Source organism: Bacillus sp. K7, assembly GCF_053903245.1.
On sequence record NZ_CP096406.1, the window covers coordinates 2644230 to 2701900 of the forward strand.

52 protein-coding genes, 5 pseudogenes and 1 other annotated feature (2 of these 58 cut by a window edge) are annotated in these 57671 nt (G+C 45.3%); of the genes and pseudogenes, 10 read left to right on the forward strand and 47 right to left on the reverse strand.

The annotated features are described in order from the left end of the window. Positions 1 to 2156, reverse strand: the 5' portion of a protein-coding gene (gene pheT / locus M1D98_RS13545; RefSeq protein ID WP_456279645.1) for a phenylalanine--tRNA ligase subunit beta. The gene continues 259 nt to the left of window position 1, outside the view; the window shows 2156 of its 2415 coding nt (coding positions 1–2156); it begins with the start codon at positions 2154 to 2156; its stop codon lies beyond the left edge, outside the window. Positions 2157 to 2171: 15 nt separating this feature from the next. Then, entirely contained in the window at positions 2172 to 3206 is a 1035-nt protein-coding gene (gene pheS / locus M1D98_RS13550; RefSeq protein ID WP_121643042.1) for a phenylalanine--tRNA ligase subunit alpha, read from the reverse strand. An 80-nt stretch (positions 3207 to 3286) separates the two neighbouring features. Between pheS and M1D98_RS13555 the strand changes: the two are divergent. Beyond that, positions 3287 to 3490, forward strand: a pseudogene (locus M1D98_RS13555) (hypothetical protein); the annotation flags it as partial. Between the two features lie 68 nt (positions 3491 to 3558). Here M1D98_RS13555 and M1D98_RS13560 read toward each other — a convergent pair. After that, positions 3559 to 4305 carry a TrmH family RNA methyltransferase gene (locus M1D98_RS13560; protein ID WP_121643043.1) on the reverse strand — a complete coding sequence of 249 codons (747 nt, stop codon included), beginning with the start codon at positions 4303 to 4305 and terminating at the stop codon, positions 3559 to 3561. Between the two features lie 119 nt (positions 4306 to 4424). Here M1D98_RS13560 and sspI point away from each other — a divergent pair, with 119 nt between their 5' ends. Further along, positions 4425 to 4640: a small acid-soluble spore protein SspI gene (gene sspI / locus M1D98_RS13565; protein ID WP_456279646.1), complete on the forward strand. Its 216-nt coding sequence runs from the start codon at positions 4425 to 4427 to the stop codon at positions 4638 to 4640. 564 nt (positions 4641 to 5204) lie between these two features. After that, the gene (locus tag M1D98_RS13570) at positions 5205 to 6071 is read left to right on the forward strand and encodes a glycerophosphodiester phosphodiesterase (protein WP_456279647.1); all 867 of its coding nucleotides are present in this window, start codon (positions 5205 to 5207) and stop codon (positions 6069 to 6071) included. 342 nt (positions 6072 to 6413) lie between these two features. On the opposite strand, the pseudogene M1D98_RS13575 reads toward M1D98_RS13570, so the two are convergent. Continuing rightward, a pseudogene (locus M1D98_RS13575) lies at positions 6414 to 6485 on the reverse strand (hypothetical protein); the annotation flags it as partial. Positions 6486 to 6735: 250 nt separating this feature from the next. Between M1D98_RS13575 and glcD the strand changes: the two are divergent. Together glcD and M1D98_RS13585 are read left to right on the forward strand one after the other, a co-directional pair. Continuing rightward, positions 6736 to 8148 carry a glycolate oxidase subunit GlcD gene (glcD, locus tag M1D98_RS13580; RefSeq protein ID WP_010329728.1) on the forward strand — a complete coding sequence of 471 codons (1413 nt, stop codon included), beginning with the start codon at positions 6736 to 6738 and terminating at the stop codon, positions 8146 to 8148. Continuing rightward, a complete protein-coding gene (locus M1D98_RS13585) occupies positions 8145 to 9479 on the forward strand; it encodes a (Fe-S)-binding protein (RefSeq protein WP_121643045.1) in 1335 nt (444 codons plus the stop codon). Before glcD ends, M1D98_RS13585 begins: the two co-directional genes overlap by 4 nt. Positions 9480 to 9515: 36 nt before the next feature. Here M1D98_RS13585 and M1D98_RS13590 read toward each other — a convergent pair whose 3' ends face one another. The 14 genes from M1D98_RS13590 to M1D98_RS13655 form a co-directional block, all read right to left on the reverse strand. Continuing rightward, positions 9516 to 9896 carry a VOC family protein gene (locus M1D98_RS13590; protein ID WP_010329726.1) on the reverse strand — a complete coding sequence of 127 codons (381 nt, stop codon included), beginning with the start codon at positions 9894 to 9896 and terminating at the stop codon, positions 9516 to 9518. After that, a complete protein-coding gene (locus M1D98_RS13595; protein ID WP_052245581.1) occupies positions 9850 to 9987 on the reverse strand; it encodes a hypothetical protein in 138 nt (45 codons plus the stop codon). Before M1D98_RS13595 ends, M1D98_RS13590 begins: the two co-directional genes overlap by 47 nt. Further along, positions 9930 to 11726 carry a carbon starvation protein CstA gene (cstA, locus tag M1D98_RS13600; RefSeq protein ID WP_121643046.1) on the reverse strand — a complete coding sequence of 599 codons (1797 nt, stop codon included), beginning with the start codon at positions 11724 to 11726 and terminating at the stop codon, positions 9930 to 9932. Before cstA ends, M1D98_RS13595 begins: the two co-directional genes overlap by 58 nt. Positions 11727 to 12050: 324 nt before the next feature. Then, complete coding sequence (gene abfA, locus M1D98_RS13605; protein WP_010329724.1) at positions 12051 to 13553, reverse strand: alpha-L-arabinofuranosidase AbfA; 1503 nt, start codon at positions 13551 to 13553, stop codon at positions 12051 to 12053. Between the two features lie 18 nt (positions 13554 to 13571). After that, on the reverse strand, positions 13572 to 14417 hold the full coding sequence (gene araQ / locus M1D98_RS13610) for an arabinose ABC transporter permease AraQ (RefSeq protein WP_039074711.1): 846 nt from the start codon (positions 14415 to 14417) through the stop codon (positions 13572 to 13574). After that, positions 14418 to 15359, reverse strand: coding sequence for a carbohydrate ABC transporter permease (locus M1D98_RS13615; protein ID WP_010329722.1), 942 nt, complete (start codon positions 15357 to 15359; stop codon positions 14418 to 14420). It abuts the gene before it with no gap. A 35-nt stretch (positions 15360 to 15394) separates the two neighbouring features. Beyond that, positions 15395 to 16696, reverse strand: a complete 1302-nt coding sequence (locus tag M1D98_RS13620; protein WP_121643048.1) for an ABC transporter substrate-binding protein — start codon at positions 16694 to 16696, stop codon at positions 15395 to 15397. 30 nt (positions 16697 to 16726) lie between these two features. After that, positions 16727 to 17911 (reverse strand): sn-glycerol-1-phosphate dehydrogenase, encoded by a 1185-nt coding sequence (gene egsA, locus M1D98_RS13625; protein ID WP_435576451.1) that lies wholly within the window; start codon positions 17909 to 17911, stop codon positions 16727 to 16729. Further along, entirely contained in the window at positions 17908 to 18726 is an 819-nt protein-coding gene (locus tag M1D98_RS13630) for an HAD-IIA family hydrolase (RefSeq protein WP_435576608.1), read from the reverse strand. The genes egsA and M1D98_RS13630 overlap by 4 nt, the downstream gene beginning before the upstream one ends. After that, positions 18704 to 19393, reverse strand: coding sequence for an L-ribulose-5-phosphate 4-epimerase (araD, locus tag M1D98_RS13635; RefSeq protein WP_010329719.1), 690 nt, complete (start codon positions 19391 to 19393; stop codon positions 18704 to 18706). Before araD ends, M1D98_RS13630 begins: the two co-directional genes overlap by 23 nt. A 13-nt stretch (positions 19394 to 19406) precedes the next feature. Beyond that, entirely contained in the window at positions 19407 to 21092 is a 1686-nt protein-coding gene (gene araB, locus M1D98_RS13640; RefSeq protein ID WP_435576450.1) for a ribulokinase, read from the reverse strand. Between the two features lie 15 nt (positions 21093 to 21107). Next, complete coding sequence (araA, locus tag M1D98_RS13645) at positions 21108 to 22598, reverse strand: L-arabinose isomerase (protein ID WP_268522155.1); 1491 nt, start codon at positions 22596 to 22598, stop codon at positions 21108 to 21110. 316 nt (positions 22599 to 22914) lie between these two features. Next, a complete protein-coding gene (locus M1D98_RS13650; protein ID WP_435576449.1) occupies positions 22915 to 23883 on the reverse strand; it encodes a glycoside hydrolase family 43 protein in 969 nt (322 codons plus the stop codon). 155 nt (positions 23884 to 24038) lie between these two features. Continuing rightward, the gene (locus M1D98_RS13655; protein ID WP_010329716.1) at positions 24039 to 25124 is read right to left on the reverse strand and encodes a M42 family metallopeptidase; all 1086 of its coding nucleotides are present in this window, start codon (positions 25122 to 25124) and stop codon (positions 24039 to 24041) included. A gap of 182 nt (positions 25125 to 25306) precedes the next feature. Between M1D98_RS13655 and ysdB the strand changes: the two genes are divergently transcribed. Continuing rightward, a complete protein-coding gene (ysdB, locus tag M1D98_RS13660) occupies positions 25307 to 25699 on the forward strand; it encodes a sigma W pathway protein YsdB (protein WP_121643053.1) in 393 nt (130 codons plus the stop codon). A gap of 16 nt (positions 25700 to 25715) precedes the next feature. On the opposite strand, the gene M1D98_RS13665 is transcribed toward ysdB, so the two are convergent. Genes M1D98_RS13665 through infC form a run of 4 tightly spaced genes read right to left on the reverse strand, consistent with a single transcriptional unit; the run spans position 25716 to position 27165 of the window. Next, the gene (locus tag M1D98_RS13665) at positions 25716 to 25985 is read right to left on the reverse strand and encodes a DUF1294 domain-containing protein (RefSeq protein WP_121643054.1); all 270 of its coding nucleotides are present in this window, start codon (positions 25983 to 25985) and stop codon (positions 25716 to 25718) included. A gap of 54 nt (positions 25986 to 26039) precedes the next feature. Continuing rightward, a complete protein-coding gene (rplT, locus tag M1D98_RS13670; protein ID WP_010329713.1) occupies positions 26040 to 26399 on the reverse strand; it encodes a 50S ribosomal protein L20 in 360 nt (119 codons plus the stop codon). A 31-nt stretch (positions 26400 to 26430) separates the two neighbouring features. Next, the gene (gene rpmI, locus M1D98_RS13675; RefSeq protein ID WP_003184267.1) at positions 26431 to 26631 is read right to left on the reverse strand and encodes a 50S ribosomal protein L35; all 201 of its coding nucleotides are present in this window, start codon (positions 26629 to 26631) and stop codon (positions 26431 to 26433) included. Positions 26632 to 26643: 12 nt separating this feature from the next. Then, a complete protein-coding gene (gene infC, locus M1D98_RS13680) occupies positions 26644 to 27165 on the reverse strand; it encodes a translation initiation factor IF-3 (RefSeq protein ID WP_082022621.1) in 522 nt (173 codons plus the stop codon). A gap of 58 nt (positions 27166 to 27223) precedes the next feature. Continuing rightward, positions 27224 to 27354 (reverse strand) — a sequence feature (ribosomal protein L20 leader region). A 328-nt stretch (positions 27355 to 27682) separates the two neighbouring features. Here infC and M1D98_RS13685 point away from each other — a divergent pair. Continuing rightward, positions 27683 to 28322 (forward strand): annotated as a pseudogene (locus M1D98_RS13685) (hypothetical protein). 29 nt (positions 28323 to 28351) lie between these two features. On the opposite strand, the gene lrgB reads toward M1D98_RS13685, so the two are convergent. The 4 genes from lrgB to lytS all read right to left on the reverse strand — a co-directional run bounded on the left by lrgB (position 28352) and on the right by lytS (position 32129). Further along, complete coding sequence (lrgB, locus tag M1D98_RS13690) at positions 28352 to 29047, reverse strand: antiholin-like protein LrgB (protein ID WP_268522159.1); 696 nt, start codon at positions 29045 to 29047, stop codon at positions 28352 to 28354. Between the two features lie 20 nt (positions 29048 to 29067). Then, entirely contained in the window at positions 29068 to 29508 is a 441-nt protein-coding gene (gene lrgA, locus M1D98_RS13695) for an antiholin-like murein hydrolase modulator LrgA (RefSeq protein ID WP_268559683.1), read from the reverse strand. A 133-nt stretch (positions 29509 to 29641) separates the two neighbouring features. Continuing rightward, positions 29642 to 30370 (reverse strand): two-component system response regulator LytT, encoded by a 729-nt coding sequence (lytT, locus tag M1D98_RS13700; protein ID WP_268559684.1) that lies wholly within the window; start codon positions 30368 to 30370, stop codon positions 29642 to 29644. Then, the gene (gene lytS / locus M1D98_RS13705) at positions 30348 to 32129 is read right to left on the reverse strand and encodes a two-component system sensor histidine kinase LytS (RefSeq protein WP_010329707.1); all 1782 of its coding nucleotides are present in this window, start codon (positions 32127 to 32129) and stop codon (positions 30348 to 30350) included. Before lytS ends, lytT begins: the two co-directional genes overlap by 23 nt. Positions 32130 to 32304: 175 nt before the next feature. On the opposite strand from lytS, the gene M1D98_RS13710 reads away from it, so the two are divergent. After that, positions 32305 to 33087, forward strand: a complete 783-nt coding sequence (locus M1D98_RS13710) for an HAD family hydrolase (RefSeq protein WP_010329706.1) — start codon at positions 32305 to 32307, stop codon at positions 33085 to 33087. 40 nt (positions 33088 to 33127) lie between these two features. Here the strand turns inward: M1D98_RS13710 and thrS are convergent, their stop codons facing one another. The 9 genes and pseudogenes from thrS to M1D98_RS13755 all read right to left on the reverse strand — a co-directional run bounded on the left by thrS (position 33128) and on the right by M1D98_RS13755 (position 42507). Beyond that, the gene (gene thrS / locus M1D98_RS13715; RefSeq protein ID WP_456279648.1) at positions 33128 to 35059 is read right to left on the reverse strand and encodes a threonine--tRNA ligase; all 1932 of its coding nucleotides are present in this window, start codon (positions 35057 to 35059) and stop codon (positions 33128 to 33130) included. Between the two features lie 398 nt (positions 35060 to 35457). Beyond that, complete coding sequence (gene ytxC / locus M1D98_RS13720) at positions 35458 to 36303, reverse strand: putative sporulation protein YtxC (protein ID WP_121643060.1); 846 nt, start codon at positions 36301 to 36303, stop codon at positions 35458 to 35460. Between the two features lie 78 nt (positions 36304 to 36381). Further along, a complete protein-coding gene (locus M1D98_RS13725) occupies positions 36382 to 37023 on the reverse strand; it encodes a TVP38/TMEM64 family protein (protein ID WP_268559719.1) in 642 nt (213 codons plus the stop codon). Between the two features lie 31 nt (positions 37024 to 37054). Then, a complete protein-coding gene (gene dnaI, locus M1D98_RS13730; RefSeq protein WP_456279649.1) occupies positions 37055 to 37990 on the reverse strand; it encodes a primosomal protein DnaI in 936 nt (311 codons plus the stop codon). Positions 37991 to 38017: 27 nt separating this feature from the next. Further along, the gene (dnaB, locus tag M1D98_RS13735; protein ID WP_010329701.1) at positions 38018 to 39439 is read right to left on the reverse strand and encodes a replication initiation membrane attachment protein DnaB; all 1422 of its coding nucleotides are present in this window, start codon (positions 39437 to 39439) and stop codon (positions 38018 to 38020) included. 114 nt (positions 39440 to 39553) lie between these two features. After that, positions 39554 to 40012, reverse strand: coding sequence for a transcriptional regulator NrdR (gene nrdR, locus M1D98_RS13740; protein WP_010329700.1), 459 nt, complete (start codon positions 40010 to 40012; stop codon positions 39554 to 39556). A 269-nt stretch (positions 40013 to 40281) separates the two neighbouring features. Further along, positions 40282 to 40662, reverse strand: coding sequence for an adenosylmethionine decarboxylase (gene speD / locus M1D98_RS13745; protein ID WP_003223584.1), 381 nt, complete (start codon positions 40660 to 40662; stop codon positions 40282 to 40284). 238 nt (positions 40663 to 40900) lie between these two features. Further along, entirely contained in the window at positions 40901 to 41923 is a 1023-nt protein-coding gene (locus M1D98_RS13750) for a glyceraldehyde-3-phosphate dehydrogenase (protein ID WP_268559718.1), read from the reverse strand. A gap of 204 nt (positions 41924 to 42127) precedes the next feature. Continuing rightward, positions 42128 to 42507 (reverse strand): annotated as a pseudogene (locus M1D98_RS13755) (winged helix-turn-helix transcriptional regulator). A 226-nt stretch (positions 42508 to 42733) separates the two neighbouring features. On the opposite strand from M1D98_RS13755, the pseudogene M1D98_RS13760 reads away from it, so the two are divergent. Next, positions 42734 to 43029 (forward strand): annotated as a pseudogene (locus tag M1D98_RS13760) (aldo/keto reductase); the annotation flags it as partial. A gap of 299 nt (positions 43030 to 43328) precedes the next feature. Here the strand turns inward: M1D98_RS13760 and coaE are convergent. The 10 genes from coaE to M1D98_RS13810 all read right to left on the reverse strand — a co-directional run bounded on the left by coaE (position 43329) and on the right by M1D98_RS13810 (position 55472). Beyond that, a complete protein-coding gene (coaE, locus tag M1D98_RS13765) occupies positions 43329 to 43922 on the reverse strand; it encodes a dephospho-CoA kinase (protein WP_435576448.1) in 594 nt (197 codons plus the stop codon). 15 nt (positions 43923 to 43937) lie between these two features. Continuing rightward, positions 43938 to 44570 (reverse strand): sporulation membrane protein YtaF, encoded by a 633-nt coding sequence (gene ytaF / locus M1D98_RS13770; protein ID WP_121643063.1) that lies wholly within the window; start codon positions 44568 to 44570, stop codon positions 43938 to 43940. A 169-nt stretch (positions 44571 to 44739) separates the two neighbouring features. Next, complete coding sequence (gene mutM / locus M1D98_RS13775) at positions 44740 to 45567, reverse strand: DNA-formamidopyrimidine glycosylase (protein WP_268522167.1); 828 nt, start codon at positions 45565 to 45567, stop codon at positions 44740 to 44742. Positions 45568 to 45589: 22 nt separating this feature from the next. Continuing rightward, positions 45590 to 48232: a DNA polymerase I gene (gene polA, locus M1D98_RS13780; RefSeq protein ID WP_010329693.1), complete on the reverse strand. Its 2643-nt coding sequence runs from the start codon at positions 48230 to 48232 to the stop codon at positions 45590 to 45592. 241 nt (positions 48233 to 48473) lie between these two features. Next, positions 48474 to 50213: a sensory box histidine kinase PhoR gene (phoR, locus tag M1D98_RS13785; RefSeq protein WP_121643065.1), complete on the reverse strand. Its 1740-nt coding sequence runs from the start codon at positions 50211 to 50213 to the stop codon at positions 48474 to 48476. Continuing rightward, the gene (phoP, locus tag M1D98_RS13790; protein ID WP_039074737.1) at positions 50206 to 50928 is read right to left on the reverse strand and encodes a two-component system response regulator PhoP; all 723 of its coding nucleotides are present in this window, start codon (positions 50926 to 50928) and stop codon (positions 50206 to 50208) included. Before phoP ends, phoR begins: the two co-directional genes overlap by 8 nt. A gap of 212 nt (positions 50929 to 51140) precedes the next feature. Continuing rightward, positions 51141 to 52079: a malate dehydrogenase gene (gene mdh / locus M1D98_RS13795; RefSeq protein WP_010329690.1), complete on the reverse strand. Its 939-nt coding sequence runs from the start codon at positions 52077 to 52079 to the stop codon at positions 51141 to 51143. 43 nt (positions 52080 to 52122) lie between these two features. After that, positions 52123 to 53394: an NADP-dependent isocitrate dehydrogenase gene (icd, locus tag M1D98_RS13800; protein ID WP_010329689.1), complete on the reverse strand. Its 1272-nt coding sequence runs from the start codon at positions 53392 to 53394 to the stop codon at positions 52123 to 52125. Between the two features lie 164 nt (positions 53395 to 53558). Beyond that, positions 53559 to 54677, reverse strand: coding sequence for a citrate synthase (gene citZ / locus M1D98_RS13805; RefSeq protein WP_039074738.1), 1119 nt, complete (start codon positions 54675 to 54677; stop codon positions 53559 to 53561). 330 nt (positions 54678 to 55007) lie between these two features. Further along, the gene (locus M1D98_RS13810; protein WP_121643067.1) at positions 55008 to 55472 is read right to left on the reverse strand and encodes a DUF441 domain-containing protein; all 465 of its coding nucleotides are present in this window, start codon (positions 55470 to 55472) and stop codon (positions 55008 to 55010) included. 96 nt (positions 55473 to 55568) lie between these two features. Here M1D98_RS13810 and ytvI point away from each other — a divergent pair, with 96 nt between their 5' ends. Continuing rightward, the gene (ytvI, locus tag M1D98_RS13815; RefSeq protein WP_010329686.1) at positions 55569 to 56684 is read left to right on the forward strand and encodes a sporulation integral membrane protein YtvI; all 1116 of its coding nucleotides are present in this window, start codon (positions 55569 to 55571) and stop codon (positions 56682 to 56684) included. 30 nt (positions 56685 to 56714) lie between these two features. On the opposite strand, the gene M1D98_RS13820 is transcribed toward ytvI, so the two are convergent. Together M1D98_RS13820 and pyk are read right to left on the reverse strand one after the other, a co-directional pair. After that, a complete protein-coding gene (locus M1D98_RS13820; protein WP_010329685.1) occupies positions 56715 to 57098 on the reverse strand; it encodes an FxsA family protein in 384 nt (127 codons plus the stop codon). 93 nt (positions 57099 to 57191) lie between these two features. Beyond that, positions 57192 to 57671, reverse strand: partial view of a pyruvate kinase gene (gene pyk, locus M1D98_RS13825; RefSeq protein WP_121643068.1) — the 3' end only. It continues 1278 nt past the right edge of the window; only the last 480 of its 1758 coding nucleotides appear in the window; its start codon lies off the right edge, out of view — the gene reads right to left on this strand; it ends in the stop codon at positions 57192 to 57194.

The following is a 57671-nucleotide window of genomic DNA, read 5'->3' on the forward strand; positions in this document are numbered from 1 at the left end:
ATATCACGTGTCACAGACGGATATTTTGGAATCGCCGTGTAAATAAGCGGCGCTGTATCCGCTGCGAGCAACGCATGAAGATCAAGCTCAAACACGTATGTCTCTTTGATATCCAGTTCTTTTTCCAATGAAGGATGGACTTGGCCGATGAAGCCGATAAGAGAACCATTCAATAGAATGTTCGCTGTTCTGCCCGGGTGCAGCTGTTTGCGTTCAGATTGAACAAATTCAATGCTGTCAAGGACATTCAATTTGTCTAACAGTCCTTCCACAATGCCCTTGGCGACAAAGAAATCAACTGGTTTTTTCTCGCCCTGCCACAGCTGCTTGCGCCATAATCCGGTAACAGCTCCTGCCACGCGTTCTGTTTCAACAGGTTTTGTATCCTCTTCCTTTGTCAGGAAAACGGAGCCGACTTCGTACAGTGCGACTGAGTCCGTCTGTCTCGCCAAGTTGTAAGAAACGGAGTCAAGCAGATTCGGAACAAGACTGTGTCTGAGAATGCTTCTTTCTTCACTCATTGGAAGTGCAAGCACAGTGTTCAGTGATTTTTCAATTGCAAACGCTGCCGCTTTCTTCTCGTTTGTCAGTGAGTAAGTGATCGCTTGTGACAAGCCTGCGCCTTCAAGAAAACGTCTGACTTTACGGCGTTTTGCCTGATATGGCGTTAATCCGCCTGTTGTTCCCGCTGTCTCAGGAAGCGTTGACGGAATGTTATCGTAGCCGTACAGTCTTGCGGCTTCTTCAATTAAATCCTCTTCGATTGTAATGTCACCGCGGCGTGATGGAACTGTCACAACGAGAAGTTCATTCGCTTCACCGACAGTAAAACCTAGACGATTGTATATGCTGATCAGTTCTTCTTTGCTGATTGTCATGCCGAGGACGCTGCTCACTTTGTCAGCAGAAACATGAATGTTATTCGCTTCGATTGTCAGGTGATCTTCTTCAACCGTTCCAGCGAGCACTTCACCGCCGGCATACAGATGGATTAGCTGTGCAGCCCGTTCTGCCGCAAGACGTACGCGCGCCGGATCGATGCCTTTTTCAAATCTGACGCTTGATTCACTTCTCAGACCAAGATCTTTGGAAGCCTTGCGAACCGTCTGTCCGTTGAAGTACGCAGCCTCAAGCAAAATCGTTTTCGTATCTTCCTGAACCTCTGACTCTGCTCCTCCCATGACACCGGCAACGGCTTGCGCTTTCGTTCCGTTCGTAATGACAAGGTGATCGGCAGACAGCTTACGTTCTTGATCATCAAGGGTTACGATCGTTTCATTTTCAGCTGCTTTTCTAACTACAACTTCCTTGGAGCCGAATCTGTCATAATCAAAGGCGTGAAGCGGCTGTCCGTATTCCAGCAGGACAAAGTTTGTGATGTCAACGACATTGTTGTGCGGGCGAATGCCTGCATTCATCAGCTTCGTCTGCATCCAAAGCGGTGACGAAGCAATCGTGACGTTTTTAATGATTTTTGCAGTGTATAGCGGGTTCGCTTCTTGATCTTCGACTTTGACAGCGATGTAATCAGACGCTTGCTCTGATGCTGCCGGATAATCAGTTTGCGGAAGTTTTACCTCTGTATCTAAAATTGCCGCAACCTCGTAAGCAACACCAAGCATGTTCATGGCATCCGCGCGGTTTGGCGTTAAACCAAGCTCAAGGATCGCATCATCGAGCTGCAACGCCGCTAAGGCATCGTTTCCTGTTTCAGCGTCATTCGGGAATACGAAAATGCCTTCCGCATACTCCTGGGCCACTAGTTTGCTTTCAATGCCAAGCTCCTGCAAAGAACAAATCATGCCGTTTGATTCTTCACCGCGAAGCTTTGCTTTTTTGATCTTGAAATTGCCCGGCAGCACCGCTCCGACTGTTGCAACTGCGACTTTTTGTCCTTTATCCACATTCGGCGCGCCGCAAATGATTTGTACAGGTGCTTCCACTCCGATATCCACAAGGCACTTATTCAGCTTATCAGCATTCGGATGCTGCTCGCGCTCCAGCACATGACCGATGACAACGCCTTTGACGCCCTCTCCTTTGTATTCAATTCCTTCAACCTCAATGCCGGCTCTTGTAATTTTTTCAGCAAGAACCGCCGGGTCCATGCCTTTTAAATCAACATAATCCTCTAACCATTTATAAGAAACAAACATCCTAGCATCCTCCTCTTACGCCTGTTTAAACTGCGAAATAAATCTGACATCGTTTGTATAGAAGTGGCGGATATCATCAATGCCGTATTTCAGCATCGCGATACGCTCAACGCCCATTCCGAATGCGAAGCCCTGATATTCCACCGGATCAAATCCTGCCATTTTCAGCACGTTCGGGTGAACCATGCCGGCGCCGAGGATTTCGATCCAGCCTGTTCCTTTACATACCGAGCAGCCGTTTCCTCCGCACTTAAAGCATGTCACGTCCACTTCTACTGAAGGCTCAGTAAACGGGAAGAAGCTTGGACGGAGCCTGATTTCGCGATCTTGCCCGAACATTTTTTTCGCAACAAGCTCAAGCGTTCCTTTTAAATCACTCATGCTGATGTTTTTGTCAACGACAAGCCCTTCAATTTGCATAAATTGGTGAGAGTGCGTCGCATCATCATTATCGCGGCGGTATACTTTACCCGGACAAATAATTTTAACCGGCCCTTTGCCTTCATGCTTTTCCATTGTCCGTGTTTGCACAGGAGACGTTTGCGTTCTCATCAGAGTCTCCTCTGTAATGTAAAAGCTGTCCTGCATATCGCGCGCAGGGTGTTCTTTCGGCAGGTTGAGCGATTCGAAGTTGTAGTAATCCGTTTCAACCTCAGGCCCTTCCTCTACTGTGTAGCCCATACCGATAAATAAATCTTCAATTTCTTCAATGACAACAGTGAGCGGATGGCGGCCGCCGACTGCGACAGGGTTGCCTGGCAGCGTGACGTCGATTGTCTGTCCCGCAAGCTTCTGCTTCATTTCCTCTTCTTCAAGCTTCTCGTTCTTGACAGCAATCGCATTGGCGATACGCTCCCTTACTTCGTTCGCGAGCGCACCCATTTTCGGACGTTCCTCAGCAGAAAGTTTGCCCATTCCGCGCAGCACTTCTGTAATCGGCCCTTTTTTTCCGAGATATTGCACCCGAATATCATTGACAACCTTTAATGAGCTTGCCGCTTCTACTTGTTCTAAAGCTTCTTGTTCAAGCTGTTTTAGCTTTTCTTCCATTTTGCATCCTCCTTTTATGTAAACAAACCGTCATATGTCTTTGGAAAACAAAAAAACCCGTCCCTAGTGCAAGGGACGAGTTGTGGCCGCGGTACCACCCTTATTTGAGACAGACTGATGCTGTCGTCAGCTTCATTGACATAACGGAATCAGATTCCGGTTCACCTTTACGCGCAGTATGCGCGGTCCCGGTGACAACTCAAGAGGTGAAGCCCATTCCCGTCTGCGTTAAAAATGCTCTCAGTCAGCGGCATTTTCTCCCTGGAAAACAGCTAATCAGAAATGAGGTCCTCTGTCACGGTTTTTCAAATATTATGTTCTATTATAGAGAAATCCTTCGCTTGGCGCAACACTATCCTCGCAAGTGATACACGAGGATGGCAGCCGCGATCGCAACGTTCAGTGATTCAGCCTGTCCGTAAAGCGGCACGTACAGGTTCAGATCTGTTTTCTCCAACAGGGCGGCATCCACCCCTGCCCCTTCATTTCCTACAATGAGCGCGAAGGATTCAGACTGATGTATTTCCCGGTAAGGCGCCCCGTTTTGCAACGCCGTGCCGTACACTTTTACGCCCTCTGCCTTCAATTCATCCACATATGTATGCAGGTTTTTTCTCACCACAGGGATATGAAAGTGAGATCCTTGCGCGGATCGCAGCGTTTTTCCGTTATAAGCGTCCGTTGTGCCGTCACCAAGCACAACCGCATCTAAACCAGCCGCATCAGCCGTCCGAATCATCGTGCCGAGGTTTCCCGGATCTTGAACAGCGTCAATCAGCAGCACCCGCCGAGGCGACGCCAGTTTTTCTTCAGGCATATGGCACACAGCGGCGATTTGCTGCGGCGTTTCGGTTTCAGTAACAGCTGAAAATGCATCTTCACTCAGCACGTAGCACTGGATGCTCACATCAAGAGCTGACGGAATTTTCGTTTCATCCTTTACAAGGATTTCTTTTACCGTGCCCTCGCTCTTCAGCGCCTCTTCAACAAGATGTTCTCCTTCTATGAGGAATGTATTCGTTTTTGTTCGTTCTTTTTTTGTATGAAGCTTTTTCCAATCCTTCACTTTTTGGTTTTTTGCCGATTCTATTTGTTTCACTGTCTGTGTGGCTCTCCTTTTTTTAACATGATGTTATTATATCGCAAGAACAGCACATAATAAACCAGGTGCAGGGTTAGAATATACGTATCACATTTTAGAAAAAAGGAGCGTTTCACATGGATCTTAATTTACGTCATGCCGTCATTGCCAATGTTACCGGCAATAATCAGGATCAGCTTGAGCATACGATTGTGGATGCCATTCAAAGCGGTGAAGAAAAAATGCTTCCGGGGCTCGGCGTTTTATTCGAAGTCCTTTGGCAGCACGCATCCGAAAGTGAGAAAAATGAAATGCTAAAAACACTTGAAGGCGGATTAAAAGCCGCCGAATAAGACATGAAACCGGGTGACAGCGCCCGGTTTTTTTCTTATAGAAAATGATGTTTTTACAGCCGTTATCAACAGTAAAAAATCATTGCTGAAGAACTTTTATTTGATTTATCCTTTTTACTAAAAGATACAATCTTTTGAATGAGGAAAATAAAGCTACATAAGAAATAGGCGGAAGGGTTCAAACTGAAAAAAATGGCGGCGAATCTTTTGTCTGTTAGTCTTTACCAGTTTTTCTGAAGTGCCTGCGATAAGGCAAGCAAAAATTGAACTTGAAACAAAGATTTACTGGGCGCATCGCCCATACGAAGTCAGTGAACAAAAAAGGCGGAAAACGAAGTACAAGCCTTATGTTTCAAATCGCTTTATGGCGCCAATATAAAACTGGACCGAGATATAGACAACAAAATGGCATATGCACGCTGATATATCCAAAAAAGATCTCTGTTAAAGGGTCTTTTTTACTTATAAGGAAATTTATGAAAACAAAAGACTGCTGAAACATAATCTTAACAAAGCAAACCTATAATTTGGCAAGAGATAGGAAATATAAGGGGAGTGGATGATGTGTCAGCTTTATTAAAAAAATTGATTTTCTCTTCATTGATCGGGATTTCCATCGGATCAGCCCTGTTTGCACCGAACGCGAAGGCATCAGAACCGGCGGCCAAGCCTAAAAAAGTCGATATCATTGCTCACAGGGGCGCTTCAGGATATGCGCCAGAAAACACGATGGCTGCCTTTGAAAAGGCGCTTCAGATGAAAGCAGATTATATTGAGCTTGATGTTCAAATGTCCAAGGATGGGGAGCTTGTCATCATCCATGATACGACCGTAAACCGTACAACAGACATTAACTCAAAGCTGCCGGTTGCCGTAAAGAACTTGACGCTTGCCGAGCTGCGCAAGCTCGATGCAGGCAGCTTCTTCGCTCCGCAGTTCGCCGGGGAACGCATTCCGACATTTGAAGAAGTGCTTGACCGATATAAAGGGAAGATCGGACTGCTGATCGAATTGAAAGAGCCTTCACGCTATCCGGGAATCGAAGAAAAAGTATCAGCAGCATTGAAAGAGCGGAGAATGGATAAGCCTAATAACGGAAAAATCATTGTGCAATCGTTTGATTTTAATTCTGTTTACAAAATTCATCAGCTGCTTCCATCGATGCCGACAGGTGTTCTAACGTCAAAAGCGGCGGACTTAACAGATGCAAAACTCAAGGAATTTTCCGGCTATGCCAAATATGTGAACACCAACTTAAAAAATGTGACCACTGATCCTACACTTGTGCCGAGGATTCATGCGCTCGGCATGAAAATTACCCCTTGGACCGTCCGCTCCCGTGATGAAGTGTCTCCGCTTTTAAAAGCTGGCGTAGACGGAATTGTGACAGACTTTCCAGATTATGTTCCGAAAAAATACGTTAGAAACTAAAAATAAAGCCTGCAGTTCCCTCTTTAGGCTTCAGATTGTAGACAAAATCCTAAAACGGTTTTCGTTTTAGGATTTTGTCAATCTTTTTTCAGCGTGATTGAAAACCCTTGAAGTCTAGGAAGGACGAGCATTGGAGCACAGCGAATGTAGCAATTCGTGAGCACCATCGCGCAGGACTGACAACGAATGCGAGGGTTTGTCGACATGCTGAAATCCTGCAGTTCCCTCTGCAGACTTTTCATTCATCAATAAAACTGAGCTAATTGCTGCGAACGGCAGCTTAACAGTTATCACTCCGTCGTCTAATGGCTTGAGGGCTCTGCGGCGCTAGAATGGACTCTAACCTGAATGGCAGGCATTGATAACCGCAGTTCCGCTCGGATACATGTTCAGCCACTTCCCTGAAAAGCCGACGGTTATTACGCTCTTAATAATATTGGCGATATAAACGGATATGTCTTTGAAACAAACAGCAAAAGACATGCTTATATTGCGTTACCATCGCCGCCGTCTAAGCTGTCACGATAAATGGCACTCTATTTTAGAACAAGATACAAAATAGAGAGTGTTTTCGTTTCATTTTTTGTATGTTACTCTATGGAAGCTTTTCTATTATTCTTTTACAATAGAATGAAAGCGCTTTTTTCGAAAGGGGTCGGGGAAAATGATCACAAAAGATGTAAAGGAACAGCTTATCCGAATCGTTGGACCGGAAAACTTTGATGACTCCACCGCCGGCTGTCTCGTCTATTCATATGATGCGGCACCGCAGTTTCAGTCTATGCCTGACGCCGTGATTGCACCGAGGAGTACAGATGAGGTATCTCGAATTGTAACCATTTGCAATGAACATCGAGTTCCGATCGTTCCTAGAGGATCTGGGACAAATTTATGCGGCGGCACGTGCCCGACTGAAGGCGGACTTGTACTTCTCTTTAAGCATATGAACAGGATTCTTGAAATTGATGAAGAAAATTTGACCGCGACAGTCCAGCCTGGCGTTATTACATTGGATATGATCCGTGCGGTTGAAAGCAAGGGTTTATTTTATCCGCCTGATCCGAGCTCCATGAAAATATCAACCATGGGCGGAAACATCAATGAAAATTCCGGCGGGCTCCGCGGATTAAAATACGGCGTCACCCGCGACTATGTCATTGGACTGGAAGTTGTACTCGCTAATGGAGACATCATCCGCACCGGCGGAAAACTCGCAAAGGATGTGGCCGGATACGATCTCACACGCCTTTTTGTCGGCTCAGAAGGAACGCTCGGCATCGTGACAGAAGCAATCGTCAAACTTGTTCCAAAGCCGGAAACAAAGAAGACGCTGCTTGCCCTTTATGAACATATAGACGCCGCTGCTCAAACCGTATCAAACATCATTGCCGCAAAAATCATCCCCGCCACGCTGGAATTTCTCGACCAGCCTACTCTTTTGGTGATTGAGGATTATGCCAAAATCGGACTTCCGACAAACGCAAAGGCCGTTTTGTTAATTGAGCAAGACGGACCGTTTGAAACCGTTGCAAGGGATATGAAAAAGATAGAAGCAATCTGCAAAAAAGGTGACGCCGTTTCCGTTCAGGCAGCTCAAACCGAGGAAGAAGCATTTGCCCTGACTGAAGCCCGGCGTTCTGCACTATCTGCCCTAGCCCGCCTCAAGCCGACGACCATTTTAGAGGACGCGACCGTTCCTCGCTCAGAGGTCGCCAATATGGTAAAAGCGATTAATGATATTGCCGCTAAATACGACCTTTCCATTTGCACCTTCGGCCACGCGGGAGACGGGAACCTCCATCCGACATGCACGACAGACATTAGAAATGAGGATGAGATGGAGCGTGTCGAACACGCTTTTGCCGAGATTTTTGAGAAAGCGATTGAACTTGGCGGCACGATAACTGGAGAGCACGGAGTCGGATCCATGAAAGCGCCTTACTTGGAAATGAAGCTGAAAAAAGAAGGCATTGCCGCGATGAAAGCAATAAAAGCGGCATTTGACCCCCGTAACATATTAAATCCAGACAAAGTGTTTGCCAAAGATGCCAGAAAACGTGTGGTGACGGAAAGATGACAACAGAAAAAGAAATGGAACAAATCCAAAATGAGTTCAAAGAGCGAATGGATGAAGGCGAGCTTTTGAATTGTATGCGCTGCGGCTTCTGCCTTCCTTCCTGCCCGACCTATATTGAATCGGGGTTTCAGGAAACTCACTCTCCGCGCGGGCGCATCGCCTTAATGAAAGCCGTAGTCGACGGTGTCATTGAACCGGATGAAGATGTCGAACGTTCGCTGTCACTTTGCCTCGGCTGCCGGGCCTGTGAACCTGTATGCCCGTCAGGTGTGAAATACGGACAGCTGCTTGAGGAAGCGAGAGATATTATCCACCAAAATAAAAAACACTCGCTCGGCACACGGGTCATGCGAAAGGCCGCTTTTCACGAGCTGTTCCCGCATCAAAACCGCATGCGTTCAGCTGTCAGCCTTATCGGTTTGTATCAGCGGTCAGGGCTGCAAACCACTGTGCGTAAAACCGGGATGCTTCGCTTCCTGCCCGAGCATTTGCGGAAGATGGAAGCTGTTCTACCTGATGTTCCTAAAAGTAAAGACATGAAGCGTCGGCCGCGTTTACTCCCGTCAATTGGCCCCGTGAAAAAACGGGTCGCCTTTTTTTCAGGCTGCTTAATGGATACAATGTTTTTGCCGACTAACAATGCCACACTGAAGCTTTTGCAGCTTGCCGGCTGCGACATTGTCATCCCGCCTGAACAGGCTTGCTGCGGGGCACTGCATGGGCACAGCGGTGAAAAAAACGCGGGGAAAGAGCTCGCGAAACAAAATATCGCTGCTTTCGAAGCATTAGACGTCGATGCTGTTATCACAAACGCAGGGGGATGCGGAGCCTTTCTCACTGAATATGATCATTTGCTAAAGGATGACCCTGAGTGGTCGGAGCGGGCCGCTTCATTTGTTCAGAAGCTGAAAGACTTTTCGTCCGTTTTGATTGAACTCGATTTTCATCAAATGGAGCTTATCCTAGATACGCCGCAGGTCATTACCTATCAAGATTCATGCCATCTGAGAAATGTGATGCATACGTCGCTCGAGCCCCGCCAGCTTCTTCAAAGCATTAAGGGGGCCGAATTCAGAGAAATGGAGAAAGCGGACAGCTGCTGCGGATCAGCGGGAATTTATAACATCGTGGAATCTGACATGTCTATGAAAATACTGGACAGTAAAATGGCTGCGGTTAAAGCAACCAAAGCGTTCGTCATTGTGACTGCAAATCCCGGTTGCCTCTTGCAGATGAAGCTTGGCATTGAGCGCGAAGGACTAAGCGGGAAAGTCAAAGCCGTTCATCTGGCTGATTTGCTGCTAGAAGCAGCTGGACAGAAAACATCATAAGAAAGCCCAAAACAGACATTGTTTTGGGCTTGTTCGTTATTCCATCGGACTGCAAATTTCAATATAATGTCCATCCGGGTCAGCGATATAGGCGACCGTCTGCCCCCATGGCTTCACTTTTGGCTCCCCAATAATCGTAACACCTTGTTCTCTTACCCTTTTCATAACCTCTTCTACGTTTTCAGTGACAAATCCGATCTCAAATGTGTTTGAAGCAGATGTATTCGGAATGTCTAGCCGCGTGATTTCTCTGGCGCTTTCTCGCGTATTAAGCGCCAATATCGTAGATCCTGTTTCAAATTCAACATACGTTCCGTGTTCTGCACGAATCGGCAGTCCTAAAGTATCCCGATAAAAATGAATGGCCCGCTTACTGTCCGATACGTAAAGAATAAGATATTTCATTGATAGATTCATTCCCCATCCTCCTCAACATTTTCATTAGCCTTTTTATCCCGGGATAGAAGCTTCCATCCTTAAGCTCGGATCTCTCCACATCTGCGCCCATTTTTTCACAGCCGCCACGATAATGATGAAGCCTAACAGCAGCATAATGATCGATAATACGCCATTCAATACACTGTAGCCTGCCGCTTCAGGATTGAGATACACATTGCGCACCATCCAATAGCCTGCATAATTGACAGTGACATATAAATAGGCAAGCGGGATAAGGCAGGTCAGAATGTAACGGCGTTTATCGGCGATTTTCAGTACGATGGTGGCTCCGATGATCAGCCCCACCGAAGCCATCAGCTGGTTGGACACGCCAAACAGCGCCCAAATGGAACCGATATCCCCCGAATACAGCAGATAGCCCCACATCAGGCAGGCAAGCGCGCTGGCAAATACAGATCCCGGAATCCAGTCTGTTTTCTTCAGCGGTTTATACACCTCTCCGAAGAAATCCTGAATCAAGTAACGGGCGACACGTGTGCCGGCGTCAATCGCGGTTAAAATAAATACAGCTTCAAACATAATGACAAATTGGAAAAAGTATGAGGCCAAATGGCTGAAAAACGGCATTCCCGTAAAAATATAAGTCATTCCCACCGCAAGCGTAACGGCCCCCCCTGTTCTTCCTTCTAAGTCCAAACCGATTTCCCTGCTCAATTCAGGCAAATGGACGACATTCATACCGAGCGTACGAAAAACCTCAGGCGTGCTGTTAATCGCAAAATAATCAGCAGGCTGCAAGGCGGTCGCTGCAATCAGCGCCATAATGCCCACAAGACACTCGACAAGCATTGCACCAAACGCAACCGGCTTCATATCACTCCATTTATTTAGCATTTTCGGCGTTGTACCGGAACCGACAAAGGCATGAAATCCCGAGATCGCGCCGCAGGCGATTGTGATTGAAATGAACGGCCAGACGGGTCCTGCCAGCACCGGCCCGCCCCCTTTTACGAATTCCGTAAACGCAGGAAACGGGATGGACGGATTGACAACAAATACACCGGCAATCAAAGCGATAAAAACACCGATTTTCATAAAGCTGCTTAAATAATCACGCGGTGCGAGAAGCAGCCAAACGGGAAGCGCCGCTGCAAAAAACGCATAAACAGGAAGTGCAATTGCAAGCGCTTTCGTATCTAGTGTTAAAAAGTCACCGAGCGCGGTAGTCTGCACCCATGGGCCGATAAAGACTCCTGCCATTAAAAAGAGGAAACCGATCGTTGACGCGAGCTTTAAATTTCCCGTTTTTTTATAAAATAAGCCTACGGCCATCGCGATCGGAATCGTAATCCCTACCGCAAATGTTCCCCACGAATTGCGTTCTAACGCGTGCAGCACAACCATCGACAGCCCCGCCATCGTAATCGTGATAATAAACAGCATGGAGAGTCCCGTGCAAAAGCCGGCAACAGGACCGAGCTCATCCTTCGCCACTTCTGATAGCGATTTTCCACTTTTGCGCATCGATGCAAACAACACAACAAGATCATGGACAGCTCCCCCTATTACCGCCCCGATTAACAGCCATAATAACCCCGGCAAATAGCCGAACTGAGCCGCCAGAATGGGTCCGACCAGCGGCCCAGCCGCTGCGATCGCCGCAAAATGGTGGCCGAACGAGACCCATTTGTTTGTAGGCACATAATCTTTTCCATCTTCAAGCGCGTGAGCAGGCGTCGGCTTTTCATCATTCACTTTCAGAACCTTCACCATCATAAATGTTCCGTATAAACGATAGGCGATAGCCAAAACGCACATTGACGCTATCACAATTGTAACCGCATTCATTATCTCCCAACTCCTTTGCTGTTTTTCATAAATATATCATAATTTCATATTGAAAAGCGGTCATTTTTTCCTATACAAAAAAGCCGGCTGGAATTGGCCGGCTCGGCGCAGTTAGTTTAGTTCAATGTCTCCAGAGGTTGTGCAAATGTTTAAACGATTAGAGGTTCCGCTATCACCTATATATCCTGCAATGCGCTTCTCTGATTTTTCTTGATACATAATTTGATCTAGGTTGACTGACGTCTCACCTTTGAACATTACAAGGTACTGAATCATATCTACCGAGAAAAAAAACCGGAGAGAGCTCTCCGGTTTTTTTTCGCTTTATGACTGTTTTTTCAAGCGTATTACATTCCAGGAAAGCGGCGTGAAATGCGCGGTTAAGCCGTTTTCGCTAACAGACGATGTTCCGTTGGAATGCGGGACGACATTTTTTCTGTTATGCTGGTTTGTCGCTTTGATATCCTGATGCTCGAGTACAATGTGCTCTGCGATTTGATAAGATTCAAAACCTCTGAGCGAAATCTCTGTCTCCATCTGCTCCTCAGCTTTGTTTACCGCAAAAATCGTGAGGGTTTCTTCCTCTTCGGAATACACAACAGCGGCATCAACATATGGCACATCCGTAAAATCAGTGCAGTCGTACTTCGGCGAAGAAATAAGCGGCTTCAGTGACTCACCTCTTCCGTAAACAGAAGCATGCATGTACGGATAGAAAATCGGCTGTCTCCAGGCTTCTCCGCCTTTTTCCGTCATGATCGGCGCGATGACATTTACAAGCTGTGCAAGACACGCGATTTTCACACGGTCTGCGTGCTGCAGCATCGTAATGAGGAGGGAACCGACCAGTAAGGCATCTTCAAAATTATAAATATCCTCTAAAATCGGACGCGCAGTTATCCACGGCTCAACTTTTTTATCCGCCTCATTTGAGTGATACCAGACGTTCCATTCATCGAGAGAGAGATTGATGGTTTTCTTGCTGCGGGTTTTTGCTTTTACATAATCACATGTTGCAGCGACAGATTTAATAAAATGATCCAGATCCATAGAACGGGCCAAGTAGTTTGGCAGATTGTTATCCCGGTTTCCGTAATATGTGTGAAGAGAGATATAGTCGACATGCTCGTACGTATGCTCCAGCACCTTTGCTTCCCAATCGATAAAGGTCGGCATGCCGCTGTTTGAGCTGCCGCAGGCAACAAGTTCAATTGACGGGTCAACCCACTTCATGACCTTTGCCGTCTCCGCAGCAAGCCGCCCGTATTCGTCAGCTGTTTTGTGGCCAATCTGCCACGGGCCATCCATTTCGTTTCCTAAGCACCATGTTTTGATGCCATACGGCTGTTCATAGCCATGCGATCTTCTTAAGTCACTCCAGTATGAGCCTTTCGGATGGTTGCAGTATTCAACGAGATTGCGGGCAGCGTCTATGCCTCTTGTGCCAAGGTTTACGGCCATGTTGACCTCAGTGTTCACCTTTTTTGCCCAAGTTAAAAATTCATTTGTCCCCACTTCATTCGTTTCTGTCGTTTGCCATGCCAAGTCAAGCCGTCTCGGACGGTTTTCGACAGGTCCGACACCGTCCTCCCAATTGTATCCGGATAAAAAGTTTCCGCCTGGATAGCGGATAATCGGAACCTGCAATTCTTTGATCAGCGACTGGACATCCTTTCTAAATCCATCTTCATCCGCGTGAGGGTGATCAGGCTCATATATGCCTTCATATACCGCACGTCCCATATGTTCGATAAACGAACCGTAAATCCGTTTGTCCACTTCACCGATTTTATATTCTTTGTCTACAATCATTCGCGCTTTTTTCATTACACGTTTCCTCCCTTTTTAACCTTTGACTCCGCCTACTGTCAGGCCGGAAATAAAGTACTTTTGGAAAAACAAGAAAATAATAATTACCGGCAAAATCGCAAATACTGAGCCGGATATCAGCATGTCATAGTTGTTGCCGTAAGGGCTCAACAAGCTGGACAGCCCAATTGGAAGCGTAAACATTTCTTTCGAACGAAGCACAATCAACGGCCACAAGAAGTTGTTCCAGCTGTTTAAGGACTGGAGGATAATCATTGCGCCGAAAGCCGGTTTCATCAGCGGCGCCATAATCCGGAAAAAGATGCCGAATTCCGTACAGCCGTCCATCCTTGCAGAGTCCAGCAAATCTTTTGGAAGACCGAGGGCATACTGCCTGAAAAAGAAAACAGCTACCGGTGAAACGATGAATGGCAGGATCACACCCGTATACGAATCGATCAAGTGCAATCCGACGGTCAGCTTAAACAACGGAAGCATCATTACTTCAAGCGGGACCATCATAATAATCAGCACAAGAACAAAGATGATATTTCTGCCCTTAAATTCGTAAACCGCAAGCCCATACCCAATCATCGAAGAAAAAAACAGAGTGAGCAGGGTCGTCAAAATTCCAAGCACAAGACTGTTAAAAAACCACTTGAAATAAATACTGCCGCCATTAAACAGAAATGTGTAGTTATCTAAACTCATCACTTTTGGATCAATATCAACATTCAGCCCTATACGCAAAAGCTCAGATGACGGCTTTAATGATCCTAAAAGCAAACAGAAAATCGGAAAAATATACAATAGGCTCAGCATGATAAAAAACAGGGTAAGCGCGATTTTGTAAACGCTGTACTGAGGACTGTGCCGCAACATTTATCCCTCCCCCTTAAACGAGCCTGACAGCTTTAACGAAATCAGGCTGACAACAAGTATCACAATCAAAAGCACAATGCCGATGGCCGCTCCATATCCCATTTCGTTGTAGGCAAGCCCCTGCTGGTACAAATATCCGACAAGCGTCAAGCCGATATTACCCGGGGAATTATTTTGCCAAAGGACGTAGCTTTCCTCAAACATCCTGAATCCGCCGATGATGCTGATGGTGAGCACATAAACCGATACAGGCTTGAGAAATGGCAGCGTAATGTGCCGGAATTTTTTCATCGTATTCGCGCCGTCAATATCGGCGGCTTCGTACAGCTCTTTCGGCACATTTTGCAAACCGGCCATAAAGTAAAGGATGTTGATTCCCATCCATCTCCACGAAGCAAGCAGCACCATTAAAAACATGCCGGTATGTTCATTGTTCATCCAGTTCTGAGGTGAAAAGCCGAGTTTAAGTAAGATGGAATTGGCCAGCGACGTTTCCATTTCTCCGAAGATCAGCCGAAATATGATCCCAGCCACAATGGTAGAAGTCAAAGCCGGAATGAATAGCGCTGATTTGAATATATTTCTGAATTTGACCAGCTTTGAATTCAGGAATATGGCCAGCAGCAATGGGACTGGAATCAGCACAATCAGTGTCCAAAAGGTGTATTCCAGTGTATTCCAAAGGGCGGTATAGAACGTCGGATTGTTTAGCGCAGTGTAATTGGACAATCCGACAAACGTCACCTCTCCCGGCAATATTCTTTGAAAGCTCATGATGAAGACGCTAATGATGGGGTATAAAAAAAATACGAGAAAAGATAAAATGAATGGCGCTGTAAACAGATAGGGCGCCGCTTTTTTCGAATAAAATAGATCTCGCCAGCCTGATTGTTTTGCAGCTGAGGGAACGGGATGAACCGTTCCCGTTTTCACAGGTTTCATGAGAACCTCCCCGCTTTCACTTTTTGAATGGGATTCTATTTCTTTTTCAGTTCACCTGCCGCTCTGTCCAAGGCTTGCTTAGGCGTTTTTTGCTGAGATTTAAGTGCGTCGAACAATACGCTTCTGTTGACAAGGTCTGAAGCCTTGGCAAAATCCTCATGTAAATAAATTGGATTGATTTCATCCTTGATATCGAGCAGCATAGTAAAAATGCCTGTTCCGTTTTGGAAGTAATCTGTGTATTTGTTTTTCTCCTTCAATTCCTGAGAGCTCCAGACATCCCAGCGAAGCGGGTCAAACCCGAGTACGCTCCAAAGCTTTTTGTTTCCTTCTTTAGAGCCCTTCGCAAAGGCCAAAAACTCTTTTGCTAACTCAACATGCTTGGATTGCTTCGGAACAACAGTTGCCGTACCGCCCAAACCTGCCGAACGGTCGCCCCCCTCTTCCCAAGCCGGAAGCGGCCGGATGGCAATCTTTCCTTTTAAATCAGGCATATAATCTAAAAATCTTCCCATATACCAAATCGGCATCAGAACAGACGCTGCTCCGCCTTGGTTCATAAAGCCGTAATATTCTTCACTGTGATGCCCGCCGCCTGGTGCGGCAATCATCGTTTTATCATTAATCATGTCCTTTAAAAATTGAATTGTTTTTACATTGGTGTCATTATTGAGGATCAGCTTGCCGTTTTTATCAAAATAACCTGAGTTTTGCTGAGAAATCATGGATAAGAACGTTGCGGAATCATTGGTTTCCACCGTTCCCATCGGCTTTCCGGTCACTTTGCGCACTTTCTGCCCGGCTTTATGGTAATCATCCCATGTTTTGATATCATCAGGATTGACACCGGCTTTTTTCATCACATCCATGTTATAAAACATAACTGTCGTTCCTACATGCGTGTCCAGCCCGTATAGCTTGCCGTTTTTGCTGTACAAGGTAAGCCGCGCCTCAACGAATTTATCGCGGTCCTTTTCAATCAGCGGAGTCAAATCCGCAAGCGGTATGTCAGAGCCCTTCAAAAAGTTTGAAAAACGGGCCAATTCGACATCGGCAATATCAGGGACACCTTCTCCCGCAATTAAGGAGATAGACAAGTTATCGTGCATTTGTCCATATGGATAAACGACCGTATTCAGTTTAATTTTGCGGTCAGGATATTTTTTGTTCCATTCCTTCATCATTTCTACATAAAACTGCTCATGAAGTCCGTTAAATGTCCAAAAGGTCAGCTCGGTTTCACCCGATTTCCCGGATGATCGTTCTGCCGAACACCCAGCAATGAATAATGTCAGCAGCATCATGAGCACAAAAAAACAGGCAGTCATTTTTTTCATTTGCGTTACCCCTTCCATTCGAGGTGCAGGCTATTCATATAGACCATGATTGATCAGCGTTTTGTTTTCATTAATGATTCTTAATCCGGTGCAGCGGTCTCTTAAGGTGTGAGCGTTTCTGAAGGCATTTTTGACGGAATCCTGCCCGACACCTATTTCGTCAAAAAACGCAGGGCCTCCGGCTGATCTCAGCCAACCGGCGAGCACTTCTCCTTTGGGAAGCGTTTCATAAGCTGTTTGAATCGCATGCCGCCGGCGCGGAGAAAATTCGTTCAGCCCGTCATCCTGAGCGAGCTTTCTGTATGTGTCAGTTAATAACACAGCGGCACAGCCCACCTTTGCCCCGTGAAGAATCTGAGGCCGGTTTTTCTTCATTAATTCCATCTCAATCCAATGGGAAATGTGATGCTCTCCGCCAGATGCCGGGCGGGAATGATCTAAAGCCAGCATGACAAGACCCGATACAATTAAAGATTCCATTAAAACCTGTATGCCTGTTTCCGTTTTCATCGCAATGTCTTCTGTATGTGCGATACAGGCTTCCAGCGCCTCCTGAACGATCTTAGCCCCCGTTGGAGAATAAGGCTCGCCGGCAAGGTGGCGGGATATTTCCCAATCTGCTAAAGACGTGATTTTCCCGAGCATGTCGCCAAATCCAGCCGCCACCATTGTCCGGGGTGCCGCTTTTAATAAATCCAGATCAGCGAACAGCGCGGACGGGGCCTTCGTTTGGATGGTTGTTTTCGTCCCGTATAAAATAAGCGGCGCCCCTGCTGACGTAAATCCATCTACAGATGGAGCAGTCGGATAGGATATAAACGGCACATCCCTCTGAAACGCTGCAAAGCGGACGATGTCATGAATCGTGCCCGAACCGACCGCGATCATGAGATCCGTTGTTTTTTTCGTATGGATCTGCGCATGAATGAGCGATCGTTCATCAGCTGTCACATCTCCGGCTTCATTTTCCGGAATGATCAGGCACTCCGCCTGAAACCCTTCTTGCTGCAAGCGGTTTTCCAAATCGCTTCCCGCAATGCGATGTGTATTCGAGTCGCAGACAAGGACAATCTGTTTGTTGTTTTTTCTTTTTACATAATCCAATAGCGAATCAGCTGCTTGTTTGCCGATAACAATTTCTTCAACTTCTATAGGAAGTGTCTTTTCTCCGGCGTGTTCAAAGGCTTGCTCAACGTCAGCTGCGATACGATTCATAAGAGAATCCCCTCCTCAGCCAATTTGGTTATATCCTTAATGGATTCCAGTACATAATCCGGTGTGTACAAACGCTGTTCACCCGGTTTCGCAGAGCCAGTAAGCACTAGGGCGCTTTTCATGCCATAAAGCTTTCCCATCGCAATGTCAGATTCAAGGCTGTCTCCGATAATCATGCATTCATGCGCGGACAGCCCCATTGCTGTGCAGGCAGCCTCCGCCATCAGCCACGACGGTTTTCCGACAACTAGCTCTGTTTTCGCTTGAGCAGAAGCCTCTATCGCCCCGATCATCCCGGCCACATCGATGGCATTGCCGTCTTCGTCCGGAAAAGAGCGATCTTTGTTCGTAGCCATGATACGAGCGCCGCCGGCGGCAGCTTGAAAGGCCTGGTTTAAATCTTCGTACGTGAGCGTTTCATGTAGGGAGATCACCAGCCAATCCGCTTCCTTTGGCTCGTTCGCGTGCTGTACACCGGCCAGTGTCAGCTCGTCTACCAAACCTTGTTCTCCAAGCACCCACACCTTTGAAAAACGATAATGTTTTTTCAGAAAAGCCGCTGTCACACTTGACGACAGAACAATGTCGCTTATGTCCGCTTCAATCCCCGCGCCGAGAAGTTTTTTTCTGCACATGGCACGGGAGATATTTCCCCGGTTGCTCAGAAAGACGATTTTCTTCCCCATTCCCCGAAGCGTACTGATCGCTTCTCTTGCCCCTTCAATCAACTCATTTCCTCTGAATACAGTACCATCCAAGTCAATCAAAATGCCGGCCGGTGACACAACGGGATCATGACTGGCCATAATACGCATTTGCTCCGTGTTTTCGATAAAAATGCTTTTCATGAAGGACTGTATTAATTGGGTTTACATCCTTGTTCAGCATAACGGAGTGATAGGCCATTTCCGCAACCGTTTCTAATACAACTGCGTTATGAATGGCATTTAAGGCGTCCGTGCCCCAGCAGAACGGGCCGTGATTATTCACGAGTACACCCGGAACTTGTTCGTAGTTATGGTGCTGAAAGGTTTCAGCTATGACTTTTCCTGTATTCAGTTCGTAGTCATGAATGATTTCTTCATCGTACATTTCTCTTGTACACGGAATCGCGCTGTCAAAATAATCAGCATGGGTCGTGCCTAAAGGCGGTATGTCTCTGCCCGATTGCGCCCAGCTTGTCGCCCATTGAGAATGGGTATGGACAATTCCCCCGATGTTCGGAAAGGCTTTATACAAATAAACATGAGTAGGTGTATCTGAAGAAGGCTTGAGCGAGCCTTCGACGACCTCTCCTTCAAGGTTCAAAACAACCAAGTCATCAGCTGTCAGGTCGCTGTATTCCACTCCGCTTGGTTTGATGACAATTCTTTCTTTCTCACGGTCAATGCCGCTGACATTTCCCCACGTAAAGGTTACCAGCTGATGCTCTTGAAGCTTCAGGTTGGCAGCCAGCACTTCTTTTTTTAATGTTTCAAGCATGCTCCATCACCCTTCATGAATTCTTTTTGGCGGCAGATGAAAATTGAAGATTTTTGATTGTTTTCAGACGCTTCATGACATGGTTTTCTTTTCCGAAGTAGTGAACCAGCTCTTTATATTCAGCGTACAATTTTTCATACACTGCGGCGTTTTCGGCGTTTGGCGTATAAGATATATCTTTCATTTTCCCCATGTGCGCCGCTGCCGCTTTGATGTCATCGTATCCGCCGTTTTCTTTACCGGCCGCAAGCGCGCCGAAAATGGCAGATCCTAAGGCAGGGGCTTGCGGAGAACCGGAAATTTTAATGTCCATGTTTGTCACATCCGCATAAATCTGCATGACAAACGGGTTTTTCTCAGCAATTCCGCCGGCTGCGTACAGCTCCTCAATCGGAACCCCGCTTTCTTTGAACGTTTCGATAATCATCCGCGTTCCGTAAGCTGTTGCTTCAACTAACGCTCTATAAATCTCTTCAGGCTTCGTTAGCAGCGTCATGCCAAGCAGCATTCCAGTTAAATCAGCATCAACAAGAGTTGAACGGTTTCCATTCCACCAATCTAAAGCAAGCAGGCCGCTTTCACCCGGCGCTTGAAGGTTTGCTTTCTCACTCAGCAGCTCATGAATGCCAATGTTTTTTTCCTCTGCTTCCTCTCGATACGCTTGCGGGACACATGTTTTTACAAACCAGTCAAAATGATCGCCGACACAGGACTGCCCTGCCTCATATCCCGCGTAGCCCGGAAGAATTCCGTTGTCCACAACACCGCACATACCGGGCACAATATGTACGTCTTCACCTAGAAGCACATGGCACGTTGAGGTTCCCATAATCATCAGCATTTTCCCTGGCTCTGTAATGCCGACCGCTGGTACGGAGACATGAGCGTCCACATTTCCAACCGCGACAGCTGTCCCTGGAAGAAGGCCTGTCAGCTGGGCCATTTTTTCAGTCAGTCCTCCGGCTCTTTCCCCTACTGAATGAATAGAACCCGCTAATTTGTCATTTGTAATCGTTTTCATTAAAGGATTTAATTTGCCTAAGAATTCATCTGACGGATATCCCGCTTTTTCACTCCAAATCGCTTTATATCCTGCTGTACAATTACTTCTTTTGAGCGAGCCGCACAGCTGGTACACGATCCAGTCTGCAGCCTCGATGATCCGGTCAGCCGCTTCATAAATGTGCGGCGCTTCTTCCGCAATCTGCATGACCTTAGGAATCATCCATTCTGATGAAATCTTCCCTCCGTACCGCTGTAAAAAAGCCTCTCCTTCTTCTTCAGCAATTTGATTCAGCCGATCAGCGTGTTTTTGGGCCGCATGGTGCTTCCAAAGCTTCACATAGCTGTGCGGCTCCTCTTCATACTCCGGCAGCATGCATAACGGCTGCCCTGTACGGTCAACCGGCAGGATCGTACATGCCGTAAAATCAATTCCGATCCCGATGATGTCTTTCGGTTCAACACCCGTCTGTTCGAGTAGAGCCGGAATGGTCGTTTCCAAGACTTCCAGATAATCAGCCGGATCTTGAAGCGCCCAATCCCGCGGCAGCTTATGACCCGTTTTTGGAAGAACGGTATCAATGACAGCATGTCTGTATTCTTTTACAGCAGCCGCCAGTTCCTCCCCTGTTTCGACATGAACGAGCACCGCTCTTCCTGATAAAGTTCCAAAATCAACCCCTATAGTGTAAGCCAAGTGAATTCCCCCTTTCTACTTTTGAAGCCGGTAAAGCGCCTCGTTCCATTTTAATTCGTGTTTCAGCTTGTGAATTGTCGTATCACGGGAAATGAAAACACTTTCGATCCCTGCCATTTCCGCCCAATCGAGCATTTGCTCCGCTGTTAGTTCATAAGACAAGCAGGTATGGTGTGCGCCGCCGGCTAAAATCCATGCCTCCGCCGCTGTTTTCAATGATGGCTCCGGCTTCCAGAGAACACGGGCGACCGGCAGATTCGGCATCTCTTTTTCAATTTCCTGTCCATTGACCTCATTTAACACAAGGCGGAAACGCCCTCCGATATCAACAAGGCTTGCTTGAATGGCTGAACCGCTGATGCCGTTAAATACAAAACGCGCAGGGTCCTCCTTGCCGCCGATAGAAAGCGGGTGAACCTCGATTTTCGGCTGATCCAAAGCGACAGTCGGACACACTTCCAGCATGTGCGAGCCTAGAATCATTTCATTTCCAGGTTCAAAATGGTACGTATAATCTTCCATGAAGGACGTTCTTTTTCCTTCAGCCATGATTTTCATCATCCGTACAAGAGCCGCTGTCTTCCAATCTCCTTCACCGGCAAACCCGTAGCCCTTCTCCATCAGGCGCTGAACGGCAAGCCCCGGGAGCTGTTTCATTCCATGCAGCACTTCAAACGATGTTGTAAAAGCTGAGTATCCGCCTTGTTCAAGAAAAGCGGTTAAGCCAAGTTCAATTTTCGCCTGTTCTTTAATCGACGCTACCTTTGCTTCGTCACGTTTTGTTTCCTCACTGATCACATAGAGACGGTCATACTCCGCATAGAGCGTGTCAACTTCATCGTCCGTAATGCGGTTCATCACTTCGACAAGGTCTCCGATGCCATATCCGTCAACCTGCCAGCCGAATTGAATATGCGCTCCTACCTTGTCTCCGTCTGTTACCGCGACGTGACGCATGTTATCTCCGAATCTGGCAACCTTAATATGTCTGCTTTCATTTAATGCAGCCGCCGTATTCATCCACTGGGATATTTCTTTCTTCACTTCTTCATCATCCCAATAACCGGCAACGACTTTTCGGCTCAGCCCCATTCGTGAGTTGATATAACCGTACTCACGATCGCCATGTGCGGATTGGTTGCTGTTCATAAAATCCATGTCAATCGTACCCCATGGGATATCGCGATTATATTGAGTATGCAGATGCATAAGCGGTTTTTGATAAGAGGAAAGACCCTCAATCCACATTTTTGCGGGAGAAAATGTGTGCATCCATGTAATGATGCCGGCGCATGTCTCACTGTACTCCGCTTCTCTTAACAGCTGTCTGATGGTTTCCGATGAAGTGACGACAGGCTTGTGAGTGATTTTATATCTGGACGAAACCCCGCTGAGCCCCTCACAAATGCTTTTCGCATGCTGATCGACCAGCTCTAGCGTCTCTTCCCCGTATAGGTGCTGGCTGCCTGTCACAAACCAGAATTCATAATCTTTTGTCTGAAGCATGTAAACTGCCCCTTTCTTCCTATAGTAAAACGCTTTCAATTACCCAAACAGATACGGACTAATAACAACAAATAAACTATTAACAATTAATTTGTACGAACAACTTCATTATATTAGTAGGTTTATTTACTGTCAATCATTTTTGTATTCTTTTACAAAAAGAAATGATTGGTTACAAGGTTTTCAGGTGAAAAAACGTGTTCTTACATCTATGATTGCTCCGTCAATTCATCTTCCGATTCCGCTTTCCATTAGAAAAAGCCCTGATGTATCAGGGCTAAACAAAGAGAATAAGATGTGAACGGTTGGCTTTATCTTAATAAGACGGCCAGCCTGAACTCCAATTCAAATCATTGATTAACATCTTTGGAGTTCCGTTGTCTTTTGCATCATAAGCATGACGCACGAGTATGTTCCCGTTTACGATATCCTGTCCGCCCGGCCCTTTCCACTGTTCATTGCCGGCATCAAGAATCGTACCTCCTCCATCCATCATGCTTCTACCGCTTCTGTCTACATAAGGACCTGTAATATTTTTCGATCTGCCATAAGCAATTTTGTACGTACTATTTACGCCTTCACAGCATTTATCGAATGAAACCATTAAGTAATAGTAGCCATTATGGTATGTTAATGTAGGGGCTTCCAGAGCGCCGCCGTTATTTGGTCTGGCTGCTATTGAATATAATGAACCGGTTGGTTTCATCGTAGACTTATTTAATTTTGTTAATTTAATTCCGCCCCAAAATGAACCGAATGCAAGCCAAGGGTTTCCATCTTTATCAATGGTTAACTCAGGATCAATGGCATTATAATTATTGGCACTTGTTGACCGAGTAACTAGCCCTTCATCCTTCCAGTTGCCTGAACTGAGATTAGTAGCTGAAGCAAGGCCAATTAAAGAGGTATTGCTTCCAAACGAAGAAACCGAATAGTAAAGCCAGTACTTTCCGTTGTAATATGACACATCCGGAGCCCATTGGTTTCGTTCGAAATGAGGCACGTATTGGCGCCACCATGATAAAGGACTGGTGAAAATGGATTTTTGAACTCTCCATACCCCGTTGCTGTCCGCTTTCAGTACACGAAGTCCGTTTTCATCTGCAAGCCCTGTCCCGAAGGCATACCAAGTATTTCCTTCCTTTGCCATCGTCGGATCATGCAGAAGCTCATTCGATGCCCCCCAAAAAGCCGCTGATGCCGGTAAAGCGGACAACATTAAAGCACCAGCTGTTAAAGCTGCACAAGAAAAACGCAATAACCCAGAAAACGCTTTCTTTTTCATGTTCTTCAAATCCCCCTTTTTTTGAGATATAGAAAACTTGTCTAACCTCCAGACTAGCACATATTTTCTATATATATCCTTATTGTAGGGCTGCTTATTGAATTTGTACAGACAAAAAAATAGAATCCGCCTTTTATAGCGGATTCTGATGATTTTTATTCGTATGTGATTTGGTCAACTGTCTTTCGGTCTAATTTTTTAATCACTTCTGTAATTAATTTGACCGCATTTTCATAATCATCACGATGCAGCATAGCCGCGTGTGTATGAATGTAGCGGGTTGCAATGGTAATGGACAGCGCAGGAACACCATTTGCCGTCAAATGGATGGCTCCCGAATCCGTTCCGCCGCCGGCAATGGCATCAAATTGGTACGGAATGCCAGCTTCCTCCGCCGTAGCGACAACGACATCCCGCAAACCTTTGTGAGAAACCATGGATGCATCGTATACGATAATCTGCGGCCCTTCGCCCATTTTACTTTGCGCTTCTTTCTCAGAAATCCCAGGTGTGTCCCCTGCTATTCCTACATCAACACCAAACGCAATATCAGGCTGAATGGTGTAAGCTGCTGTTTTCGCCCCTCTCAGGCCGACTTCTTCCTGCACGGTACCCACGCCATACACAATGTTTGGATGGCCTGTGTTTTGTAAATTTCTTAACACATCAATGGCAATCGCACAGCCGATGCGGTTGTCCCACGCCTTCGCCAAGAGGAATTTTTCATTGTTCATGACTGTAAATTCAAAATGAGGAACGATCATATCTCCCGGAAGCACGCCCCATTCCAAGGCTTCTTCTCGGCTTGAAGCGCCGATATCAATAAACATCTCTTTTATTTCCACTGATTTTTTTCTCGCTTCAGGAGATAAAATATGAGGCGGCTTTGAGCCGATAACCCCTGTGATTTCCCCTTTTTTTGTCACGATGGTGACACGCTGGGCCAGCATTACCTGAGCCCACCAGCCGCCAACAGTTTGGAAACGGATAAAGCCTTTATCAGTGATTTGTGTCACCATAAAGCCGACTTCATCCAAATGCCCGGCAATCATAATTTTCGGGCCGTTCTCCACACCTGTTTTTTTGGCAATTAAACTGCCCAGCCGATCCGTAGTCACCTCATCAGCAAATGGTTCTATGTATGATTTCATCACTTGCCTTACTTCTCTTTCATTGCCCGGTATGCCTTTTGCATCTGTTAAATCTTTCAGCATGGTCAGTTGTTCATCTAATTTTGCCATGTTCCAAAAACCTCCTTCTTGTCCTGCATTCTTATTATACAAAACCTGACGCTAACCATACGACTATTTCACTTGAAAATCGGGTATATGTTTTTAGAACTTTTCTTTTAAAAAAGTGAAACCTTTTTCTGTTCTCTTCGTATTACATCAGATCATCACAATAAGGGAGGTGCCTTCACCCAATGTTTACCATGGTTCTAAGGCTGATATTGCTTGCACTTTTTGCTTATTGTATTTATGCTGCAGTCAAATATGTCGCCAGTCCAAAGAGAAGGCTCAAACTGGCCCAATCAAAAGAACTTTTTTATATTATCGATGAACAGAACAATGCCCGAAAGAACTTTCAATTAACGTATAAAGGCGTGCTTTTTGAGGGAGAAAAGCATATTCCTTCCAAAGATCATCCACTGTTTATCCATACCATTTTTGTTTGGACAGAATCTCCTGAGAAGCTGAAGCATTTCTCTGCAAAAGATTTCGAGAACATTGAAGAAAAAGTGCTGGAACGATATCCGAATTGCAAAATTGACTGGGACCAGCCCATTAAACTCACAAAAAAAGCAGAAGAGCGCTAAAACGCTTTTCTGCTTTTTATAAATCAAACGGGCTGTAATAAATGCCGATCAAGATCGCTTCAATGACCAGAAGAAGCGGGACTCCGTACTTAAAAGAGGCGTGCTTCGTTTTATGTCTGAAGGTTTGCATGCCAAGCCAGACACCGAGAGCTCCAAACACGATCGCTATCAGCCACAGACTGTCTTCAGAAATTCTCCATTTGTGCTGCCGCGCTCTTCGTTTGTCAGCGCCCATCACCCAAAAACCGCACAAATTGATCAGCACCAAATAAACAGCAATACCCATGTTTCTCATCCTTTATATAAAAAAGCCGCTCTGCTGGAGAGCGGCTCTATGTGATTACTTGTTTAATTGAGCTTTAGCAGTATCAGCAAGCTGATTGAATGCAGTAAGATCGTTTACAGCAAGATCAGCAAGCATTTTACGGTTTACTTCGATACCAGAAAGCTTAAGACCGTGCATTAAACGGCTGTAAGAAAGACCGTTCATGCGAGCAGCTGCGTTGATACGAGTAATCCAAAGCTTACGGAAATCACGTTTTTTCTGACGACGGTCACGGAAAGCGTAGTTTCCAGATTTCATGACCTGCTGGTTTGCTACTTTGTATAATCTATGTTTTGAACCGAAATAACCTTTTGCTAATTTAAGAACTTTTTTACGACGCTGACGCGACACAGTTCCGCCTTTTACTCTTGGCATTAAATTTCCCTCCTAATTGTTCCTTGTCCGATTACTTGATGTTAGCAAGCTGTTGTTTGATGCGTTTGAAGTCTCCTGCGCTTACAACAGCACTCTTGCGAAGCTTACGCTTTTGCTTTTGAGATTTGTTGGCGAATAAGTGACTTGTATATGCGTGAGAACGTTTTAACTTCCCAGAACCTGTCTTTTTAAAACGTTTAGCAGATCCGCGGTGAGTTTTCATTTTTGGCATGGGATTTCCTCCTTATTGCTTTTCGTTTTTCGGCGCGAGCATTAAGAACATGCTGCGGCCGTCCATTTTTGGTTTTGTTTCGACAGTCGCAACGTCAGCACAAGCTTCAGAAAAACGGTCTAACACACGCTGGCCGATTTCTTTATGAGTGATTGCGCGTCCTTTAAAGCGGATAGAAGCTTTCACTTTATCGCCTTTTTCAAGGAATTTAATCGCATTTCGCAATTTCGTATTAAAGTCATGCTCATCGATTGTCGGACTTAATCTAACTTCTTTTAAGTTAATGATTTTTTGATTTTTGCGTGCTTCTTTGTCCTTTTTCTGCTGCTCGAATCGGAACTTACCGTAGTCCATAATGCGGCATACAGGCGGTTTTGCATTCGCTGCAACTAACACAAGGTCAAGATTTGCGCGGCCGGCGATTTCAAGTGCTTCCTGACGGGACTTGATTCCAAGCTGGTCGCCATTTTGTCCGATTAGACGGACCTCACGTGCACGGATACCCTCATTAACCAATTGATCTTTGCTAATAATGAGCCACCTCCATAGTTTCTTCGAATTGATTCACAACTCATTTTGACTGCATTCTGCAGGCAAACAAAAAGTGCGGGCATTATAAAACACCCACACTACGAACATCTGTATCAATAAAAATGTACGGTCAACCTGCCAACTACATGCGTGTGTCAATCAGGTGAGAAGCGGGTGCTTCTGCTTGTGATTTATATTCAATTCAATAACTATTCTACACAATGCCGGATCTTTAGTCAAGGACGACTTCTCCGGAACAACTTTTTCATTGTAACATGGGTTTTCTATGAGCGCAAGAGAGAAAAAGAAAATCTTTCATCCTCATCCAGAATGCAAAGCTTCTGATCCGCTCAGCCGTGCACCAAGTGTCCTATTGAATAAGCTTGCGTTCAGCCCTTGCGATGCTCCATGACCAATCCCCTGAAATACTAAAATAGCTGATTTACTGCCCTCTTACCCAGTAACTTTCAGGAAATAAAGTTAACACTGCCGATATAAGAAGTGGAAAGGAGCCCGACATATGAACAAACCGATACAGCTTGCTTTATTTTTCACATTGATAGTAACCGGTTGCTCGAATAGCAGCACATCTGCCGAACCAAAAATGGCAGATGTTAAGACAACCCCGTTTCATCATGAGAAGCTAGAAAAAGAGCTGAAAAAACTAAAACCTGTTTCATTGGAAAGGACATTTGAAAGTCCGCTCGCTGCTGAATTAGGAAAGCGGAAAGCAAAAGAAGAGGCAGAGAAACAAAGACAAATCGCGGCCGCGAAAAAGCGTGAGAAAGAGCGAGAGGCGAAACGAAAGAAACAGCAAGAGGAAGAGGCGGGAAGACAGAGATTGGCAGAACAGCAGGCGGCAGCGGAGAGACAGCGGTTAGCGGAAGCGGAAAGACAAGTTGAGCTCGAAAGACAGCGGCAGGCAGCAAAGACAAAAAGAGCGGGAAGCGCAGGCACAACGGCAGCAATCCGCGACACGCTCCTCTAATAGCCAACATGCACCGTCTTCTTCGAACCAGACAGATGATACCATTCAACAGCCGGCACCAGAGCTTCCTGATAACGACGGCTATGGTTATGAAGAGCGAAAAAAGTGGCATGACGATCAAGTGGAATGGGGCATTAAACAAGGATATATCGATCCCGAAGACGCACCTTAAAAGAAAAAGCCAAGGCCGCGGGCCTTGGCTTATCCTCCGATCAGCTGCACGAACACAGGAATGACCAGAACCGTTACCACTCCAACTACAACAACCGCAATACTTGCCATCGCTGCTTCGACTTCTCCCATCTCGATCCCGACGGCTACACCGAGTGCATGTCCGGACGTACCAAGAGCCAATCCTTTAGAAATTGGATTCTTTACTTTAAACACCTTCAAGAACAATGCTCCGAGCGCATAAACAATAACAGCGTTAAAGATGACCGCGAAAGCTGTGATATTGCTGATGCCTCCGATGTCTTTTGATAGAGGAAGCGCAATCGCCGTTGTAGCCGCCTGCGGAAGCATGCTTTTCATCACGGCCGCATCGAGGTGAATGCCTTTTGCGAGCAAATAAACAATCGTGACAGAGCAGATAGAGCCGGCAATAATGGAGGACATGATTTGCCACCAGTATTTTTTCAGCTTATCTCTTTGTTTGTACAGAGGAATGGCAAAAGCGATCGTCGCCGGTTCAAGGAAAAACTTAATGATCTCTCCCCCGTTATTATAGTCCGCGTAGGAAAAACCGCCGATTTTTAAAAATGCAATCCCTAGCACCATAGCAACAAACAAAGGCGTGAAAAGGAAGAAGCCTTTCGTTTTCTTAAATAAAAAGGTGCCGATGCCGAATGCAGCCAGTGATACGACAATTCCGAAATAAGGACTCATTGTGCTTTCCATCTGATGAACCTCCTGTTTCCTTAATGGTGAACGAGTTCGTTATTGTTCTGCGGGCTTTGCACTGGTTTTGTTTTCATGTCCGCTGCGGATTTGCGTTTTCCGCTCAGCAAAAGAATCAGCTGAGAAAACAATCCTGTAGCCCCTAGCAAAATGATCGTTGCAAGCAGTATGACAAGGACAATTTGCAGGCCGTATTGCTGCATGACACCGAGCGAATTCATAACAGATATGCCTGACGGGACAAATAAAAATCCGATCAAAGAGGTTAAAGACGTTCCGAGCGTTTCCACTTGTTCCAGTTTAATCACTTTCAAACATAATAGAAGAAATAATAAGACCAACCCTATAACCGATGCTGGGATAGGTATTGGGACAATAGCAGCAATCATATTCGAAATCAGCATAATGACGGCAAAAATAAATGCTTGTGTTAAAAACCCGTACACTTTTTTAGCACTCATTTTCTTCACCTCTTTCTCTTTGGTACCCTCATTATAAATAAGAACATCTCATTATGAAGCGCTTACAAGGTATCATGCCGAATATTCGGACTGAGTTGCAGAATCAAATGGCTGAAATGCAAAAAGCCGCCCATCAAATATGGAGCAGCTTCTTCAATTCCTTTGCGTATGTCCGGCTGACCGGTATTTTTGATCCGTCTTTCATCATTAGATTATATGTAGAATTAAACCATGGCTGAATTTCTTTAATATATTCGGTATTGACGACAAAGCTCCGATGGACGCGGATAAAATCAGCGTCAGGCAGCTTTTTCTCAATGACAACGAGCGTATCGCTGACTGTATAAGAATTTTCGAAGGTTTTTACGTTGACATGACCATCTTCCGTTCCGGCATAGATGACGTCTTTCGTATCGACGATTACAATTGATTCTCCAACAGATAACGCGAGTTTATGCTGGCCGGCATGGCTGTTCTGTTCTGTTTCAACGATATCCCGACTGACTTTTTTATATTTTTTCAGCGTTTGTAGAATTCTTTCCTCATCGAAAGGCTTGGTTAAATAATCAAGAGCGTCCACCTCAAACGCTTTGAGCGCATACTGGTCATACGCGGTCGCAAACACAACAGCAGGAGGATACTTCATTTTCTTCAATCGCTTTGCGATATCAAAACCATTTTCTCCGGATAAATCTACGTCTAAAAACAGCAAATCAGGTTTTTGATCCATCATTTGGTCAAAAGCAGATTCGATATTTTCCGCTTCATTGATTATCATTTCCTCTTTATTGGCCCGCTTGAGCAAGTAAGCCAATTCGTCCCTTGCCAGCATCTCATCATCAACGATTAACACCGTGAGCATGTTTTTCTCCCTCTTTCATCTGTTGCATTGGCACTTGAAAGGAAACCTCTGTCCCTTTCTGAACCTCACTTTTGATATTCAGTACGGCCTGCTGTCCGAATAAACCGGTCAGCCGCTGATTCAGGTTATAAAGCGCTGTACCGGTTCCCTCCTTAGACGGAAACGGCATCTTTCCCAGTTCCGGCAGGACGTCCGGCGGAATTCCCCGTCCGTTATCCATCACTTTCATATAGACGAATGAATCATCAGATAAGACACAGACCGTTACTTTGCACATGTCTTGTTTTTTCGGAAACGCATGCCGAAGCGCGTTCTCCACAAGCACCTGTAAAACAAACGGAGGGATTTCAATCTGCTCCAGCCTGCTGTCGATATTGAGCTCAACCTTATATTTCCCGGGAAAACGCGCCTGTTCTAATGACAAATAGGCGTGAAGATGGTTCAGCTCCTTTGAGAGCGGAATCAGCAGCTGTCTGGCCCCTTGAAGGTTTGAACGAAAATATACACTGAGCTGCAATAAGAGCTTACGGGTTTTTTCAACATCTGTGCGGCATAATGCAGAAATCGTGTTGATCGCATTAAATAAAAAATGCGGATTCACCTGTGCCTGAAGCGCTTTGATTTCAGCATCCTTGAGAAGTTTGCTTTGGAGCTCCGCTTCCCCAAGCTCAAGCTGAGTCGAAAACAGCATAGCCAGCCCTTCAGCAAGCTCCTCCTCTACCTGGCTAAGGCCTGCAGGGTTTTTAAAATACATTTTTAAGGTGCCGATTGTGTTGCCGTTTGATGTCAGCGGCAACACTATCGCCGCGTGCAAAGGACATTCAGCATGCGTGCATTCAATCTCTTCCTGAGAAATGGCCTTCATGATTTCTCCTGTTTTAATCACCTTTTTGGACAAGCCGGTGATCAAGCTTTTTGATGGGATGTGATGATCCATTCCCGCACCGACATGCGCGAGAATCTTCTCATTATCAGTGAGAGATACCGCATCTGTTCCGGTCAGCCTATGGATAATAGCCGCTACACTTTTACAGGAGTTTTCATTTAGTCCTTGGCGGAAAAATGGAAGTGTCTGGTCAGCAATCGTCAGCACTCTATGCGTTTCAAGCGCCCTCGCCTGCTCCTCTTTGCGAATGATCGCCTGAATAATCGACAGGAAAATAAAACTGCCTGTTCCGTTGATGAGTATCATCGGGATCCCGATCATGCTGACAAGCTCCCAAGCGTCACTGAACGGCTTTGCCATCAGCAAAATAATCACCATTTGCAGTGTCTCCATGCCGATCCCCACAAGAGCGGCGATACGCGGTGTCGGCATTCGGTAGCGCTTCGTAAAATACCTGCCGATCAGGCCTGCAAGAACACCTGCTAAAACGGATGATACCGCACAGCTTAAGGCCGTGCTGCCGCCGAGCGAAAAGCGATGCAGCCCCGCCAGTACACCGATTCCCGCCCCTACAAACGGCCCTCCGAGGAGGCCTCCGATTTCCACGCCCAAAATACGGGTATTCGCGATAGAACCCGACGGATCTATCGCAAACACCCAGTCATTGTTTACAATCATATTTTTTTGAATTTCGATGCCTGTATAATTGCTGATGATGCTGAAGAGAGAAAAAATAGAGATTAAAACCGCTTTTCCTTTATAGCCGTCCTGATTTTGCAAAGCTTGTCTAAAAAGCTTCGTATGGGCGAGAATAAACCCCAAAATCACAATAATCCCTACCCTTTCAAGCATCATAATCATTAAATGTATCATGCATGTCACCTGTTCTTTCCGTTTTCATTCTAGCATGTTTTCGATCAATGAGCTTCACGGCTGACTGTTTTTTTAAAATCATCTGAAAACATATTTCACAAGGCTTTTATCTATTGTAAAATAAAACATGAGCCTTTTGGCTGAAAGATTTGAATCTGAAGCAGAGGAGAAGATCATGAAAGCCGTATTTTTTGATTTAGACGATACACTACTTTGGGATGAAAAAAGCGTCAGAACAACATTTGCAGAAACTTGTTTACAGGCGGAGAAAAAATATGGCCTTGACCCGCAGGCATTTGAAGCAGCTGTTCGCGAAGCGGCGAGAGAATTGTACATGTCATATGAGACGTATCCATATACAGTGATGATCGGCATTAACCCGTTTGAAGGACTATGGTCCAATTTCTCAGAACCGATCAGTGAAGGATTTGAGAAGCTGAACAAGATTGTGCCGGAGTACAGAAAAAACGCATGGACAAACGGACTGAAAGCCCTTGGCATCGATGACCCCGCATATGGCGAATACTTGGGAGAGTTTTTCGCGGCTGAGCGCAGAAAACGCCCGTTTGTATATGATGAAACATTTGAAGTGCTCGATCACTTAAAAGGCAAGTATGAATTGCTGCTTTTGACAAACGGTGATCCGAGTCTGCAAAAAGAGAAACTCGCCGGCGTTCCTGAGCTCGCCCCTTATTTCAATGAAATCGTCATCTCGGGCGCTTTTGGCAAAGGGAAACCGGATGTATCTATTTTTGAACACTGCCTGAAGCTGATGAATATTGAAAAAGACGATGCGATCATGGTCGGCGATAACTTGAATACCGATATTTTGGGCGCTTCAAGGGCCGGTATCAAAACCGTTTGGGTCAACCGCACGGATAAGAAAAACGAAACCGATGTGACGCCTGATTACATTATCAGCAGCCTTCATGATTTGTTTCCTATCATAGAGAAATAAAAAAAGCATGATCTCTTCTTTGAGATCATGCTTTTTTCGCTTATTTTTTCGCTTCAGCTACTGCCTTTTTCACAAAATCATCAAGTGAAATGGTGTCAGAATTCTGCTCTCCGTACTTACGGACGTTTACCGCTCCGTTTTCTGCTTCTTGGTCACCGACCACAAGCATGTACGGGATTTTTTGCATTTGCGCTTCACGGATTTTGTAGCCGATTTTTTCATCACGGATGTCGACTTCTACGCGCAGGCCTTCACGCTGCAGGCGTTCCTGCACTTTTTTCGCATAGTCTAAGTGCACAGCTGGAGAAACCGGGATGACTTGGAATTGAACCGGTGCTAGCCATGTTGGCAGCGCGCCTTTGTGTTCTTCGATTAAGAAGGCGACAAAGCGTTCCATTGTTGATACAACGCCTCTGTGAATCACAACCGGACGGTGCTGCTTGCCATCTTCACCAATATAAGTCAGATCGAAACGTTCAGGCAATAAGAAATCAAGCTGAACTGTAGACAATGTTTCTTCTTTGCCGATCGCTGTTTTCACCTGAACATCAAGCTTAGGGCCGTAGAATGCCGCTTCACCTTCTGCTTCGTAATAGTCATGGCCGATTTCGTCCATGGCCTCTTTCAGCATGGATTGCGCTTTGTTCCACATTTCATCGTCATCAAAATATTTCTCCGTGTCTTCAGGATCACGGTAAGACAGACGGAATGTGTAATCACTTAAGCCGAAGTCTTCATATACATCCTGAATCAATCGGACTGTACGGATAAACTCGTCCTTAATTTGATCAGGGCGCACAAAGATATGCGCATCGTTTAATGTCATGCCGCGAACACGCTGCAGGCCTGAGAGCGCACCTGACATTTCATAGCGGTGCATCGTTCCCAGCTCGGCAATCCGAATCGGAAGTTCGCGGTAGCTGTGAATGTCTTGTTTGTAAATCATCATATGATGCGGGCAGTTCATTGGACGCAGCACAAGGGTTTCATTGTCCATTTCCATTGGAGGGAACATGCCTTCCTGGTAATGCTCCCAGTGCCCTGATGTTTCATACAGTTCTTTGCTTCCAAGCACTGGTGTGTATACGTGCTCATAGCCGAGACTGATTTCTTTATCGACAATGTAGCGCTCGATGACGCGGCGGATTGTCGCGCCTTTTGGCAGCCAAAGCGGCAGGCCTTGTCCGACTTTTTGAGAGTTCGCAAACAGCTTTAATTCTTTGCCAAGCTTTCTGTGGTCACGCTCTTTCGCTTCTTCAAGCATGCGAAGATGCTCTTCAAGATCAGTTTTTTTGAAGAAAGCCGTGCCGTATATGCGCTGAAGCATTTGGTTATTGCTGTCACCGCGCCAGTATGCGCCTGCAAGGCTTAACAGCTTAAACTCTTTGATTTTCCCTGTTGAAGGAACGTGCACGCCGCGGCACAGGTCAAAGAATTCGCCTTGTCCATAGATCGAAACGGTTTCTCCTTCAGGAATCGCATCCAATAATTCAAGCTTCAGGTCATCACCGATTTCTGCAAAACGGGCTTTTGCTTCTTCACGGCTGACCTCTTTTCGAACGATCGGGAGGTTCGCATTGACGATTTTTTTCATTTCTTTTTCAATTTTCGGCAGATCCTCCGGCGTAATCGCTTCTTCCATCTCTACATCGTAGTAAAAACCGTTTTCGATGACCGGGCCAACACCGAATTTCACATCTTTGTAAATGCGTTTAATCGCTTGAGCCAGCAAGTGAGCCGTACTGTGGCGCATAATTTGAAGACCTTCTTCAGAGCCTTCTGTAATGATTTCCACTTTACCGTCTTCATTGATCGGCATTTTCAGATCAATTTCTTTACCGTTCAGTTTTCCGGCTAATGATTTCTTCTTTAACCCCGGACTGATGGATGCCGCGATATCTTCTGTTGTTGTTCCTTTCGCAAACTCCTTGACTGCTCCATCAGGAAATGTGATTTTTACCATCTCTGACATCTATGTCACTCCTTTTTTTACATATAAAAACCCCGCCCCCTATGAAAGGGACGAGGTTGAATAAACGGAATCGTGGTTCCACCCTTTTTTCCGCAAAGCCAATCCTTCGGCACATGCGGCTCTAATCTCTGTAACGGGAGTTCCCGTCAGCTATTACTGCTCCTTATGAAGGGGGTTCACAGCTGAAGTTCAAAGGCGGTAAAGCGAATGGTCCTTAGCTGGGAAGCTTACAGCCGGGGCTTCCCTCTCTTTGAGCCGGTATCATTCCTTCATGTCCTTATCAATACGTGTGTCTTTCTTAATCTCCTATGTATTATAAATTGTTCATTCCAAAAAATCAACACGATCGCATTGCCTTTTTTCAAACCGACAGCCCTATATATACAGGCTGCCGGCCCTTATCCTTCTGATTGCTTTACCGGGATTTCAGCGGCTGAAAAAGCATGCAGCGGCATCATTTCCATTCGCTCTTGAAATACGTTTTGAATGGTCCTTGCCATCATATGCTCGGGCTGGTCGGTATAAAGCACCACTTCATCAGGCGCAATGGAGATTAACGGCGCGAGTAAATGAGAATCAATGTACATAGGATGATCCCTGACAAACCGCCTGTCTATGTATTTCATTTTTTCCCGTTCCGGCACATAGCGCAGCTCCCATATTGTAAAAGAACCGTCATGGACAATATGCACCTTTTTGATTCTCGGCTGTTTGGCTGTCACATAGTCTCTGAGTGTTTGAATAAAGTTTTGATATTCCTGTTCCATCTTATATTCATCTATCGCCGTTTCCGTAATGTCTCTCAACTGCTTGTAGTATTGTCCAAGCCGGAATGTCTGAAAGGAACGAATGGAAAATACCCCTTCTTCTAAACAGATCGTTTGGAGTTCATCTAAAATAGCCTGTTTCCGAGAAAGCTTTATCGGCTCAAACGGAAGATTGTCCGCTTCGCCTTCAATAATACTGTGTGCGAGCTGAAGGATTTGCTGTTGTTCATCCAGATCGGTGAAACAGTATGTTCCCTCAATCAACGACAGCATATGCTCGTCTTCTTTGCATTCTAAAAAAAATTTGACCAGAATCGGCTCCATAAAACGCTGAATAGAGAAAGCCGGCTTCGCTTTTTCAATCTCGATGTTCCGTATGCCTTCACGGACAATGATATTGTTCCGATCATCCGAATGCTGAATGAGATGTAAAAAAGCAGCTGCGTCATGGTCATCTTCAAAGATTATTTCAAGCATGTTTGTCCCCCCTTACGGCATCTGTTACAAGTATATGGGGGATGTTTTCAAAATAGACGTAAAGGTCATTGGCAAATCTTAATTTGATTCTTGGAACAAGTTTTGCATTTTCTTTCTGAAGAGAAACGGCAGCGAGACAAAAATGATATACAAAGCGAGCACCATAAAGAAAGCGGGCTGATTCCCAGTTGAAACGCTCGCTCCGAGCACATTCAGCGCAATGGTTCCGGGGATGATTCCCGCGGCCGTTGCCGCAAAATACGGCAGCTTTTTGACATTGGAAAGGCCTGCCGCATAGCTGACGAAATCAAAATTAATCGGCAGGATTCTTAAAAGCAAGATATAAAAAAATCCATTGTCCTCCATCTGCTTCTGAATCGCTTCCAGCTTTTCGTACTGGCCGTTCTTTTTTCCCGCAAACAAACCGGCGGCAAAAAACGAAACAGCCGCAGCGCACATTGAACCGAATAATGTGTAAAGCGTGCCGAGGAGCGGGCCAAACGCAAGTCCTCCCGCTATAGAAACAACAGATACAGGAAATAACACAAAAGGTCTGAAGATGGATATACCAATAAATATCAGCGGCGCAAAGACCCCGAACGATAATACCCATATCCTGATCTCTTTCGGCGAGAGATTCAAATACGTTTTATTTCCCCAAAAGATTAAACCAGCACCTACAAACACTGCCAGCCATTTAACAGCCGTTTTTCGTTTCATATCCTCAGTTCCTTCCCCTTCGAACCGCAGTTTACGGATGTCGGCGGTTTTCTCCGTCCAGGCGGATTGGAGCAGCCAAATATAAGATTCGCTCCATTAATCTTGCGGCTTTTACTTCTTCCTTTTCTCCCCTTTGCGAGTACGTAAAATGGTGCTTCAGCTCGTCAGGTGAGAAATTAGACGAAAAGAAAGTCGGCAGTTGCTGAGACATTCTGTGCTGGAGCACTGTTCCGATGACTTCATCCCTTACCCAGCTCGTCATTGATTCTGCTCCGATGTCATCAAGCATCAATACGGGTGTTGTTTTAACCATATTGAGCTTCTCTTCCAAAGACTTGTCTTGCAGCGAATTCTTAAGCTCTCTCACAAATTCGGGCACATAGACGATCATCGAGGAATACTCTTTTTCCGCGAGCTCATTGGCGATCGCAGCGAGCATAAACGTTTTTCCTACTCCGAATTTTCCGTACAAATACAGTCCTTTCCCTTTTCCCGTCTCATTATAGCTTTTCAGGAAATCCGTAACATGCTGAAACATCGCAAGCCTGCTCGGATCGCTTATATCAACTTGCTGGAAAGTCGCCCCGAGAAGATCCTGCTGAATATACATGCTTTTCATAAGGGATTTTTGTTTTTTCTGCTGATCGAGCTTCCGTTTAACCGGACATTCATAATACTCGATATCAATAGACCGGCCATTGACAACAAGCTTCGGATGGTAGCCCTCCAACAAATTGTTGCAATCTTCATCTTCCGAACAATAAGAACATTTCTTGCTTTGCCCGGTATATTCATAAAGCTTATTCAAGCTCTTTTCGATCATTTTTTGGTCAATTATGTTTTCGTTTTCCTTCAAAAATGACTGAACATCTTGATCCTTCATGACCTTTTCCTTCATTTGTTCAAGACGTTTTTGGAAATCCGGCCTGCCGGTTACGCCCTGCAGGGAACGGCCGATTGGTTCCATCTATTCCTTCACCCCGCATCTCTGTCTTTAATAGGCAGAGTATTTTTTGAGTTTTTCCATTTCTTCCATCATCTTTTTCTTCTGTTCTTCCAGATCCTGCGGTTGCAGCTTTTGCTGTCCGGATTCTGGATCGGACGCTGTCTCCTTTTCTTTCATCCAATCAGGAAGTTTTTCTTCGCGAATCACTTTTTGGTTTCGTTTTGAAGGCTGATTTGTTTTCCCTTCAGCCCATTCAAGATATTGGCGGTTTTCTTCTATCGCGAGCCTCATCGCTTCTCTGACCGTTTTCACCTTTTTGCGCGCCCAATGCGAGGCAATTTTTTGGATATAGTTTTTCGACAGCTTCATGTCGGTTTTCAGCATGACGTAATAAATCAACACATTTGTAACGCCTGGCTCGAGCTTTTGTTCAAACATAATTTCTTCTATGATTTTCAGATCTGCTTTTGACGGCTCTGTTCCATCGGCAATGTCCTGCAAAAGCTTCTTCGGAGAAATCGTCTCCAGCAAGGCGATCAGCTTCCCGTCCAACGAATCCTCTTCCGCCGGTTTTTCGCCCTCACGCAGATGCACCGGCTGTGTTTTTTCCACGATGTTTGGCAGCTGTCCGTTTCTTTCAATTTGATACCAGTCGCTGGCCGCTTTTCTTAAAGCCTCCGACGTAATCACGTCACGTTCATCAATCGCGCTCATCACAACATTTTGCATCTGCAGCGGATCTATTCCGTACAGATAAGAAAGCTTTTTGATTGTGTCCCGCACCTGCTGGGTCATCGCTTTTCTCGGAATCATCGTCTCAGAAAGACCCGCTAAAAACAAATCAAAATCAAACACATCCTCCGTTATGGTGTAGGACGGAGCTTGTCCGACAGAAGTATATTCTGTGCCCGGGGCAAGTCTCACTGTTTCCTCCATATCAGATGTAAGCTTCCATTCACTCGGCTGCAGTGATTCAAACGCATGATTAAACGGACGCGTAATGTCTTTGGCATCCTCTGAAACGGCGGGGTGCGTGAAAAATTGTTTTAATTGCTGGTATTTTGTTTTTCCGACTCTATTATACAGAAAAACATTCAGCATCCCGTCTTCAAAAAACTCATTTGGCCTGAGCGGCGGAAGGATTTCATATATAAAGAGGCGCTCCTGCCGCTCGGACTCTTTCATATATACTTTTAGCAATCCGATGCCCTCGAGCTTCCCCTGTTCCTGATGGATTGTTTTTAAGTTAGACTGTGTCATCCCCATCAGCTGTCTATGTGTGGACTCGCCGCCCCACAGACGGTTTTGTTCCAGCTCTCCCCACAATGTCATATAAAGTGAGAATGCAACAGGGCCGATTAAGGGCTGATACAGTTGTGTGATAATTTGTCTGTCTATATCCTGCAGCATCGATCTGCTTTTGACCACATACGGATCTACAGGCAGTACATCTTTCCAATAGTCAGCCATACATTCTCAAACCTTCCGAATTTGTTTCTACCTTTCATTTTACACCGTTTCGCATATCTATCAAATGCCAATTTTGCACATGAGAAAAGAGCTAGAAGAATCCTCTTAGCTCTTTTACCGCTCTTTCTTTATTAAGTCTTTTAATTCGTCGATAAAGACGTTTATATCTTTAAACTGCCGATAGACTGACGCGAACCGCACATAAGCGACCTCATCAATCTTAGCCAGCCGATCCATGACCATTTCCCCGACGAGCTCGCTTTTCACCTCAGAGCAGCCTTGATTGCGAAGTTCTTTTTCAATATCAAAGCACATGTCTTCAAGCGTTTTGAGTGGAACAGGTCTTTTTTCGCATGCTTTTATGAGGCCGCGCAGCATTTTTTCTCTGCTGAATTCCTCCCGCACGCCTTCTTTTTTCACGACGATGAGCGGGGTTTCCTCCACTTTCTCAAAGGTGGTAAACCGGTAATGGCAGGATTCGCACTCCCGTCTTCGCCGAATGGATTTTCCGTCATCCACAGGACGTGAATCTAGGACCCGCGTACCGTTATGCTGGCATGAAGGACATTTCAATAAAATCAGCTCCCAACTATTTCGTTCCCTGGAATGTATTTTCGGCAGCCTCCGCCTTTTTAAAATAGATGTGACATCTGTCGGGAGAGCCGTTGTGTAAAGCTGTATCTACAGCATCAGGTGGTTTGTGAAAATCTCTTTCTATTTTACAAAAAAAAAGAAAAAAGAAAAAGCTGACAGCTTTATTTCTTTATAAAAAATAAAAGGAGCATAAGCTAAAAAGCGCATAACGGCTTTCTAGCTTGCTCCCTTTGTGTTCGTGTTTCCTTTTATAGTACTTTCGCTTGTGCCTGTTTAATTTGCACAGGCCCCATTCCTCTTGGTATTTCAATGTTTTCTCTTGTATCAGCATGTAATGCCTCTGCGATGTAGTCAGCAGCGACATTAGGATCTAAGTCTCCACAAGTATAAACATCAATGCTCGCATATCCGTGCTCAGGAAAACTGTGAATCGTTAAATGTGATTCAGAAATAATCACAACTCCGCTTACGCCTTGCGGTGCAAATTTGTGAAATGCAACCTCGCGCACCTCAGCACCTGATTTTAGAGCAGCATTTACAAACGTTTTTTCAATAAAATCCATGTCATTCAGCTTATCAAAATCGCATCCCCATAGCTCAGAGATAACGTGACGCCCCATTGTTTCCATAGTCATGGACCCCCCTTAACAAGAATTAAAAAGTGAAATTCCAACAACTGGGTCGGCCATTTACCACGGGGGAAAGTTAGTCCGGAGAGGTCCTAACCCTTTAAGTAATTCCGAAACAGTCTCAAGCAAGAAGTTCACGAAAAATAGTATACTGTGTTTAAGTCTAATTTGCAAGGTGCGTTTTTTCAGAAATATGCTGTTAAGGGTTTTTTCTTCAAAAAGCGTCCATGACCTTATTTTATACAGCAGACGGATGTTTCATTCGTGCCGCTACATGGCGGATCAGATCAACGACTCTGCAGGAGTAGCCCCATTCGTTATCATACCAAGCGAGCACCTTTATTTTTCTGTCTTCCATTACCATTGTCGTAAGCCCGTCAATGACCGCTGAATGCGGATTTGTATTATAGTCAGTCGAAACGAGCGGTTCATCAGAATAATCAAGAACACCGTACATCGACGTTTTGGCAGCACGTTTAAATGCCTCATTTACCTCTTCAGCGGTTACGTCCATTTTCAGATCGACAACGAGATCAACCAATGAGACGTTCGGAACAGGGACGCGCAAGGCAAGGCCGTGAAGCTTTCCTTTCAGATGTGGCAGCACGAGCGAAAGCGCCTTTGCCGCTCCTGTTGTCGTCGGAATGATGGATTCACCGCATGCGCGCGCCCGGCGCAAATCTTTGTGGGGATTATCAATATTTTTCTGGTCATTTGTATACGCGTGAACTGTGGTCATCAGCCCGCTTTCAATGCCAAATTCTTCATCCAGCACTTTTACAACAGGCGCAAGGCAGTTTGTCGTGCATGACGCATTTGAAATAATGACATGGCGATCGGCGTCGAATTGGTCCTCATTTACTCCCATCACTATGGTAACGTCTTCATTTTTTCCCGGAGCAGTCAAAATGACTTTTTTCGCGCCCGCTTCTATATGGCCCATCGCTTTATCCTTCGAATTAAATTTTCCTGTCGCTTCCACGACAATGTCAATCTCATATTCCCGCCAAGGCAGCTGTTTTGGATCACGGCTATTTAACAGAAGCACTTTCTTCCCATTTACGATCAGGCTGTTTTCATCAACCACAACCTCTTTGTGGTACCTGCCGTGAATTGTGTCATACTTTATTAAATGAGCCAGCGTTTCTGCGGAATAGCTGGCGTTAATGGCCACTACTTGAATTTGATCGTCTACCATCGCTTTTCTAAAAACCATTCTTCCGATTCTTCCAAACCCGTTGATCGCTACTTTTACCTTCATGTTGGACACCCCTTATCAATTATGCCATCCTAATTTGTTATAATCTTTAATTAGTATAACACATTAAAATAAATTCGCCAGTACATATTGATAAAAATCAACGATTACAACGCTAATTTATGATGCACGATATATTTTCTTGCACACAAATTTAGTTTGAGAATCAAAAAGCAGCCAGCGCTTCGCACTGACTGCCCCCATTGTTTATGATTCCTGTTTTAACTTATCATTGAGCACACTTTCTTCTAGCACTGAAAATGTATCCTCGTACACTCTGTTAATATGGTTCGCCCCCCAATCACACAGCATATCTAAAATCCCTTCTAAGCTGCGGCCGTATTCGCTGAGCTCGTACTCCACTTTGGAAGGCACCTGATTGTACACGATCCGGTTAATAACGCCGTCCACTTCCAGCTCACGCAGCTGCTGGGTCAGCTTTTTTTGCGTGATGTTGGGCATCAGGCGCTTTCATCACTCGTGTGTTTTTTTCCGTGCGTCAGATGGCATAAAATAACGAATTTCTACTTCCTTCCAATCACTTCAAGAGTCGCTTCAACAGAAATGTTATATTTTTTCTTCTCCATACAATCCATTCTCCTCACAGGCACCAAAAAGTGTCTATAGCACTTAAAAGTACGTACTTTTCTTTCCTAACGAAATGTTTCATAATCACATTTGCCGGCTGATTTGAATCTGCTCTTTTTTATTTATATAGCTTGCTCGACAGAATTTCAATCATACAACACATCATACAAAGGAGGAACATGATGACTTCAGCCAAAAAAAGCAGCATTCCCGCACTTCTGATCTATGATCAATCAAATGGAATTTCACCCGCACCTTAAACAAAAAGGGCTGATGGTATACTGCAAAAAACAAGGCATCCAGAGGGAAGCTTGGTCACCTTTCATGCAGGTGCAGCTGTCTGGATCACCCTGTACTGGCTGACATTGCTCAAAGATATAACAAATCTGCAGCATGGCATCATAACGATTCCTAAATCAACAAAGGAACACTCATAAAAGAAAATGCCGCGTATTTGACTTTGCATCGATGCGCTGAATGAAAACCTGCGCGTTGGCCCTGATCCGGAAAACTTTAATTTTTCATGTCAAAAAACACCGTTCGTATTGAACGGTGTTCAGATTGTTGACAAAGTCCTAAAACGGTTTTCGTTTTTAGGATTTTGTCATCTATTCAGCGTGATTGAACCTTGAAGTCCAGGAAGGCCGAGCATCGGAGCAGACTTTCACAGGATGTGATGACGGCGGCGTTTAGGCAGGACGCCTAAGCATTTAGCCGCCGTTCCTTTCGTCTTTCGTGAGCACCGACGCCTAGGCCTGACAACGAATGCGAGGGTTTGTCGACACGCTGAAACACTGTCCGTATTAAACGGGGTTTTGTATTATGCCCAGCTGCTGATGTTTTCATCAAGCTGCCTTCTGGTCTCTTCAAGCGTGCCGCTGTTATCGATGACTCGATCTGCTCTCGCTGTTTTTTCCTCTAAGGGCATTTGAGAGCGGATACGGCTGACTGCTTCTTCTTCCGTCAGCTGATTGCGCTTCATCAGACGCTCGAGCTGAAGCTCTTTTGTCACACTGACCACAATAATTTTATCAACTAAAGATTCCAATTTGCTTTCGAACAAAAGCGGGATATCCAATACAACAAATGCCTCCCGGTTCGCGATGGCTTCATCACGGCGCTTGAGCATTTCCTGCCTGACTGCGGGATGAACAATCGCATTTAAGGCGAGACGCTTTTGTTCATTTGTAAATACCAGCGCCCCTAGCTTTTTCCGATCTATATCACCGTTTGGGAGCAGTATGTCTTCACCAAATTCGTCAATGATTTGCCGGTAGGCCGGCATCCCTTTTTCTACCGCTTGTTTTGCAATGATATCTGCATCAATAACTGTAATCCCTTTATCAATCAACATATTGGCAACCGTGCTTTTGCCGCTAGCTATTCCTCCCGTTAAACCAATGACTAAGGTCAAGAGATCCACTCCTTTTTACATTTTCCAGATCCCGATCGTGATCAGCAGAAGCCCCGGCAAAAACGCCATTTTATCGATCCATTTCCACTTAGACAGAAAATGGCCGGCGTTGATTCCGATTGATACAAACAGCGAGCTCATGATCGCCACGGCGATGCTCATCACAATTGGTGAAAAACCGAGAATGGCTGCCCCTATCCCTGCTCCGAAGGCATCAATCGATAAGGCAAATCCCAATAAGACCGCCTCAATTCCAGTAATCACACCCGATTTGTCAATATCCGCACTCATAGGTTTTCTCAAAATATGAATTACAATCCCTAAAGACCGAACCTCTAAATTGAGCAGCGTTTTCTCATGCAATAAGTATTCTTTGTCTTTTGCCGGCTTGAAAAATTGATACAGAACCCACGCACCGATTCCGATCAATATCAACCCGCCAAGCTTCTCCGTTACATATACAGGAAAAAACTTTGTGAGAAAGCTTCCGATCAGCATGGATATAAACATGACAGCACCGGAACAGCAGGCGATAACCAAAATCGCTTTAAACGGTATTTTCATTTTTCTCAATCCGTACGTAAATCCGACCGAAAAACTGTCCAAGCTGACAGCCAACGCCAGCAGCAGTATAGAAACCATTTGCATAGCCGTTTCTTCCTTTCTGTTGGTGCTCTTATATCAGATGTGAAATGCCCGGGATTCATCACAATCATGTATATGGCAAAGTGAAAAATCCGTGTTTCAAAAATGGCAATTCCTACTCGTACAGAGTTACTGATATATGCACTGACAGCTTGGACAAAGAAGCTTTATGCTACTTTTTCTGGCATTTCGCGCAAAAATGCGTGCCCCTGCCTCCGACGACAATTTTTGAGATCATCGTTCCGCAATTTTTGCAAGGTTCGTCTTTTTTTCCGTACACAAAATGCTGCAGCTGAAACATTCCGATTTCCCCTTGGGAGTTGATATACGAGCGGACTGTGCTGCCGCCCGCGTCAATCGCCTCCTGCAAGGTGTTTTTGATTTCAGCGTGAAGCGTTTCAATTGTTTTTCCAGATAACGCATTTGCTTTCGTCTCGGGATGGACACCCGCTCTAAAAAGAGCCTCATCCACATAAATGTTCCCAAGTCCGACAACCGTTTTCTGATCCAGAAGAGCGGTTTTGACAGCGCGGTTTGTTTTGGCAAGCCGCTCTTTCAAATACACACTCGTAAATTCTTCTGCGTCTGGCTCCGGCCCTAACTGAGAAAGCGGGAGCTCACCCGCTTCCTCTCCCGGTTTAAATAAATGCATGGTTCCAAACTTCCGCACATCCCTGTAACGAAGCTGGGTTCCGTCTGTCATCGTGAATATGACATGCACGTGTTTATCGTCCGGCTCCTCCGCTTGATGAAGCCCGTATTTCCCTTCCATTCGAAGGTGGGAAACCATGACATAATGATTTAAATGAAACAGCAAAAACTTTCCCCGTCTTCCGATAGACTGTATCGTTTCTCCTGCTAGATTTCGCGCAAATTCCTCCGGTTCGGCAGGCCGTTTGATGATATTCGGCCATCTGATCTCTACCGATTTGATTGTTTTTCCCTTTACAAGCCCGGTCAGAGTGCGCCGGACCGTTTCAACCTCTGGTAATTCCGGCACATCCATCACTTCCTATCTCTGTTTATTTCGCATCATACCAAGATGGGCCTGAGGAAAAGTCCACCTTTAACGGCACATCTAATGCAAGCGCATGCTCCATCACTTCAGGAACAAGCTTTTCAAGAATTTCAATTTCTTCCTGCGGCGCTTCAAAAATCAATTCATCGTGCACTTGAAGCAGCAGTCTTGCTTTCAGCTGTTTTTCTTTTAGCTTGGCAGCCATATCAATCATGGCTTTTTTGATGATATCAGCGGCGCTTCCTTGAATCGGCGTGTTCATTGCCGTCCGCTCCGCAAAACTGCGGATATTAAAGTTTCGGCTCGTCAGCTCAGGAATGTAGCGGCGGCGATGCATAAGCGTTGTCACGTATCCTTTTTGCTTCGCGTCCTGAACTGAATCTTCCATGTACGCTTTTACGCCTTGGAAGCTTTCCAAATAGCGGTCAATGAATGCGCCGGCTTCCTTCCGGGTAATACCGAGGTTCTGTGACAACCCGTAATCGCTGATGCCGTACACAATGCCAAAGTTGACCGCTTTCGCCTGGCGTCTCATCGCAGATGTCACTTCATCCTCGGCAACATGGAACACATCCATTGCCGTTTTCGTATGAATATCCATATCATTTGTAAAAGCTTCGATTAGATTTTCATCCTTAGAAATATGGGCAAGCACCCGCAGCTCGATTTGCGAGTAATCGGCTGCAAAAATGAGCCAATCGTTTTCAGACGGAACAAAAGCTTGGCGGATTTTGCGCCCTTCTTCAAGCCTGATCGGAATGTTTTGCAGATTCGGATCAGTCGAGCTGAGACGGCCTGTTTGCGTTAAAGCCTGGTTAAAACGTGTGTGCACCTTGTGTGAATCCTGTCTCGTCACCTTTAAGAGCCCTTCAATATATGTTGATTGAAGCTTGCCAATTTGTCTGTATTGCAAAATATAGTCGACAATGTCATGCTTGTCAGCCAGCTTTTCAAGCACATCGGCAGACGTTGAATAACCTGTTTTTGTTTTTTTCACGACTGGCAGGCCGATTTTTTCAAACAAGATGACGCCAAGCTGTTTCGGAGAATTGATGTTAAACGGCTCTCCCGCAATCTCATGGATTTTTTCTTCATATTCCTTCAGCTTCGCGCCCAGTTCTTCACCCATCCGTTTTAAACGGTCAACATCGACCTTGACGCCCGTTGATTCCATTTCGCCGAGAATCAGCGCAAGCGGCATTTCAAGATCTTCAAACAGTTCAAGCTGATCGTTGTTCTCCAGCTCCTGAACGAGCTTTTCACGGAGGGCTTGAATCGCTAACGCTTTTCGGACAAGGTGCTCAGACAGTTCATTTTCTGGCGGCACCGCGCGTTTTGCTCCTTTGCCGTAAACTGATTCGTCACTTGAAACGAGATGCAAGCCGTAATCCTTCGCCACACTGGCAACGTCGTCATATGAATTGGCCGGATTGATGATATAAGCAGCAAGAAGCGCATCAAACTCCGCCCCTTTTAGCTCAATGCCCTGCCAGCGCAAAGCGACGACAGCCCGCTTGCTGTCGAAGACCCATTTCTTCTGCTTGTCATCCTCCACCCATTCCTTAAAAACTTCAGAGTCTACAGCAATGTCTTTCGGAATAAAATAAGATCCTGTTTCATTTACGATTGAAAATCCGAGAATCGGCTCTTCATGATAATTATCGCCAATCTGTTCAACGACAAAAGCGGATGGAGAAACCAACATACCGCTTGTCACGCCTGTGACGGTATTGACATTTATTTCTTCTAACGCCTGTTCCTGCTCCGCTTCTACACTATCTTCACCAAGACGTTCAAGAAGCGTGTTGAATCCAAGATCTTTAAAGATGGAAATGACCTGTTCACGGTGAAAACCTTGATATTCCAGCCCGGAAACGGATACCTCAATCGGCGCATCCGTCATGATTGTTGCAAGCTCCTTGCTCATCAATGCCTGATCCTTAAACTCCTCAAGCTTTTCCTTCAATTTCTTCCCGCTCACCTCGTCAATAGACTCCAGCAGTTTTTCAACGGAGGCGAACTGTTTTAGAAGCTTAATGGCTGTCTTTTCTCCTACGCCGGGCACACCCGGGATATTATCCGAGGAATCGCCCATCAGGCCTTTCATGTCAATGATTTGCTCTGGCGTCAGCCCGTACTTCTCTTTGACGTGCTCCGGTGTGTAAAACTCAACATCGGTAATTCCTTTTCTCGTAATGGCAACTGTCGTTTGATCTGTTGCCAACTGAGTTAAATCCTTATCTCCTGAGAAAACCTTTACTTCAAATCCGTCTTTTTCAGCCGATTTGGCAAGTGTGCCGATAATATCATCGGCCTCGTATTGCTCCAGTTCATAGCGGCTGATCTGATACGCATCCAGCAGCTCGCGGATAAACGGCATTTGTTCGGAAAGCTCAGGCGGGGTTTTCTGTCTGCCGCCTTTATATTCTTTAAATGTGCCGTGGCGAAATGTTGTTTTCCCGGCATCAAATGCAACCAGCATGTGCGTCGGTTTTTCGTCCTCAAGCATCTTCATCAAAATCATCGCAAAGCCGTATACGGCATTCGTATGAACACCTTTATCATTGCTTAACAGCGGCAAGGCAAAAAACGCCCGGTAAGCCAAACTGTTTCCGTCTACAAGCACTAATTTTTTTCGTTCCGTCATTCAATATCCTCCTAAGAAGCCTCAGGCTTCCGTTCATCTCTTACATAGTCATTAGCTCCTCTTATTTTAACAAAGTTCAATTTGAAAGGAAAATCCGTGAACTGCGAGAAGACACAAAAAAGGACGGGAACACAAAAAGGTTCCCGCCGTCAAAATTGGCTCCTTGGATGAAGGGGTTCTACTACATCCTACCAGCATAGGTTTAACAGTGCATGAAGATATTGTTAAACCTTTGTAAACATTAGGCGGACGTTTCAGCAGCACGTTTCAGCGTCACGGTAAAGACTGTTCCCCTTCCAGGCTCGCTTGTGACATCGATTTTCCCTCCATGAGCCTCTATTAAATGCTTGACGATCGCAAGACCCAGACCGGTTCCGCCTGAATTCCTGCTTCTGTCTTTATCTACACGGTAAAAACGTTCGAAAATGCGCGGAATTTCTTCTTTCTGAATGCCGATTCCGGAATCGGCAACTTCAATTTGAATGTCGTTTTCTCTGGGCTTCACATTGATCGCTACAGAGCCTCCCTCAGGCGTGTAGGTTAACGCATTGTTTACGAGATTAAGGAAGACCTGTTTCAGCCTGTGCGGGTCACCCGATACATAAAGCGGGTCTTTCGGGACGTTCAGTTGTAAGAAGATGCCTTTCTCATCAGCCTTATGCTTAAGAAGCGTTTCAATCTCACTAAGCATTTTGGCTGGCTCAAACCTTTCAATGCTGAGCGTGAAATTTTGCTGCTCGATTTTTGAGAGATCGAGCAGATCCTGAACCAAAGACTGAAGCCTTTCGCTTTCCTTTAGAATAATAGAGAGAAACTCAGAAAGTGCTTCTTTGTCCTCCATCGCCCCGTCCAATAACGTCTCCGTAAACCCTTTAATAGACGTAATCGGCGTTTTCAGCTCATGAGAAACATTGGCCACAAAATCCTTTCTCATCTGCTCTAACTTCTTCGTCTCCGTCATGTCATGGAAAACAAGCACAATTCCTTTCCATTCATCGTCCGGCCCCATAATCGGAACGCCATCCACCTCAAAATAACGCCGTTCAATTTTGATCGGTAGCCTTAACAGCTTGCATTTCTTTGTCTCCGTCATAAAAATGTCTTCGACAAGCTGGATCACTTCTTCATGTTCAAACGCATCATGATAAAGACGGCGCAGCATTTGATTTGAATTGATATGAAATTGCTTGGCGTAAGACCTGTTTACGAGATTGATAAAGCCTCTTCCATCAATCATAATCAGCCCCGAGCCGATATTTTCAATGACTGTCAGCAGCCGGTCCCGCTGCATTTCTTGCGTTCTCGTCATTTCCATCAGATTAACGGCAAGGCTGTTCATCGCACGGCCGAGCTTATCTGAGCGCCTGATATAGCCGCCGTACGTCCTGGCATCGTAGTTCCCCTTGGACAGCTCTGTTGCTACGTTTGTCGCTGCTTCAATTGATCTTTTGTAACGTGAGGTCATGCTGGAATAAAAATAAACAATGACGATAAATGCGGTACAAAGACTGGCCGTCAGCATCCCCCACATTTCGCCTTTTAAGCCGTAGCTTTTTTCAGAGGCAGAAAGCAGCACATATCCTGTTTTTTCCCCTTCGCTTCTAAGCGAAATTCCGTAATAAAGTTTGTTATCCGCTTTTGATAGGACACCCTCATGGCCAGAAACAAGCGCCTGCACCTTTTGTGAATCTGCCGCTCTCCCATTTGATCCGTACAGCACCTTGCCGTCTGTATCGATAACGGATGCGCTCACATCGAGCGCGCCGCCTGCATCTTTAATGATTTTCTTATTTTCTTGATGATTCAGGTTGCCGGCATCAAGAAGCGAAGCCATGTATTTGGCTTCTTTTTCAATGTGTTCCGCTGCTTTCCTTTGGCCAGATGTTTCAAAGAGCTGCTGCAAAAACAGCCCGAGGACAATAAACACCAGAATCATACAGACAACGAGTACAGAAAAAAGGCGCACACGGTATTTATTCATTCATTTTTGGCTCCTCCAATTTATACCCCAATCCCCTGATCGTTTTGATATAGATCGGTTTTTTTGTATTGCTTTCAATTTTGTCGCGGAGATGGCTGATATGAACATCAACAATTCTCGTATCTCCGGCAAAATCGTAATTCCAGACAGCGCTCAGCAGAAGATCTCTCGTCAGCACTCTGCCTTTATGTCTGCCCAAATAGAGCAGCAGTTCGAATTCTTTCGGTGTCAGCTCAAGCTGATTGTCTTTAAAGTATGCTTCATAATGATCAGGCAGAATTTTCAGATCGCCAATCGTAATCTGACCTTCTATTTCATCGTTCTTCAATTCACTAGAGGGCGCAGCCATTTCGGAACGCCTTAAAATCGCTTTGACTCTTGCATTCACTTCCCTTGGACTGAACGGCTTGGTCATATAATCATCAGCACCGAGCTCAAGCCCTAATACTTTGTCGAATTCCTCATCCTTCGCTGTCAGCATTAAAATCGGAAACATCAGTTTTTGCTGTCTCAGCTGCTTGCATACTTCGATTCCGTCCAGTTTTGGAAGCATCACATCCAGCACAATCAAATCGGGCTTCTCTGTTTCCGCTCTTTTTAGTGCTTCTTCCCCATCCGAGGCGGTAATGACATCATAGCCTGACCGTTCCAAATTGTACTGTAAAAGAGTAACAATAGATTCTTCATCATCCACAACTAAAATTTTCTTGTTCATGCTGTGCCTCCAGTATTATAATTCCCCGACATCCTATTTCTCTATTTTATGTCATCTTAACATGTTTCATGATTTTATTTTAGCGAAAGCAGGATATTCCGGCAATTCGCCTTTTATATCATTTTTAAACCAATTAAAGATATTAATGATAACGCTTACAATCCTAACAAAAAGAGAAAGGCTTCTAGTAAGCAAGCCTTTCTCTCTTTTTATTAAGATAATACTTTCATGACATTTTTGACAGATTCAACTGATTGATTCAGCTGTGCTCTTTCATAGTCAGTCAGTTCAAGTTCAATGATTTGCTCAAGACCATTGCCGCCTACAATGGTTGGAACACCAAGGTAGATGCCTTCATAGCCATATTCTCCTTCAAGATAAGCAATTGTAGGAAGGACGCGGCGCTGATCTTTCAGGATCGCTTCGACCATTTCTGACAGAGAAGCCGCAGGCGCATAGTACGCGCTTCCGTTTCCAAGAAGATTCACGATTTCGCCTCCGCCTTTTCTTGTGCGCTCCACAATGGCGTCAATCCGTTCTTTCGGAATCAGTGTTTCAAGCGGGATACCGCCGGCATAAGAATAACGCACAAGCGGCACCATATCATCACCGTGTCCGCCAAGAACGAAACCAGTCACATCTTTGACTGACAGGTTTAATTCTTCTGCCACAAATGTTCTGAATCTTGCCGTATCAAGCACGCCGGACTGGCCGATGACGCGCTCTTTAGGGAAGCCTGATTCTTTGTACACCGCGTATGTCATTGCATCAACAGGATTTGTCAGCACCACAATGATAGACTCAGGAGAATATTTCACGATTTCTCGTGTAACGCTTCTCATAATTTTTTCGTTTGTAGAGACTAGATCATCTCTGCTCATACCAGGTTTTCTTGCGATACCGGCTGTAATGACAACAATGTCAGAACCCGCTGTATCCTCATAATTGGATGTTCCCGTAATTTTCGCGTCAAAGCCTTGAACCGGGCTTGCTTCAAGCATATCAAGCGCTTTTCCCTTTGTCGGGTTCTCCAATTGCGGAATATCAACAAGAACAACGTCTGCCAACTCTTTTTGAGCGATTAAAAATGCGGTTGTCGCTCCGGTAAAACCTGCTCCGATAACAGAAACTTTTTTACGAGTATTTCCCATGTCTCTCTTCTCCTTTATGGCTAGTTTTAGGCTGTTTCCTTGCTTAGTCCATGTTTTTAATCAATTCTTCTCCGAACTCTGAACATTTCACTTCGGTCGCGCCGTCCATTAATCTGGCAAAATCGTAAGTTACGACTTTAGAAGCAATTGTGTTTTCCATAGATTTGATAACCAAATCAGCCGCTTCTTTCCATCCTAAATGCTCAAGAAGCAGAACGCCAGAAAGAATAACTGAGGATGGGTTTACTTTATCAAGGCCCGCATATTTAGGAGCCGTTCCGTGCGTCGCCTCGAAAATCGCATGCCCTGTTTCATAGTTGATGTTCGCCCCAGGAGCGATACCGATTCCGCCGACTTGCGCAGCAAGAGCATCAGAAATATAATCTCCGTTCAGGTTCATTGTCGCAACGACATCAAACTCGTTTGGACGCGTTAAGATCTGCTGAAGGAAAATGTCAGCAATGCTGTCTTTGATAATGATCTTGCCTGCTGCTTCCGCTTCGCTTTGCGCTTTATTCGCAGCGTCTTTTCCTTGTTCTTCAACAATGCGGTCATATTGAGCCCATGTGAAGACTTTATCTCCGTATTCTCTTTCAGCCAGTTCATAGCCCCAGTTTTTGAAGGCGCCTTCTGTGAACTTCATGATGTTTCCTTTGTGAACAAGCGTTACAGATTTGCGGCCGTGTTCAATTGCATAATCAATAGAAGCTCTGACCAGACGGCTCGTTCCTTCTTCAGAAACAGGCTTAATGCCGATACCTGATGTTTCTGGGAAACGGATTTTGTTGACGTTTAGCTCATTTTGCAGGAAGCTGATGAGCTTTTGCACTTCTTCAGAGCCTTTTGCGTACTCGATTCCTGCGTAAATATCTTCTGTATTTTCACGGAAGATGACCATATCAGTATCTTCAGGGCGTTTAACCGGTGACGGCACCCCAGTAAAGTATCTTACAGGCCTTAAGCAGACGAATAGGTCAAGCTCTTGTCTGAGCGCTACGTTCAAAGAGCGGATACCCCCGCCGACAGGTGTCGTTAACGGCCCTTTAATGGCGATGAAATATTCACGGATCACGTCCAATGTTTCAGCAGGCAGCCACTCACCTGTTTTATTATAAGCCTTCTCTCCGGCATAAACTTCTTTCCAAGTGATTTTCTTTTCGCCTTTGTATGCTTTTTCAACTGCTGCTTCCAAAACCTTAGAAGCCGCGTTCCAAATATCAGGACCGGTTCCGTCTCCTTCGATAAACGGGATAATCGGGTTGTTTGGTACGTTTAATACTCCGTTAGAGACTGTAATTTTTTCACCTTGTGCCACAATAAAAACCTCCCAGTATGTAATTCGTATTTAGAAAACATTTTACTTTTCTTCTATAAAAAACAAAATGATTTTTCCCAATATTCAATTTAAATTGTAAACCATTTTTGATGTTCTGAACAAGAGGCTAACTTCATCAACCCAAGCCAGCCTCCAGTGGTTCTTTAGGCTCTTTCTTCAATTGGAACAAACGTTTGTTTGTCCGGCCCTGTGTAATCTGCGCGAGGGCGGATCAGACGGTTGTTGTCATATTGCTCAAGAATGTGAGCAATCCAGCCGGACATTCTGCTTACAGCAAAAATCGGTGTGAATAAATCATGGTCTATGCCGAGGCTGTGATAAACAGAAGCCGAGTAGAAATCAACGTTAGGCGGCAGCTTTTTCTCTGATGTGACGATCTCTTCTACGCGAATCGACATCTCATACCATTTGCTTTCGCCTGTCAGGTTGGTCAGGCGCTTGCTCATTTCTTTCAGATGCTTCGCGCGCGGGTCGCCATGCTGATAGACGCGGTGGCCGAAGCCCATAATTTTTTCTTTCTTTTCCAGCTTTGCACGGATATACGGCTCAGCGTTTTCCACTTCGGCGATTTCTGTCAGCATTTTCATCACGCCTTCATTCGCCCCGCCGTGGAGAGGGCCTTTAAGCGCGCCGATTGCAGCAGTAATGCCTGAATAGATATCGGAAAGTGTTGCAACGCAGACCCTTGCTGTGAATGTTGATGCGTTGAGCTCATGGTCAGCATGTAAAATCAGCGCTTTGTTAAAGGCTTCAACCTCAATTGGCGAAGGCTCTTCACCGTTTAATGTGTAGAGAAAATTCTCTGCAATGCCGTAGTCCTCTCTCGGTTCAACAGGATCAAGGCCTTTGCGGATTCTGGAAAACGCTGCAACCAGGCCAGGCACCTTTGCCTGAAGGCGGATCGCCTTTCTGTAGTTGGCTTCCGGGTTCATGGTATCAGCCTCGCTGTCAAGCAGGCCCAGTAATGAAATTGCTGTCCGAAGAGCAGCCATGGGATGAACATTTTCGAGGGAATAAGATTTGAAGTGCTCAATAATTTCTTGCGGAACGGCAGCCTCCTTCGCAAACTGCTGCTTTAACTCTTCCAGCTCTTTTTTGTTTGGCAGCCTTAAATGCCAAAGCAAGTAGATGACTTCTTCAAAACTTGCATTCTCTGTTAAATCATCAATATCATACCCCACATATGTAAGGGTATCATCAATAATAGAACTAACAGATGATGTTGTTGCTACAACCCCTTCAAGACCGCGTGTCGCTGTCATATATAACATCTCCTTTTCAATAAATTTCCCCTTTAAGAGTGTTGTAAAAACATGAGGCTAACTTAAAAAGCATGATGCAAGTATTTCTCCCCCCAAAAGAAAATGCTTACATTTTACTGCCTGCTGGCAATGAAACCGCTTGCTTATGAAAGACCATAACAAATTCTTATAAGCTTATTTAAGTTTAAGCCTATTCTCATTATAAACAATAATCAGACATTTGTTAAATGTTTACCTATAATTTTTTTTTTCATTCTGTGATTTCACCGAAAAAACGCCTTTATTTGCGGGTTTTTGCATATAAAAAAAAGCGGCTTTCGGCCGCTTTTTTCACGAAGTGAACAGTTTTACAATCTGCATGGCGATATAAGCAATCCCCGCTCCGATCAGCGGTCCCACCGCCACTCCTCCAAAAAGCGCGACTGCGAGAATGGTCCCGATCACGAGTGCAGTTGTAATATGCGGGTCATTTTCCAACAACGTCAGGCCATTTTTGGCAATCAGCGCCACTGCAATCCCCGCTCCCAAGGCGATCCATGCATAGGAAGACCGCATTGCTTCTCCAAGCTGCTTGAACCCAATTTCACCGGTTGCAACCGGAACCAGAACGGCGATGGTAATAACGGTCACACCCCAGTTAATGCCTTTTGACTGGATGGTTGGCAATAATTTCTGGTCAAGTCCAATGATTTTGATGATCAAGAGGACGGATACAGCAAAAAGCAATGATTGATTTTTTGCGATAAGTGCGATAGCCAAGAGTAAAATTAAAAATAAATTCGCTTGTGTAAACACATGCCATCCCTCCTTTCAGATGAATGTATTCATACTCAGCCGGAGCGTGAATACATATAAAAAATAGGACATGCTGACGAGAGGAGGATTAATTTCATGAATCAATCTTATATCACTATTTTTTTCAGAACCCTCTTTGTCATATCAATTACCGCAGGAGTGATAGCTGCGGCCTATTATTCGTTTCCGTTAACTTATCCGTTCCTGATCGCCCTTATTCTATCATCAGCGATTCATCCTGTTGTCGACTATTTGGACAAGGTGACCGGGTTCCCCCGAACGCTAAACGTTCTGGGCGTGCTTGCTTTTTTTCTTCTCGCAGCCTTTGGCGTACTCACCATTTTGGTAGCCGAAATCGTGACAGGAACAGCCTATCTTGCAAAAACGCTGCCTCCGCATATCAGCACGTTTATCTCCTATTGCGAACAATTATTTACGACTCATATCCAGCCGCTTTATAACGAACTGACGGTTTTGTTTCAAGAATTAGAGACCAATCAGCAAGCTTCCATCGTCACTCATATTCAGACACTCGGTGATACCGCCGCCAAAAATGCCGGGCTGCTGTTGTCACACATATTAGAAATGATCCCGGGGTTTTTCGCGCTTCTTCCAAATACAGCAGCTGTTCTGATTTTTTCTCTTCTGGCAACTTTTTTTATGACAAAGGATTGGCACAAGCTGAAAGGCTTGTTCGTTTCAATTCTGCCGGATCAGGTTACAGCCAGCAGTCGAGCGATCAGCAATGAATTAAAAAAAGCAATGACCGGTTTTATCAAAGCGCAGGCCGTTCTCGTTTTTATTACAATGGTCATTGTATTTATCGGCCTTTCTCTCTTAAGCGTTGAACATGCCGCAACAATTGCTTTTTTAATAGGGCTTGTTGACCTTCTCCCTTATTTGGGTGCGGGCTCCGTATTTGTGCCGTGGATCTTGTATTTATCGGTTACAGGCCAGCTGCCTCAGGCCATCGGAATCGGCGTACTGTACCTTGTTGTTCTTATTCAGCGGCAGCTGACTGAACCAAAAATACTTAGTAAATCAATCGGCATCGATCCTTTGGCAACACTCATCTCTCTATTTGCCGGTTTTAAATTATTCGGATTTTTAGGACTCATTGCGGGGCCGGCTGTTCTCGTCATCATCCAAGCTTTCATCACAACGGGCACATGTAAGGAAATATGGTCGTATATCACCGTTCAGCAAAAATAAAACAGCAGCCCATATTCATGGCTGCCGTTTTTATTTGATGATGATCCGTTTGTTCTTCGACATTCCTCTCAGCCATTTGAACAGAATCGGCTTCCACCAGCTGCGGGTAAACGGAATAAGTAAACAGGCGCCGGCCAAATCTGATAAAAAGCCCGGCAGCATCAGCAAAAGACCGCCAATGAAAATGCACAGGCCGTCAACAATCGTTTCTCCCGGCATCTTGCCATATTGAAGATCACGCTGAACCTTGTGATACACTTCGGTTCCTTGTTTTTTTGCAGCTGCTGCGCCGATAATGCCCGTCAGAATCATGAGAAGGACCGTCGGCAAAATGCCGATCAGCTTGCCTGAAAACAGGAAAATCCCGATTTCTATTGCCGGAAACACAATAAAAAGCAAAAATAAAAATCTCATATCCGAGCCCCCCACACGTGTAACACACCTCTGTCAATATAAGGCAAGATAAAGAGAAAAGGAAGGGATTCCCCCTTCCGTTTTCACCTGTGATTAAAGAACGCTCGCGCGGCCTTGGTAGACTGCCCCTCTGGATGCGTCAACTGTAATATCCTGGCCGTCTGTTAAAGTAGATGTCGCTTTTTCAAGGCCAACGATAACCGGAATGCCGAGGCTTAATCCGACTACCGCAGCATGGCTTGTCAAGCCGCCTTCTTCTGTAATAAGGGCAGACGCTTTTTCAAGAGATGCAATCATGTCACGGTCAGTGCTTTTAGTCACGAGTACCGCACCGTCAGTCATTTTTTGCTCAGCTTCTTTTGCATTTTGTGCAATGACAACCGGGCCAAACGCTGATTTGCGTCCGATACCTTGTCCTTTAGCGATGATATCGCCGACAGTGTAAACTTTCATTAAGTTCGTCGTGCCAGACTCACCGACAGTGCCTGCTGTAATAACGATCAGATCGCCGTGTTTTACAATTCCGCTGTTCAATGAATTTTGGACAGCATCCTCGAGCATTTCATCTGTTGT

Coding starts and splice junctions, on each gene's coding strand:
- pheS (WP_121643042.1), bottom strand. CDS start 3,206: ATGGAAGAAAAGCTAAAACAGCTTGAACAAGAAGCTTTAGAACAAGTA.
- sspI (WP_456279646.1), top strand. CDS start 4,425: ATGGATCTTAATTTACGTCATGCCGTCATTGCCAATGTTACCGGCAAT.
- glcD (WP_010329728.1), top strand. CDS start 6,736: ATGATCACAAAAGATGTAAAGGAACAGCTTATCCGAATCGTTGGACCG.
- M1D98_RS13585 (WP_121643045.1), top strand. CDS start 8,145: ATGACAACAGAAAAAGAAATGGAACAAATCCAAAATGAGTTCAAAGAG.
- M1D98_RS13590 (WP_010329726.1), bottom strand. CDS start 9,896: ATGAATCTATCAATGAAATATCTTATTCTTTACGTATCGGACAGTAAG.
- M1D98_RS13595 (WP_052245581.1), bottom strand. CDS start 9,987: ATGGGCGCAGATGTGGAGAGATCCGAGCTTAAGGATGGAAGCTTCTAT.
- cstA (WP_121643046.1), bottom strand. CDS start 11,726: ATGAATGCGGTTACAATTGTGATAGCGTCAATGTGCGTTTTGGCTATC.
- abfA (WP_010329724.1), bottom strand. CDS start 13,553: ATGAAAAAAGCGCGAATGATTGTAGACAAAGAATATAAAATCGGTGAA.
- araQ (WP_039074711.1), bottom strand. CDS start 14,417: ATGTTGCGGCACAGTCCTCAGTACAGCGTTTACAAAATCGCGCTTACC.
- M1D98_RS13615 (WP_010329722.1), bottom strand. CDS start 15,359: ATGAAACCTGTGAAAACGGGAACGGTTCATCCCGTTCCCTCAGCTGCA.
- M1D98_RS13620 (WP_121643048.1), bottom strand. CDS start 16,696: ATGAAAAAAATGACTGCCTGTTTTTTTGTGCTCATGATGCTGCTGACA.
- egsA (WP_435576451.1), bottom strand. CDS start 17,911: ATGAATCGTATCGCAGCTGACGTTGAGCAAGCCTTTGAACACGCCGGA.
- M1D98_RS13630 (WP_435576608.1), bottom strand. CDS start 18,726: ATGCGTATTATGGCCAGTCATGATCCCGTTGTGTCACCGGCCGGCATT.
- araD (WP_010329719.1), bottom strand. CDS start 19,393: ATGCTTGAAACATTAAAAAAAGAAGTGCTGGCTGCCAACCTGAAGCTT.
- araA (WP_268522155.1), bottom strand. CDS start 22,598: ATGCTTCAGACAAAAGATTATGAATTCTGGTTTGTGACAGGCAGCCAG.
- M1D98_RS13650 (WP_435576449.1), bottom strand. CDS start 23,883: ATGAAAAAGAAAGCGTTTTCTGGGTTATTGCGTTTTTCTTGTGCAGCT.
- M1D98_RS13655 (WP_010329716.1), bottom strand. CDS start 25,124: ATGGCAAAATTAGATGAACAACTGACCATGCTGAAAGATTTAACAGAT.
- ysdB (WP_121643053.1), top strand. CDS start 25,307: ATGTTTACCATGGTTCTAAGGCTGATATTGCTTGCACTTTTTGCTTAT.
- M1D98_RS13665 (WP_121643054.1), bottom strand. CDS start 25,985: ATGGGTATTGCTGTTTATTTGGTGCTGATCAATTTGTGCGGTTTTTGG.
- rplT (WP_010329713.1), bottom strand. CDS start 26,399: ATGCCAAGAGTAAAAGGCGGAACTGTGTCGCGTCAGCGTCGTAAAAAA.
- rpmI (WP_003184267.1), bottom strand. CDS start 26,631: ATGCCAAAAATGAAAACTCACCGCGGATCTGCTAAACGTTTTAAAAAG.
- lrgB (WP_268522159.1), bottom strand. CDS start 29,047: ATGGAAAGCACAATGAGTCCTTATTTCGGAATTGTCGTATCACTGGCT.
- lrgA (WP_268559683.1), bottom strand. CDS start 29,508: ATGAGTGCTAAAAAAGTGTACGGGTTTTTAACACAAGCATTTATTTTT.
- lytT (WP_268559684.1), bottom strand. CDS start 30,370: ATGCTCACGGTGTTAATCGTTGATGATGAGATGCTGGCAAGGGACGAA.
- lytS (WP_010329707.1), bottom strand. CDS start 32,129: ATGATACATTTAATGATTATGATGCTTGAAAGGGTAGGGATTATTGTG.
- M1D98_RS13710 (WP_010329706.1), top strand. CDS start 32,305: ATGAAAGCCGTATTTTTTGATTTAGACGATACACTACTTTGGGATGAA.
- thrS (WP_456279648.1), bottom strand. CDS start 35,059: ATGTCAGAGATGGTAAAAATCACATTTCCTGATGGAGCAGTCAAGGAG.
- ytxC (WP_121643060.1), bottom strand. CDS start 36,303: ATGCTTGAAATAATCTTTGAAGATGACCATGACGCAGCTGCTTTTTTA.
- M1D98_RS13725 (WP_268559719.1), bottom strand. CDS start 37,023: ATGAAACGAAAAACGGCTGTTAAATGGCTGGCAGTGTTTGTAGGTGCT.
- dnaI (WP_456279649.1), bottom strand. CDS start 37,990: ATGGAACCAATCGGCCGTTCCCTGCAGGGCGTAACCGGCAGGCCGGAT.
- dnaB (WP_010329701.1), bottom strand. CDS start 39,439: ATGGCTGACTATTGGAAAGATGTACTGCCTGTAGATCCGTATGTGGTC.
- speD (WP_003223584.1), bottom strand. CDS start 40,662: ATGGAAACAATGGGGCGTCACGTTATCTCTGAGCTATGGGGATGCGAT.
- M1D98_RS13750 (WP_268559718.1), bottom strand. CDS start 41,923: ATGAAGGTAAAAGTAGCGATCAACGGGTTTGGAAGAATCGGAAGAATG.
- ytaF (WP_121643063.1), bottom strand. CDS start 44,570: ATGCAAATGGTTTCTATACTGCTGCTGGCGTTGGCTGTCAGCTTGGAC.
- polA (WP_010329693.1), bottom strand. CDS start 48,232: ATGACGGAACGAAAAAAATTAGTGCTTGTAGACGGAAACAGTTTGGCT.
- phoR (WP_121643065.1), bottom strand. CDS start 50,213: ATGAATAAATACCGTGTGCGCCTTTTTTCTGTACTCGTTGTCTGTATG.
- phoP (WP_039074737.1), bottom strand. CDS start 50,928: ATGAACAAGAAAATTTTAGTTGTGGATGATGAAGAATCTATTGTTACT.
- mdh (WP_010329690.1), bottom strand. CDS start 52,079: ATGGGAAATACTCGTAAAAAAGTTTCTGTTATCGGAGCAGGTTTTACC.
- citZ (WP_039074738.1), bottom strand. CDS start 54,677: ATGACAGCGACACGCGGTCTTGAAGGGGTTGTAGCAACAACATCATCT.
- ytvI (WP_010329686.1), top strand. CDS start 55,569: ATGAATCAATCTTATATCACTATTTTTTTCAGAACCCTCTTTGTCATA.
- M1D98_RS13820 (WP_010329685.1), bottom strand. CDS start 57,098: ATGAGATTTTTATTTTTGCTTTTTATTGTGTTTCCGGCAATAGAAATC.